We start from the raw sequence: 57,671 nt of genomic DNA on the forward strand, positions 1-57,671 counted from the left end.
CCGCGGCCACGACGGCGACGATCTCCTCGAGCTGATCCGCTGAGTCAGGCGCCGAGTGCGGTGATCGCGGCTGCCCACCAGTAGCCGAGCAGAGCGCCTGCGGGGACGGCGAGCACCGCCACCACCCGCGCCTTCCGGAGCAGGGCCCGCCGCGCTTCGGCCTGCTGCCGGTCCCGCTCGAGCCGCTCGAACCGCTGGACGTGGCGGAGGGTGTCGTTGATGACGACAGCATCGACGTGCCAGGTGCCGCGTTCCTCGGCGAGCATCGTGAGGAAGCGAACGGCCTCGTCGGAGTGCGCGCACGGCAGCCCCGTGATCCACTGCCCGATCTCCTGTGGCCGCAGCGTGACGACCGCCGGCACCTTGTCACCGAACCTGAGCTTCGCCGCGGCCACGACGAGGATCGGCTGCACCAGGATCGGGCCTCCGGCCGCCGTCGAGAGCAGCCGGGTTGCTCGCTCGCCCTCCGTGAGGGCGCTGTGCATGTGCCGGGTCCGCTGCCCGCTCACCATGAGCGTCCGCCCGCCGACCCAGACGTCCTGCCCCGAGTGGTTCTTCGTGTTGATCGAGAACACCCCGGTGGGCCCGATGACCAGGTGGTCGATGTCGGTCTCGTGCTTGCCGACGGGGACGGCGTGGAGCACGGTGAAGTCCGGACCGAGCGACTCGAGGGCCGTCGCGACCTCCCGCTCTCCGATCGCGCCCTTGAACCACGACCGTGCGTCCGGGTGGAGCGGGTCGTGACCCCAGAACCGTTGCCACCTCGTTCGAGCCGGAGCGCCGGACTGGATGGACAGGCACTCCTGCATGACCGCGTAGCCGGGCTTCCGAGCGCGCAGCGTGAGCGGCGCGCTTCCTCGTACTTCCCCCATGCGTCCACCGTCCCACGGCGACAGGTGTCGGACGAGCCCTCGTTCAGGCGTCACGGTTCGGCGCAGCGCGGCGGACGGGGCAGTTCCGTTCCGGGTTCGACCGTTCTGGTTCGCGATCGCCGGGGTTCGTGAACCGGAACGGTCAATCGCCGGAACGAGAACGGGCTCGCCCCGGCGACGATCGACTCAGGGGCGCGGCTCGACGAGCTCGATGAACCGGGACAGCAGGGACAGCCCGGCGATCGACGGCGGCAGGCCCGTGGTGAGCGCAGGCGAGTACACGAGGTACGCCGCCCACTTCGCCCGGGACAGCGCCACGTTCAGGCGGTTCGGCATGAGCAGGAAGTCGAGCCCGCGCGGGATGTCGGCAGCGCTCGAGGCCGCCAGCGACACGATCGACACGACGGCTTCGCGCCCCTGGAACATGTCGACGGTGCCGACCTGGGTCCCCCGGAGTCCGGCGCGGTCCAGGGCATCACGGATCACGGCACCCTGGGCGTTGTACGGCGCGACGACGATGACGTCCTCGTCGGTCAGCGTCCGGCTGACGTCACCGTCCACCCATCGCCGGCCGACCACGTCCTGTGCGAGCGCCACGACCCGAGCGGCTTCCTCGACCGAGGACGTCGTGTTGCCCACGTGCACGACCGGAACGGGGAGCACGCCTGCGTCGATGTCGTCGAGGTGCCGGCCGGAGACCATCGAGGCGAGCTGCCCGTCGTAGGACAGGGCGGACACCGAGGCCGTCAGTGCGGGTTCCATGCGCCGGGTGCGGGCCAGGAAGTAGCCGAACTCGGACGGCAACACGTGCGCCCCGTCAGTGAGCCATCCGAGCGCTGACTGGTCAACGGGTTCGGGGTGGGATCCCTGCGACACCTGTGGCAGCTGCTGCGGATCGCCGAGCAGGAGCAGGCGGGTCGCGGCGACCGAGGAGGCGATCGTCGGCGCGAGCGAGAACTGTCCGGCCTCGTCGACGACGATCAGGTCGAGGGAACCGCGGGCGATCGTCGCCTCGTTCGCGAAGGTCCACGCGGTGCCGCCCACGACGCCGCCGGTACCCAAGGCCTCGCACGAGGACAGGAACGCGGCGATCGCGGCGCCGTTCTTCACGGGTGTCCAGTCGGCCGCCTCGAGGCCGTCCTCGGTCGCGTCCTTCTTCGGGACCTTCACGACACGATCGGCGGGGACGCCTGCGCGCACCACCGAATCAAGGAAGTTCTCCGAGGTGGCGTGGGACTGCCCGACGACGCCGACGCGCCAGCCGTACTCGCGGACGAGCCGCGCGACGACGTTCGACCCGACGTAGGTCTTGCCGGTGCCGGGAGGGCCCTGGATCGCCAGGTAGGACCGGTCGAGCCCGAACAGCGTCGCGACCACGGCAGACACGGTGTCGTCGCCCTGCACGGGGACGATGGGCCCGCGCGGCGGAACGCGGCGGAGCAGGTCGAAGGCCGGGTCAGGCAGCATCGACGGCAGCGCGTCGAGCACCGCCTGCCCCCACTCGGCGATCGCCTCGGGCTGCGGCTTCGCGCGGGGCGGTGCCGCCGGTGCGATGGCGACAGGAAGGTCTCCGTGCGGCGACCCACCGACCGGCAGGCCCTCCTTCACCAGGACCTCGACGGCATCGCCGTCGTCGCTGACGTCCACGATGACCGCGCGAGAGGACGCGCCCTTCGACCCGGGGCCCGGGGAGACGACCGATGGCGGGAGTGGGTCGTCGTAGACGAGGTGGGGCGTGCCTCCAGGCCGGAGCCGCGAACCGGGCGCGAGCGTCCCCGACAACCGGATCTCACGCGACTGCGACCGGGCACGCGGCAGCGTGTCCCAGTCGCGCTCGACGGAAGCCCGCTCGACGACGAGGACGTCGCGGGTGTCCGCCCACTCGTCCACGGGGTTGCGGAGGCGGTCGAAGTGGTCCTGCCAGAACGTCTTCGCCTCGCGCCGGTGGTAGTCGATCGCGGCCGCGGCGAGCGCCAGGGCGGTCTGGTCGGGGGTGCGGTCGAGGGCGTCGACGTCCTCGAGTTCGGCGGCGAGCGCGACGTACACCGGGTTCGGCTCACGGTCGACGGGGATCGGTGGGAGGAGTTCGTCCTCCTCCCGTGGGGCGGCCGGCGACTCGGCACGCAGAGACAGGAGCCAATCGCGGAGCCGAAGCGTCGAGCGGCAGTCGTAGGCGTTGTAGTCGGCGACCTCGTCGAGCATGTGCTGCCCGCGGGTCGCATCGCCCGTGCGGATCTCGGTGATCGCGTCGACGTAGGCGGTGATGCTGTCCGCGGCGTTCGTGACGTCGCTGAGCCGCAGGTCCTCGCCCATGTACAGCGGCTCGAGCTTCTTGATCGAGTAGCTGCGGCTGCCGACCACGAGGGCCTTCCGAACCACCGGGTACAGGTCGACGAGGACGCCCGCGCGCAGGAGGTCGTCAACGGCCTCTTCGCCCACCCCGTGCCGGGCCGCGAGGGACAGCAGGTGCGTCCGCTCGTACGCCGCGTAGTGGTAGATGTGCATGCCGGGGTACTGCTCGCGCCGCCGCTGCACCCAGGCGAGGAAGTCGACCAGCGCCTGCCGCTCGTCGCGCAGCGTGTGCGCCCAGAACGCCGTGAACTCGGCCTGGTCGTCCACCAGCCCGAACAGGTAGTCGATGCCCCAGTGCACGCCGTCCTCGGTGTACAGCGGGTCGCCCTCGAAGTCGAAGAACACGTCGCCCGGGTCCGGCGCGGGGATCGCGTCGAGCGCTCGTGGATCCAGGACCTCGAACAGCGGCTTGCGCCCGCCGGCGTGCTGGCCGTCGACCTGGAGGCGCGCCTGACGCACCAGCCGCTCTCGCGTCGAATTCGACATGCCCGGCACGGCCGTGGTCCGGCCCGCCAGGTCGTCGATCGTCCGCACTCCCTGCCGGATCAGCTTCGTCCGCTGGTCGAGACGCATGCCCGCGACGAGGACCAGGTCGCGGTGCTGCTCGACCTGCGTGCTGCACACGTCGCACCGGCCGCACGACGAGTACCGCGGGTCGCCCCACTGCAGTGTTTCGTCCGCCGCCAGCCGCTCGGCGATCACACGCTTGAGCTCCGCGCGCTGCGTCCGGTACACCGGGGCGATGTCGGCCAGCTCGTGCGTCGTGGTGGTCCGGTCGCCGAGCACGAGGTGGACCTGCTCGCCGGTGGGGATGCCGTGCGCCTGCATCCGCTCGGCGTAGGCGGCGAGCTGCAGGAGGGCGCTGATCTTGGCGTGCCGGGCGAGCTTGGTGTCGTAGACCTCGTACTCGCCGCGGTCGTTGCGGACGATGAAGTCCGCGAAGCCGATGAAGCCCGCGTCGTCCGCGGTCGGAGGTGCGTGGAAGGTCGGCTGGTACAGGACGTCGGCGCCGTTGCGCATGGCGCTTCGCGCTTGTTCGGCTGCCTCGGCGTACTGCGGGGGTTCAGGGCGCTCGAACTCCACGACGTCCCGCGTCTCCTTGAGGATCGCGAGGTAGTCGAGCTCGTGCTGGTCCCCCAGCCGGGCGGTGCGCTCGAGCATGTCGTCGTGCGTCTCGGGGAGGGGTTCGCCGCGGCCGAGCTTGGCGTCCATCCGCCGCAGGAACGCCCACTCGCACGAGGCCCACGTGGACAGGTCGCTCGGGCTGAGCAGGACGTGCCCGTCGGTGCCGATCTGCATGCCCGAAGCTTAGGGGCCCCCACGGACACCAGCCAGGTTGCCCCCATCTACCCCAACTGAGGGGTACCGAGAAATCGTGCCGTCAACTATCGTCCAGGCCGTGCGTGATGAATTTCGTGGCTTCTATCCACCCACCCCAGGGGAGCTAGACCTCTTATGGGGAGGTGAGATAGTCCTTGACGCGAACGTACTACTCAATTTATACCGCTATCGGCCCGCTACCGTCTCTAATTTGCTCACAGTTCTAGGCAGGCTACAGACCCAGATCTGGCTCCCGCACCAGGCGGCCGCAGAGTTCCACCGCAATCGCCTTGCGGTGATGAGCGCGCAACCGAAGGCATACGACGATCTGACCCGAGCAATCACCGAGGGACGCGGTAAGCTCCTCGCCGCCATTCGAAGCAAATCTCGACACCCTGAGATCGATGCGAAGCGGCTTGAAGAAATCACCAACGACAGCCTTGACGCGATCGAAATGGAGCTTTCTAGTCAGCTGCAGGAGTCAACGCCGCCGAGCCCCGCAGACCTTGCTATGGATCCGATCCTCGAACAGATTACCAAAATATTTGCAGATCGGGTTGGGAAAGCATTCGAAAATGAGGACCTAACTCGCCTTTATTCCCAAGCGGACGATCGGTTCGCAAAGTCAATACCGCCGGGGTACCGTGACGTCAAGAAAGAGGGCGATAACAAGTACGGCGATTTTGTAATCTGGAGTGAGATCCTCAAGCGTGGTCGCGAGAATCAGCGCCCCGTCATTTTCATCACCGACGACCTGAAAGAAGATTGGTGGCAGCGATTCTCCGGTCACACTCTGGGTCCACAGCCAGCCCTGGTGCAAGAATTCCTGTCAGAAACGAATCAGCTATTCTACATATACGATCCGCGCCAATTCATCGACGAGGCGAGCAGGAGGCTATCAGTCCCGCTTGACGCGTCGACCCTCGGCGAAGTTGGCCAGGTGTCAAGAGAAGGTGACTTGATTGACCAAATTGATGAGCTCGACCGTATTGAGAGCGAACTCGAGATGCGTCGCGCGGTTCGCGCCGAGCAGAGCGAGCAGGCGATCCGGCACGCGCAACATGTGCTAGATCTTGAGAGGAAGAAGCGCTCCCTCGATAAGACGGTGAGTTCGTTACATTCGCGACTATTCGAAAACGGCGGCAATGACTTCGATTCCCGCCTTGGCAGCGACCTCGACCGGCTTTCATTGTTCGAGCAGCAGTCAGATCTCGAAATCGCAATGATTGAGTCAAACCGTCTGCGGGGTGAGATTGAGCGAGTCAAGGGATCGCGCTATCGACTGCATCTGAGCGACGAGGAAACGGCAGCAATTGATCGACAACTCGCAGAAGTCAGGGCACGAAGGGCGGAAATCGAGCGTCATCTGCGTTGATGGGCAAGTCGCGCTTCGGTGCACGGGCTAGCCAAGGCTGGCCGCCGACACCGCCGGTGCGCACAAAGCGCGGCCCGTCGTAGCCGTCGCGGGAGACGTGCGCCGTGAAGTCGGCGAGGGTGCGGACCCAGTGCCCGCGTTCGCCGTACAGCGCCTGGTAGACGACGACCGGCTCCTCGGTCTCGACGTCCCGCGCGACGAGGAGCACCTCGTAGTCGTTCCCCTTGAAGTGGCGGTACCGGCCAGGCGTCACGTCGTCGCTCATGCCCCCGATGCTAGGGCCGCTCCTCAGGCGCTCGGTACGCTCGGCACCATGAGCGAGCAGACCGAGCAGGCACGAACCGAGCGTGGCCTCGACCGCCTCGTGAACTTCTCCGACGCAACCGTGGCGATCGCGATCACGCTCCTCATCCTCCCGCTCGTCGACATCGCCGGGGAGCTCACGGGCGGCGAGAGCGCGGGCGACCTGCTCGGTGACCACTGGCCGGCGCTCCTGGAGTTCTTCGTCACGTTCTGGGTGATCTCGCGCTTCTGGACCCTGCACCACCAGGTGTTCGAGCACGTGCGCTCCTACAACCTGCGGATCATGCGCCTGAACTTCCTGTGGCTGATCAGCATCGTGTTCCTGCCGTTCGCCGCCAACCTGCTCAACACCAGCGCGAGCGGGGACCGGGTGTCGCACGGGCTGTACCTCGGGAGCATGGTCGTCACGAGCCTGACGCTCACCGTCATCGAGTGGCAACTCCGCCGCTCCCCGGAGCTGCTGTCCTCGCCGCTCGGGGACAGCTGGAAGGGCCCGACCGCCGCCGGCCTGCTCGCCCTGGCCCTCGTGCTCGCGATGATCTTCCCGTCGGTCGGCCTGTACTGGGTGCTGCTCCTGCTGCTGCAGACCCCGATCGCTGCGATCGTCCGTCGCCGCCGCTGACCTGTCACAGTCGGTCATCTCGGTGACCCGGACGCCCGAACGACGTACCGTCACGGCATGACCGTCATCGCGGCCGTCGCCGTCCTCGTGGGAGTCCTCGCACTCGCCACGGTCCTCGGCGTGGTGCTGCGCGCGCGAACCGGACGCGCACGAAGCGGCCGCACGGACACGCACCTCACCGCGGACCTCGCCCCCGCCGACGCCTTCGGCCCCGCCGCCACCCTCGTGCAGTTCTCCACCCCGACGTGCGCCCGTTGCCCGGCCACCCGCCGTCAACTCGACGCCGTCGCCGACACCACCCCCGGTGTCACGCGCATCGAGATCGACCTCGCCGACCGCCCCGAGCTCGCCCGACGCTTCGACGTCATGCAGACCCCCACGGTCCTGCTCCTCGACGCGGACCGCACGGTCCGCACCCGCTTCGGAGGACCGCCCCGTCCCGCCGAGCTCTCCGCAGCCCTCGACACCGTCCTGACCCCAGGCACAGAGGAGTCCCGATGACCACGCCCGCAACACCCGACAACGGCATCGACCCGCGCTCCCCACGCTTCGGCGCGGCCATCACGACCGTCCTGCTCGCCGCGACGATCGTCCTCACCCTGATCCCCGCGACGTGGGCGGCCGGCATCGTCCTGCTCGCCGTGATCGTGGTCCTCTTCGCCATCGGCGGCATCGCCGGCATCCGTCGACACCCCTACGGCGCGCTCTTCCGCCGGTTCATCCGCCCGCGGCTCGCCCCGCCGACCGAACTCGAGGCGCCCGAACCCCCGACGTTCGCCCAGCAGGTCGGCCTGGTCATCACGGCGCTGGCGTTCGTCCTCGCCCTGGTCGGCGTCCCGTACGCCGCCCCCGTCGGCGCCGCGATCGCGCTGGTCGCCGCCTTCCTCAACGCCGTCTTCGATGTCTGCATCGGCTGCCTGCTCTACGTGTGGCTGGTCCGGGCGGGCGTCTTCCGGCAGCGCACCACCGCCTGACGCGAGGGCCGGGAGGCGCGGCTCGCCCCCGTCACTCCGGCACCTCGCGCAGACGGCCGGTCCGCGCGCGCTCAGCCCAGCCGGCCACCACCGTCGACGTGCAGCGTGGTGCCGGTCACGAACCCGTTGTCGATCGCGAGCAACACCGCCGACACGACGTCGTCCGGCGCTCCGACGCGGCCGACTGGGTTCGACGCCGCTGTCTCGGCGAACATCCCCCGTTTGGCGTCCTCGCCCATGCCGTCCCACGCGCCGGAGTCGATGATTCCCGGCGAGACCGCCACGGCACGCAGCGGCGCGAGCTCGACGGCGAGCGCCTCGACCAGGAACGACACCGCACCGTTCGTCGTCGCCATCACGGCGAGTCCCGGTGCCGGCTTCCACGCCGCGACGCCGGAGAACAGCACGAACGCGCCACCGGGGCGCATCACCGGAGCGAGGTGCTTCGCGAGCAGGATCGGCCCGACGACCTTGGCGTCGAACGCGCCGCTGATGGCTCCACGGTCGAGTTCGGACACCGGCCCGTTCGCGTGGGCAGCCGCGAGGGAGACGACCGCGTCGAAGGGCCCGGCTCCGACGAGCGCGGCGATCGACTCCTCGTCGCCGAGATCCGCGCGGAGCACTTCGACGCCGTCCAACGCCTCGGCCATCGCGGCCGCGGTCCGTTCGGGGTGGCGAGCGCCGATGACGGGTTCGTCCCCACGCTCGAGGAGTGTTGCGGCGATCGCGTGCCCGATGCCGGATCCGCCGCCGATGAGCAGGATGCGCTTGCGGTCGTCGTTCGTCATGGTGTGGTCCTCTCGTCGTTCCGAACACGGCGGTCACCGTGCTCCGATGAGAACCGCAGCGGGTCCAACGCGCATCCCGAAACGTCTTCGATGTTCCCTGGTGATTCCATAGAATGCGTTGATGGCCAACCTCCGAGCGTTCGAGGTCTTCCTCGCCGTCGTCGATGCCGGCTCGATCTCCCGCGCTGCCCGGACCCTGCACCTCTCGCAGCCCGCCGTGTCCCACCAGATCGGGAGCCTCGAACGCGACCTCGGCGTCGCCGTCCTCGATCGCGGGCGGCACGGCGCGACCCTGACCGCCGCCGGGCGGGCCTTCGCTCCCGCAGCCCGGGCAGCGGTCGATGCCGCCGTCCGCGCCGACGCCGCAGCCCGGGGCCCCGTCGCGCTCCGGCTCGTCGTCGCGCAGAGCTTCACGGTGCCGTTCGTCGTTCCGGCGCTCCGCGACCTCGTCGACCGCGGCGTTCCACTCCCCACGCTGTCCGAGGGCTCGAGTGCCCGCACGATGGTCGAGGCGGTCCGCTCTGGCGAGCAGGACGTCGCGGTCGTTCCGGGGCCGGTGGAGGCGCCGGACCTGCTCCTCCGAACCGTCGGACACGAGGAGGTCGTCGTGGTCGGCTTCCCCGGAACGGCCATCACGCTCGAGGCCGTTGCCGACCGGCCCGTGATCGGCCTCCCGGTCGACCGCGGGTACGGACAGTGGCTCGCCGAACGCTTCGCCCGGGCAGGTCTCACTCCCGAGGTCGTCGCGACGGTCGACTCACCCGCGGCCGCCGCAGCCCTCGCGTCCGCTGGGCTCGGTACCGCCGTGGTACCGGAGTCCGCGGTCGCCCGCGCCGTGCCCCGGGCACACCTCGATCCACCGGTGCGCCGCGCGATCGTGGTCGTCGCGCGCTCGCAGGACGTCGTCGACTCGGTCGCCTCGGCCTTCGAGCAGGAGGGAGAGCGGGACGCGTCGTAGCAGGCCTGGAGGCGCGGCTCGCCTCCGCCCCGCCGCTCACGTCGCCGACGGCGGAGGCTCCCCCCAATGGCAGCCTCCGACGTCGGCGCCGGGTCACGCGGTCAGCGCCTGCTCACTCAGCGTGACGAGGTCGTCCGCGCGCAGGTTCGGCCAGCCGTGCAACAGCTCGCGCCACTCGGGAGGCAGCGCCGATGCCCCGTAGATCGCTCCGGCCAGGCCTCCGGCGATCGCCGCGACCGTGTCGGTGTCGTTGCCCGTGCGGACGGCTCGGACGAGGGCGTCCTCGAGCGAGGTGCTGTGCTTGACCGCGGCGTACGCGGCCTGCATCGCGGAGACGACCCACCCGTTCGAGTCCGTGAAGTCCACCGGCTCGGAGTGCTCCGCCGTGACGAGGCGGTCAACCCACAGTCGGCGCCGGTCGAGGTCGAGCAGGTCGAGGCCGCGGAGGACGTCGAGCTCCCCGGTCAGCACCGCGTGCCGGATCGCGACGCACCAGAGCACGCACGCGTCCCCTGCGTCCGTCTCGAAATGCGTCAGGTCACTGATCGCCCGCGCCGCTGAGGCGAGCCGCTCCTCTTCTCCGATGTCCCCACGCAGGTAGGCGAGGACCAGCGGGGCGGTCCGCATCAGCGACCCGTTGCCGGCGGAGCGGCCCTTGAAGTCGTGTTCCTGCCGGGCCGCAGCGCGAGCGTGGGAGGCGGTCCGTGCCTCCAGGCCGGTGAGGACGTTGCGTGTCTGGATGCCGACGTCGGGCGCGTTGACCGACCACGCTGCCCAGGCGGCCACGAGGCCGTCGAGTGCCTCCTCGGAACCCGGGTCGCCGCCGCGCGCGACCGTGCGGAGGATCGGGACGGCCATGCTCGTGTCGTCCGTCCACTCTCCCGGGGCCCAGCCGAACGAGCCGCCGCCGGCCATCCGGATCGGGGTGGGCGCTGGGACGGCGGGGCGGAACTCGTAGCCGGCGCCGAGTGCGTCGCCGGCGGCGGAGCCGAGGACGGCACCGACGGCCCGGTCGACCTGGACGGTGGTCTGCGTGGTCATGTGAGCCTCCGATGCAGGTTTACGCGGAATTGCGTAAAAGCGAGTCTGCACGCTCCTGCTGGTTTGCGCAAGTGTGCGTAAACTCGTGCTCATGACGAACGAGTACCGCGACGCCGACGGCAAGCGCCTGACGGACTACCCGCGCCCGTCGGTGGCCGTGGACACCGCGGTGCTCACGGTTCCCGCGGGCGGACCGCTCTCGGTGCTGCAGGTGCTCGACGCGGTCGACGGGGACTGGCGGCTGCCCGGGACGTTCGTGCACGAGGGCGAGCAGCTGGCTTCGGCCGTCCTGCGGTCGCTCTCCACGAAGGCCGGCGTGACGGGGCTCGCGCCGGAGCAGTTGCACGTGTTCGACGACCCCTCGCGCGACGACCGGGGGTGGGTACTGTCGGTCGCGCACCTCGACGTCGTGCCGGCGTCAGCGCTCGAGCCCGATGGTTCGCGGGCCCGGATCGTGCCGGTCGCCGACACCCTCGGCATGGTGCACGGGCACGACGACATCGTCGCGTTCGCGGTCGCCCGACTCCGGGCCGCGTACTCCGACGCGCCGGACACGCACGGACTGCTGGCCGAGCCGTTCACGATGACGGAGCTGCGGCGGGTGCACGAGGCCATCCGCGGCGAGGCGCTCCTGCCGGACTCGTTCCGGCGGGCGATGCTGCCGATGCTGACGGCGACCGAGGCGAAGCGAGCCGAGGGGCCGGGGAAGCCGGCGACGCGGTACCGGCGGGGCTGATCAGTTCCCCGCTGCTCGCGGGATGATGCAATCGCTCTCCACGAGCAGTTCGTTCGACTTCGCCCGGTACTCGATCTCGGAGAGCGTGTCGGCCGGCCGGAGCGACGGATCCCCGTCCCCCTGGTACGTGTAGGCGTGGTCGGCGCCGCGGCTCGCCTCGTCCCGATCGTCGAAGTGGTCCGACAGCGCCTCGGTTGTCGCGTCGCGGTCCAGGGAGTCGGGCAGCGCGATCGTCGCCGTGTAGGTCGTGCAGGCGTTGCCCCCCTCGGTCTTCCCCGCGGTGAAGTCACGTCGGACGTCCACGGCGTCACGACGGAGGTGCAGCACACCGAGCGCCTCGGTGATCTCGGGGTCCATGCGGTCCGCGGCCTGGTGCGCGTCGGCCGGGTCCGCAGGGTCCAGTTCGTCGAGCTCGTCCTGTGCGAGCGTCGCGCGGTAGGCCCGATCGTCGGCGGGTGCCTGCCGGATGACACCGACGGCAGGCAGGACGACGCACACCCCGGCGACACCGACGCACAGGGCGGCGACGACCGTCAGGACGACTGCCGGTCGACCGTCCCGGCGGCGACGCACCGCGACGATCCCGATGGCGAGGAGGACGAGCGGGACGCCGAGACCGATGACCAGCGCAGCGATCTGCGAGCCCAGGTAGTCGCAGCTGCCGTGGTTGAAGGTGCGCCAACTGACCGAGATCAGCGTGATGACCTGGAGGCCGAGGGCGAACGCCGTCGCGATCGGGGCCACCACGGCGAGCACCACCAGCAGTCCTCGGCCGATCCCCTCCGGCCTCGACGAATCGTCGTCCCCCACGAGCCCTCCCCTGTCGTCAGGTCCAGGGTGCCACACCGGGGTGCCGCCGAAAGCACCGCCGCCGCGCATCGAGTGAGCAGAAGACGTCGAGTCCACCGCAGTGACTCGACGTCTTCTGCTCACTGAACGAACAGGCGCCCGCCCCGCCCCGCCGTAACGGGCAATTTGCTTTCACGCCTAGCGCCCGCCCGTGCAATGCGCTTTCATGGAGCGCATGACGATCACCGATCGCACCGACCGCGCCGACGCGTTCGCCCTCGTCCGCACCCAGTCCCGCACGATGCCGACGAGCATGCGCGCCATCGCCGACGCCGTCCTCGACGAGCCCGCGACCGCCGCGACGACCAGTGCCGCCGAGCTCGCCGGACGCGCCGGGGTCTCCCCCGCCACCGTCTCCCGCTTCGCCCAGCACCTCGGCTTCGCGAACTTCGCCGCACTCCAGCGGAGCATGACCCGGGCCGTCGAGCGTGGCATCCACGAGCGAGCGGACACCGAGATCCACGCCGGCGTCAGCGTCGACGACGACGTGGCGACCGTGATCGCGAAGGTCACCGAGGACGTCCGGGCCGTGATGAGCGACACCCGTGCGACCCTCGACCCGCACGCCCTCGAGGCCGCGGCCATCCGCATCAGCGAAGCCCGCCGGGTCGTCCTCTACGGCGTCGGCGCGAGCGGCATCGTCGCCCGAGACCTGCACCTCAAGCTCGAGCGCATCGGCATCGCGAGCTCGATCGCCGACGACCCGCACAACGCCCTGACCCTCGCGAGCGTCCTCGGCCCACAGGACGTCCTCGTCATCACGAGCCACTCCGGCACGACGACCGAGGCCCTCGAGGTCGCAGCGCTCGCCCACGAGAACGGCGCCACCGTCGTCGCGATCACCGGCCACGCCACCTCGCCGCTCATGGACCACACCGACCACGTCCTGCTCGGTGTCGCCGGCGCCGAGAGCGACCTCCGCCCCGCCGCGATGGGCAGCCGGATGAGCCAGCTCGCCATCGTCGACGCCCTCTTCGTCGTCGTCGCCCAGCGCACCGACGATCGCTCCCGCCCGCTCCTCGCACGCAGCCGCCACGCGGTCCGCACGCACCACCGTTCCTGAATCGAGCACCATGCACCACGATCAGCTGCACCACGACCTCCTCCGCGACGAGCTGAAAGACCTCACCACCGAGGCCGCCGACGCGAGCCTCGACGACATCGACCTCGTCTCGACCCTCGAGGCTGCTCAACGAATGAACGCCGGCGACCGCAGCGTGCCTGCAGCAGTCGAGCCGTGCCTCCCGGCCATCGCAGCGGCGGCAGACCGGATCGCCGCAGCCTTCGCGCGCGGCGGCCGCCTCGTCTACGTCGGTGCCGGCACGCCGGGCCGGCTCGGCGTCCTCGACGCCAGCGAGTGCCCGCCCACCTTCGGCACCGATCCCTCGCAGGTGCTCGGCCTGATCGCCGGCGGCCAGGTCGCGCTCACCACCGCCGTCGAGGGCGCCGAAGACGACGAAGACGCGGCCGTCCGCGACCTCGACGCGCTCGGCTTGACGTCCGACGACGTGGTCGTCGGGATCAGCGCGTCCGGCAGAACGCCCTATGTGATCGCAGCCATCCAGGAGGCGCGGCGCAGGTCCGCCCTGTCGGTCTCGGTCGCGTGCAACGCGGGTTCGGCTGCGGGGCGGCACGCCGACATCGCCATCGACGTCGTCGTCGGTCCCGAGTTCATCGCCGGGTCCACCCGCCTGAAGGCTGGGACCGCGCAGAAGCTCGTCCTCAACATGCTCACCACGCTCGCAATGGTGCGGAGCAACAAGACGTACGGCAACCGGATGGTCGACGTGCGGGCGACGAACGCGAAGCTCGTGGCGCGGGCGTTCTCGCTCGTGCAGGACGTGACCGGCGCCTCGGACTCGGCCGTCTCGTCTGCATTGGACGACGCCGGCGGCGAGGTGAAGACCGCCATCGCGATGATCCTCACCGGGGCGTCCGCTGCTGACGTCCGTTCCCGTCTCGATGCCGCGGGCGGCTCGTTGCGCGCCGTCCTCTGACGCTCTCCCCCTTCATCCCTCTCTTTCCCCCGAGGAGCCCCATCAATGGCCGATGCACAGCAACTCGCACAACGGATCCTCGACACCGTCGGGGGGTCCTCGAACATCGCCGACGTCGAGAACTGCATGACCCGGCTGCGGGTCGAGGTCGCGTCCCCCGGGTCCGTCGACCTGCCGGCGCTGCAGGCCACCGACGGCGTCATGGCCGCCATCGCGGCAGGCTCGAACCTGCAGATCGTGCTCGGCCCGGGTCTCGTCGACCGCGTGGCCAACGACCTGGAGGCCCTGCGCGCGGCCGCCCCGGTGGCTGCGGCTGGTGGGGCTGGTGCATCCAGTGCCGCTGCCGCGTCGGGTGCATTCGGTGCGTCCGGTGCGTCGCCCGAGGAGCTCGCCGCTCGCGGCGCGTCGATCAAGGCCTCCGCGCGGTCCCGTTCCGACGGCCGCACCATGCGCGCGATCCGGAAGATCTCCGCGATCTTCATCCCGCTCATCCCCGCGCTGATCGCCTGCGGGCTCATCGCCGGGATCAACGGCATCCTGACGAACCTCGGGTGGGTGCCCGGGGTGACGCCGTTCCTCGGCGTGCTCTCGTCCGGCTTCCTGTCGTTGCTCGCCGTGTTCGTCGGGATGAACGCCGCGAAGGAGTTCGGCGGCACGCCCATCCTCGGCGGTGCCGTCGGCGGCATCATCGTCGCGGCCGGTGTCGCCAACGTGACCGTGTTCGGCGAGACCCTGGCGCCCGGGCAGGGCGGCGTGCTCGGGGCGTTGGCCGGCGGCATCCTCGCGGCCTACATCGAGCGCTTCATGCGCCGGGTCACGCCCGATGTCATAGCGCTCATCGTCGTGCCGACCGTGACCGTCCTCGTCGCCGGGTCGATCACGCTCGGCGTGCTCATGTCCGTCGCCGGTGTCGTCTCGGTCGCGATCGGCACCGCTGCGACCTGGCTGCTCGCGAACGGTGGGGCCTTCGCCGGCTTCGTGCTCGGAGGTCTCTTCCTGCCGCTCGTCATGACCGGCATGCACCAGGGACTCATCCCGATCCACACCACCCTGATCGACCAGACCGGGTGGACCGTGCTGCTGCCCGTGCTGGCGATGGGTGGTGCCGGGCAGATCGGTGCATGCATCGCGCTGTGGGTTCGCTTCCGTTCGAACGCTTCGCTCGTGCGGACCATCCGTGGTGCGCTGCCGGCTGGGTTCCTCGGTGTCGGCGAGCCCCTGATCTACGGCGTGACGCTCCCCCTCGGACGGCCGTTCACCACCGCATGCATCGGTGGTGCGTTCGGTGGCGGTGTCGTCGGGCTGTTCGATCAGCTCGGGCACTCCGTCGGGGCGATTGCCATCGGCGCCTCGGACCTGTCGCTCATCCCGCTGTTGAACGGGTCGTCCGGATACGCGTGGGCGCTGCTCGGGTACGGGTCGGGGCTCGTTGTGGCGTACGTCGTGGGGTTCGTGGCGACGTTGTTGTTCGGGGTGTCCGACTCGGTGCGGGCCGACCTCGAAGCGCAGTCGGCTCCGGGTGCCCCGCTCGACGTCGTCACCGCGGCCCAGCCCGCCGACGCGAAGGAGGCCGGTCCCACCGGAGCTACGCGCTGATGCGGTTGGGGGCAGGCACCCACCTTCGTCACGCCAATCTGGCCGCTTCCACCTTCGCGGCAGCTGCGGGGGCTGGGGCCGGGCCGGGCCGGAGCCGGAGCCGGAGCCGGAGCCGGAGCCGGAGCCGGAGCGACGCTCGCCCTCACGTCTCTGCACATCCCGAAGGACTCGTCGGAGCGTGCCCGCGCCGCCTCGACGTCTATCGTCGACGCCGCTCGTGAGTTAGGGCTGACGTCGCGGCCGACGTCTGTCCCAAGACCGCTCGACCGCTCGGCGACTCGCCGAGGAGGTTCCCGCGGTCCATCGGGCTAGCACACGTGGGGATCGACTTCGGGCTCTCCGTCGTTTCCATCCGGGCCATCGCCGCGGTGCTGCCGATCGCCCTGAACGCGAGCACGCTGAAGGGTTTCCGACCGCAACCGCCCGGATGCTGCCGAGAAGATGATCCGGCTGGAGCATTCGCGACAGCGGTTCCCGGGGTTGCCGCCGCCGGGGGTCGGGGGGGGGGCCAGTCGAGGCCGACTCGGTTGGTCAAGGTGCAATTGGCGTCGGCAGGGAGGTACTGGGGGGAGGTCGCGGTCCTGCCGCGTGACCTGCCTGCCGACTAAGGCACCGCGGTCCTCGGGGCGATTCCGCTGCAGGTTGAAGCAATCATGGACGACAAGGCCAGCGCGAGACTCGCCTAGGCGAGCGCGTGCTCACATCTGAGCCGATTCGGGCGCGAACTGCGCCGCCGAGGCTGCTCATACGCCCGAATCCGCATTAACCCCGACAGACGCCGCGCCGAGGCCGGGCACGAGGTCGCGATAGAGGCCCGAGAGGCCGGCGGTCTCCGACGTGTACCCGATACACCGATGTCGTTGGCGACCCGCGGCGTCAACAAGGACGACCCTCGAAGGACGTCGACCGCGGTACGAAATACCGCCGTTCGGATCGGAAGTGCTCTCAACTCCCACAAAGCACTTATGCCCTATGGAGCTCGCGCCGAGACCCCTACGCCAGCAGATCCTCTGCGCGGCAAGATTCACCGAGTCTTCCGCGGTTCGAGTGGACGCCTCGGGACCACCCAAGCCCTCGGATGAGGGGACTCGCACCAGGCCGCCCCCCCCCCCCTAACAGTCGTCCCGTCACCCACCGGCGAAACACGTCAGCGAGCAACTTCCCCGCGCCACCCAAACAATTCACCTCCGTCAGCGAAGCGCGCTGATCACAGCGTGGAAGCGCGCACTAGGAACACCCAGCAGCTACAGCCCCGGATCGACGGGATCATCGTGATCGGCCATCTCAGACTCGTCGCTTCGAGGCGCGTCCCGCGAGGCGCACTGGACGACAGTCAAGGCGACCTCTAGGGTCTAAGTATGGACCTCGACCAGGCAATCGCATCATTCATTGACTCCTCTCGCGATATCCTGGCGGTCTCCGGCGCCAAAGCCGAGGCTTCTTTATACTCCGCTTTCGAAACACTACTGAAGAGCGCAGCGTACCTGACAGGTCCAGATTTCGCGTTCATACCTCAGGTAAGTGCTGACCTGGTGGGCATCCCGGATTGGAAAGCGGTACGAGGCAGTGAACTTGTTGGCTGGGTCGAACTCAAAGCCGCTTCGAAGAACCTTCGTCATCTAAAGGGCCACGATGCGGAGCAGCGCTCTCGCTTTATCGACGGTCTGCCAAACCTGCTCCTTACTAATGGCTGGCAGTGGGAGCATTATCGAGATGGCCGGCTGGTTGCACACGCGCAGATCGGTGCTCAGGAAACGCTAACGGACCCTGGGGCGCTCGTCGTATTCCCAAGCGACGAAGACACTGCCAAGTTGAGAGACCTGCTCGCCGACTTCTTCTCCGCTCCGTTGTCGGAATATGCGACGATCCAGTCTGCGGTATCCGCACTTGCTGTACGCGCTCGCTCTTTGAGGAGCGCGCTGATCGAAATCGGCCCCGAGGCCGCGGGGGCGAACCTCAACGAACTCCGTTCCGACTTTGAGAGTTTGATTTTCCGCAACGGTCAGCGATTCACCTGGGATCGCTTCGTCGATAGTTACGTACAAATTGCAACGTTTGGTTCGCTCCTTTGGCGACTCGAGTCGCAATCGACGATCGCTATTGACCATCAAGTTTCTTTAAAGCACGATACACATCCCCTTCTGTCTCAGTGTCTGCAAATCTTGTGGTCTAACGGATCTCGGCCCGCTACGCTCTTGCCCCTCCTGCAAGGCCTCGTTCAAACCATTAACCTAATTCCTCTATCGCTCTTTGCGTACGAGCCCGGGGCAGCTGACCGCAACGTAACCGACCCAATCGTGCATGCTTATGAGCCCTTTTTTGCGGTTTACGACTCAAAAGCGCGAGAAGCATCTGGGGTCTACTACACTCCCACTCAAGTGGTTGATCAGATAGTGGATGGCACCGACGTGCTGCTTCGACAGAGCCTATCCATCGAGAACGGAATTCTCGATACCAAATCGAAGTTCCTTGACCCGGCAACGGGAACGGGAACATTTCTCTTAGGACTCGTTCAGGCTGCCGCCCGGAAAGCCGCAGAGCGGGGCCTTCCGGTCGATGCAGTGCTCAACGACCTTGTGTCCCTCCGACTAGCCGCGTTCGAGCTTCTCCCGGGCCCCTACACGATTGCGCATCAGCGCCTCGAGGTTCTTCTTCGAATACTAGGCAGTAAGCCAGACCAGCGCCTTCCAATCTATCTCACGGATACTCTCGCAGGCCCCGAGGTTGATCTGTTAGTTGAGTCCGGATTTGGTATCGCCGGCAGCGAAATGATGAAAGAACGCAAATCTGCAGACGCCGTCAAGACTAACGATGACCTCATGGTCGTCTTCGGTAACCCGCCGTACGAGCGTTTGCCTGCTACATCGACTCTCGAACCTTTCGCAAAGGGCCTTCTTGAGTCTTTGACGGAAGCGACGCCGCTCGAACGGCGTCGGGATCTGAAGAGCACTCGCGACTTGTACGTGGCGTTCTGGCTTTGGTCGCTTTGGGCAATGCAGTCGCCGGAACAGCGTACTGCAACTGCCTCTTACCCTCGATTCGCCGGGGGCGATCGGCACGGAATCGTCGCATTTATCACGAATCGCACGTGGCTTCAAGGCGGATCTCTCGGTGGTCTCCGGAAAATCGCTCAGCAGAACCTTAAGGAGGCTTGGATCCTCGACCTGGGTGGTGATACCCGCGGCAGCGATGGGGCCAACGACTTCGCGGGAGGCGATGCAAATATTTTCGACATTCAGACCGGTGTAGCGATCGTTTGGCTTGTGTATGACCGCGGGTATGCGGGGGCTGCTCAGTTCCATCACAGGCGACTGTTTGGTTCTCGCCGGCAAAAACTGGAGATCCTTGGAGCCACTTTCGACCCATCCGCATTCGACGAGGTATTTGTCACCGCAAAGAATGGATTCTCACCGGTTCGGTGGGATTCCGAAGTTCTCGAAAAAGCGCCTTCACTACCTGATTTATTCAATTCTGAACCCCTCACCGGGTTTCAGACCGCACGCGACAAATCACCATTCTCCCCGCTGGGAACGACCAGAGAAAGCGTGCTTGGGGAAATCCCGCCCACGGGTAAACAAGTTCACCCATACCTCACGGGTAAGTTAGGAAACTGGAGCAGGTTGAGCGATTCAGGTCGCCGTGACGCCTGGTCTACGGCGCAGAGGACGCGAACTTCTCAGCGTCCGCCCACCGTTGCCGGCCTGGACACCGGGCACCTTCGAGAGGTTTTGTATAGGCCACTCGATCGACGCTTTCTCTACGACGATCGCGCTTGGATCGACTGGTATCGCGACGATCTGCACGAAGTTTTTTCGACGCCAACCGGCATTGCCCTCATCACTAACCCACGTGGACAAGGCGCCGGGCCCGCTGTCATTCACAGCTCACTCCTCCCGGACCAGCACAGCTTCAATAATCGGGGTGGCAAAGCAATCTGGCCAGCCTGGCGACGAGGGGAGAACGGTCTCGTACACAACTTCTCGCCGGTGATTGAAAGATGGCTGTCGAGCCTCGGGCAGTCGGGTGACTTCGACGGGGCTTACAATTACGTCCTCGCTCTCCTGTCCGCACCGTCGTACACCGAGCGCAATTGGCGGGCGCTCGAAGCTGACGACCTTCGCATTCCGCTGACGGGCAGCGTAACGCTCTTCAGGTCCGCGCGAGACCTCGGTCGGAAGATTAGATCTGCTTGGGAGCAGCAAGGCGTCTCATCCACGACGCATTGGCTCGGTTCATCTACTCCGGATGCTTTCGGTCCAGCCACCTGGGCGGACGGCAGAATCGTGTTCCAAAATGGCCGAAAGTTAAGCGGAGTTCCCGAGGCAGCCTGGAAATGGCGGATTAGCGGCTACCGAGTTCTCCCGCGCTTTTTCAAGGCTCGAGAAGACTGGACCATGTCGCTCTCGCACGCAGAGGAAATACAAAAGGTTGTCGGTTCCGCCATCACTCTAATAGAGTTATGCGCGTCCGCCAATGAGGTGTTGAGTGAAATCGCTCCGGGAATTTAGCCATCCGACTAGCAGGGCCTCGAAAGGCATCACTCATTTGGGCAGGGGCTAGCCGACCCCGGTCACCGAGACTGGTGTAACCCGTCGGAGTATGCTCTAGGTTTCGCGCCCGATGGAGTCCCCTTAGGCGCGTTGCCACCCACTCGAGATACATTAAGTGCACGAAAACACGTGTCGCCGTTCCGTCAGCGGAGCGCGGGCCGCGCTGGTTACGACTGTTCAGTTCGACGCGTCTCCGCCGTCACGTCGAGCGCTTACATCTGCCAGCAAGTCTGTGCGCGCACGCCAACTTAGCGTTTTGATTCTCCCGGGCCGACGCTCGGTAGCTGCCCTACGACGGCGGGGGTCGGGCGCCTGAGGTCTAGCCCGTACAGCCGGACCAAAGGGCCGTCGACCAGGTCGATGAGTCGCGCTTCAGCACTACCTGCGGCGTAGACCAGGTGTCCCTCCCCCAACCCGAACATCCGGCAGTACGCCGCCATCTGGTATAGATCAGCGTTCGGGTACTGCCCGTGCTTCTCGACCTTGTACTTCACGTCGATGCACGCCCGCACATCCCCGTCGACGAGCCACACGAGGTCCGGCGCGATCTTCACCGTCCCGTCGATATCCAGCGTCGACGCGTACTGCGCCACCAGCTCTCCCCCGTACGGCTTGAAGGCTTCTCGCAGCGCCGCGTTCACGAAGTCCTCGGACACCGACCACATGTCGACAAGGAACCCCGACGCGACGACTGACCCGGCGCGCTGCTCGACCGAAGACCCCGACAGCACGAGCGCCCCCAACGCCAGCGCCGACGCGTACCGCGCGTTCCGTCGATCAAGACGGACGGCCGGCACCGGCGCCCCGACGGGGATCACCGACACCCCGCCGAGCACCCGCACGAGCCGCCGGAGCGCCCCGAGTACGTCCGCCGGAACGCCGGGCAGCCGCAGCAACCGCGTCGCAGCGGTCAGCAGTACCTGGTTCTCGGCATAGTCGTCGAACGACACCTCGACCGGCAGCGGCTGCCCGCCCCGCCGTGTCAGCTGGTCTCCGATCCGCCACCGACCACGCACGAGCGGCACCGCGTCCTCGCGCGTGACGTACCCGCGAAGCGGCCCTCCGGCGAGCGCCCGCAAGGCCTGCCGCACGAACGCGTGCGCCAACGCCGGCACGAGGTCATCGTCTTCCTCGAACCCGAAGTCATCTTCGGTCCAGATCCCACTCCCGGCGGGCGTACACCAGCATCGCGAACAGCCGCCGCACCGGCGTCTTTGGCTTCAACCACACCGTGTGCCCGACGATCCGCACAACGCCGACCTTCCGGACACCACTCACGCGGTACTCATCAGCACCGAGCGTGGGTGCAACGGTCGCGATGTTCGCTGACGCGAGCCCGACGGCGACCGTGCGCGGCAATCGGTGCACCACCGGCTGGTCCGCTTCCCGCAGCTCAATCGTCGACGGAAGCACCTTCGGCCCCGTCCGTCGACGTGGGCGCCACCTGGCGACGCAGCGTTGCCAGGCCGTACCGCGCCTCCAGGTCGACACCTTCGCCGTAGTGGTGCTCCGCCAAGAGCGGCAGGATCTCGTACCGCCACACGTCCTGCAGACCGGTCCCGGCGAGATCGCGCACAGGAACGACGGCCGACCTTCGCATCGTGGTCTTGGCTCTGCGTGTTGAGTCGCGTCAGCAAGTCGGCACAGCTGTGCGGATCAGCTTCGAACCGAGCGCAATCCTTCCTCTGGAGCGGCGATCTCGAGCACGCTGAACGCGGGGATCTCCTCGACAGGCAGGTTCATGAAGCTGGCGATCAGCTCCCCGAAGTCAACCGCGGATCGTCGCGCTGCTCCTGTCTTCGCCCATGCGGGGAAGCGGAGGGTCACGTCCGCATCCTTGGTGATGATCTCGACGACGGGTGGCCGCTCCGGAGAGTCCGGACGTCGGACGTACCGGATGTTCGCGAGGCTTAACTCGGAGTCGATCGCACCGACCCGGCGCAACGAGTCCTGCTTGGTCAGGAGCAGACGTCGGTCGGTTACGGCAACCCAACCGTCGCTCAGACGGGGAAGGGTGATCCGGTCGAACGAGACGTCCGCCAGCGCGAGGACCTGCTCGCCGGGCTGGAGGCGGAACGGGAGGATCCGAACGAGTTCCTCCGGTATGCCGTCCTCGAAGACCATCAAGGACGGAAGCTTCAGGGGTTCTCGGTCAGGGGCCGTCTCGATGCCGCGGATGTGCCCGAGGGCGTTCTGGAGCTCACGCACCATGAGGTTCGACTCCTTCGCCGCTCGTGCGGTGCCCCCGATCTTGAACGTCCGCTTGCCCGGCAGTTCGGCGATGATTGCGAACTCTCGAGCGAGTTGGTCCAGCAGTTCGTCTGTCTGGGCAAGCGACTGCTCGTGCAGATCGCGGGCGTCGGTCACCAAGCCGTCGAGCAGCTTGGCGTCTGCCTCGTTCGTCTTCGCACTCCGTAACAGGTGTCCGGCACGGAGCGATTGGTAGACGAACCAGGATGTCTGCGAGAGCAGAAGCGCCTGGACGTCGGCAATGATCGCCTGTCCGTTGTCGGCGAGGTACTGCTGCCGGTCCTTGTGTCCGGCCTTCCTCCCCAGCTCGTCGGCGTATCGCTGAACTGCATGCTTGTTCGCATCCCACTGCGACGTCAGCTCACCCTGGTAGCCGCGCACCTCAGCGAACACCGCGTCGGTCACTTCCCCGATCCGTCGGGCGTGCCGCAGTTCGCGGATGAGGGTCTCGTAGTGTCCGGTCACGGCGGACCACTGGCCCTGGCGCACGACCTGCAGCACCTTCGAGGTCAGTTCCAGATTGTGCTGGGCAACAGCAGCGATCTGGTTCAGCTGGAACTGGATGACCATCAACGTGATCGCCGGCCCCATCGAGGCAAGGACCGAGGCAGTCGTCGCTGCAGTGGCGGGGAGCCAGCGGACCGACGCGGTGAATGAACCGCCGCCGCTCGCGAGGGTCCCAAGATTCCAGCCGTCCTTGACTATCGGTGTCGCCGTCTTGAGCGCCTCGAGAGTCTGCGGTGCAAGTCGCACGAGTCCCTGGGCCTGCATCGCTGCATTGATGCCCTGCGCGCCGACGCTTCCAAGGCCGACGGCGTTCCCGACGGCCGTCGAGACTGCGCGCAGCGTTGGCTCGTCGATGAACGAGAACGGAACGACCTCGAGCCCATCCGGGACATCGGTGCCGAAGAAGATGGCGAGACCGTCCTCGAACTCGACCAGCGCCGACGAGGGTGCCTCGCCGTTCTGTGGCTCATCCTCGTGCACTTCGTCGTGGAGCTCATCGCTCATCGGTGTCTCCTTCAGCGTTCTGCGTGTTGGGGTTGAGCTGGTCGACAAACCACCGCAGCGCATCAACGACCTGCTCGCGGGCAGTGGTCGTGTTGAGCACGTCGATCGGGAACGATGGCCGCTTGTCGATCCTGCTGGCGGCGAGGTCGATCCCAGGCACGGCGTTGAGTCGGCTACGGAACTCTTGCCGCAGGGCGAGGTCATCGAACGGCGGGCGAACTCGCAGGTGCTGGAACACCACCTCGACGCTCCCCGAGATCGGGTAGATCGCGAAGGGCCAGTGCGACGGCCCCTCCTCGGACCGTCGAGGTGCCGTCATGAATGCGCTGCTCTCCCGGTTCGACCCGAACTCGACGGTTCCGCCGAGTTCCTTCCACGCGGTGAAGAGCTCGGAGACGGCATGGAAGGTCGCCGGCGGGTTCGCGCTCGACAACTGCCCCATGAACGTGCCGTCTGACACCGCATCCGTGCCGTTGACTCCGTCAGTGACCAGACCCACCCGCTCGGCGAGCGCCGCGGTCGAGAGCCGGGCCGCCTCGTCAGCAGCGCCGTTGGTCCAGAATCGCAACCCTTCTTCTTCCAGCACCGCCCGAGGATCACGCTCATCGGACGGATCAGGCCAACGGAACCCAGGCGAGATTGTGCCGCCGCCTTGCAGCACCCGGTGTGCCCCGATGACCTCGTGGCTCGCTAGATGGACGCCGAGCGGGACCGGGTGCGTGCCGACGAGAGCAGCGACGTCACCGTACGACGACCAGTGGCCGGCGGGGATGGCCATGATCGCCTGGTGTACGAGCGACCAGTCGCGGCCAGTGTCGGATGACTGCAGCCGTTCATTCGGCCCAGCCCATTGCTCGACGATCCGTTCAGCGAACCATTCACCTCGAGCGAGGATTTCTGCTCGGCCCCATGTCGAAGCTTCGAGCACGAGTCGGTTCAGTCCACTGAAGCTGCTCTTCCGGTAGTCGTCCTGCTTCGAGGAAAACGGCCGATTGCTGAGCTCGGAGTTGTAGCCGGTCAGCGTCAGGTTGCCGAGCGAGTGCACGAGCTGCTCGTGCACCAGGTCGACGGTCTCGTCGTCTGCGAGGTCGACATCGAGCGCAGCACGCCACTCCGGGGTCAGCGTCTGCGGCAAGATGTGCTCGATTGTCGACTTCTCGACGTCAACGGGTTCCTTCGCGTTGAGTTCCTCCTGCACCCACTTCAGGATCAGCTTCTGCTGGGTCCGCAGACCACGCAGGTAGAACGGCTGGGTGCGGACCGCGTCGCGGATCTGGTCGTCGGTCGAGAAGTACTTTCGCCCGGTCGAGAAGTAGTCGACGAGAACATGGTCGACCGGTCGATCATCCAGGACGCCGCACGCCTGCAGGATGGTGCGGTTGAGGCCCTGGCCTGAGCGCCCGCCGATCGTGCGGCGCACGATGTAGGACTCGACAGCGGCGAGCGCTCCGGCGACCTGTTCCGTGCTGTTCGTACCGGCGGCGCGTCGTGCAAGAAGCCGAAGCGTAAGCGGCACGGTCGTGGTCGATGCCCACTCGGCCAAGTGCTGCAGGTGCTTTCGTACGGCAGCATCGGGTTCGCGGGACGGATTGCGGATGACCTCGAGCTGCTCGGACAAACGGCTGAAGCGTTCGATCTCCGCGAGGATCTGCTTGTCGTCCATCTTCGCCAGACGCGCCTGCTGGTAGCTGTAGATGTCGCCCTGCTTGAGCAGCGGTTCGTCTGCGACGGCGTCGAGCCAGAAGATCAGTTCGAGGTCGTTGACGCTGAGCCGACGCTGCATCGGGAGCCACCACGACGAGTAGACCGATTCCCCGCGGGACCCGAGGCGCATGAACAGGTAGTTGCGGACCAGGTCACCCTGCGTCAGTCGGAGACCAGTGTTGTTGAGTGACTCGAAGATCCGGTAGACGTTGTCTTCGTCTCGAGCGGTGATGGACACGAAACTCAGACCGCCGAGAACGGCCTCGCGGATCCGTTCGATGTCGTGGGGATCGTCTGGGTCGTCGGCGAGTTCGAGTTCGCGGCGAAAGAACGAGTAGGCGTCGCCCACCCCGGACGTCGAGTCGGCGCCGACTGCACCATCGACCACAGCACGGAAGGGATCGCGATCCGCCTGGGTGGGCAAGAGCTTCAGGCGGGCGTCGCCGGGCTTGAAGCGGTCGGCGATGTACTGCTCGTGGATGCTCTCGGCCAGCATCGGCTCACTGGTCTGGTGCACACGGAGGTAGTCGCGGAGCGCGCAGAGCAGGATCGACAACGTTGTCAGTCGCTGCTGGCCATCGACGACGAGGAACTCCATGCCGGTCGGCACGATTGCTCCGGTCGAGAGTACGAGTGAGCCCATGAAATGCGTCGCGCTCGGGTTCGTCCGACGGGTCTCGGCGAGTTCGAGGATGTCGCTCCACAGGCGCTTCCGCTGACGCACCTCCCACGCGTAGGGCCGCTGGTAGAGCGGCACCATGTACTGCTTGGGTCCGCCGAGCAGTTCCTGCAGGGTGGTTTCACGTACGTCCATGTATCGTCCTCCGTCATCGAGATCCTAGAGACAGAACCGAGTCCTTCTCGACACTGGCGGCCACTGTCCATGATTCGTCTCGGCGCTTCTGCGGAACCCCGCAATAGTCCGCCCACTGATGTGTAACGTATCGATTAGATAGCTGCTACACGAGAGCACCCCAAAACAGGTGCTTTCGAGGCGGCGTCGCGTCCACGAGGATGAATCAGCACCGCGCGCTCCGGGGACGGCGAACGGTCAAGACGAACGGATCCTCCGAGGGGCAACACCATGACGATGGCTGGAGAATCCGCAGGGGTCGAGGCGCACCGCCAGCGTAGCCACGCACGCGAGCTCCGCCGCCAGGCGGACGACGCCGAGCAACGCGCTGCCCGTTTTGAGATCGCGCACCGCACCGAAAGCGAGACCGCGCGAATCCTCGCCCCACTCGCCGGCATCGGATACCACCTCCTCGGCGACCGCCGCTGGCCCGGCAGCCGCACAGCGCAAGTGGACATGGTCGTCGTCGGCCGCGCCGGCGTCTTCATCGTCGACACGAAGGCCTGGCGCGAGGTCGCGGTCCACGGCGACCGGATCACCCGCGGCCAAGAGGACGTCACCGACGACATCGCCCGCCTCGCCGACCTCGCGTACAGCACCGAGGCAGCACTGGCGGACACGGGCCTGGCGCCCGGCGAGGTGCACGCGGTCGCAGCACTCGCCGGCCAGAAGCGGATGCACGCCCGCGTCGCCTCGGTCGACGTGATCGGCGCGCACGACCTCGTCGGGCACATCACGAAGCGCGGTGCCCGACTCTCGGCTTCCCGCGTCGACGAGGTCCTCGCCGCGATGCTGCACCACTTCCCCGTGATCGGCGACGGCGGAGCAACACGGCCACAGGTTGTCGTCCCGGCACCGGTACTCCCCCGCGAGCCCGCGCCGACGCCCTCGCCGACGATCGCTGCGCTGGACGACGAGCTGACCGACCAGCTCCTCAACGGCGTGCTCGAAGCGCCGATCGAGGACTGGATGGCGTTCCTCGACCCCGCGCAGGCCAAGCTCGTGCGCCGAAGCTTCAACGGCCCGGCACGAATCCGTGGCGCTGCCGGCACCGGCAAGACCGTCGTCGGCCTGCACCGTGCCGCGTACCTCGCACGCGCGACCGGCGGTCGCGTGCTGTTCACGACGTACATCAGCACCCTGCCGAAGGTCCTCGAGTCGCTCCTCGAACGCCTCGCGCCCGACATGGTCGGCCGCGTCGACTTCATGGGCGTCCACGCGTTCGCCACGCGCCTGCTGAAGGAACGCGGGATCGCGTTCCGCGCTCCTGGACGGGAGGCCCAGCTCGCGTTCGACGACGCGTGGAACGCGATCCGCGCCTCCAGTCCATTGCGGTCGTCGCGATTCTCGCGCTCGTACTGGGAAGACGAAATCAGCCACGTCATCAAGGGCCGCGGCCTGACGCGGTTCGACGAGTACGCGGACCTGGCTCGCATCGGGCGCAAGCACGCGCTCCCGCTGGAGACGCGGCAGGCCGTCTGGGACCTGTACGAGGCGTACGCGCGCGGGCTGCGCGAGCGACGAGCGCACGACTGGCAGGACATCGTCCTGCTCGCACGCGACGCGGTGCGCGCGGTGCCGCTCGAGCGGTACGACGCGGTCATCGTGGACGAGGCGCAGGATCTGTCCTGCGCGATGGTCGCGCTGGTGCACCAGCTCGTGGGTGACCGGACCGACGGCCTGACGCTCATCGGCGACGGCCAGCAGACCATCTACCCCGGCGGGTACACGCTCGGCGAGGTCGGCATCAACCTGTCGGGTCGAGGCGTGGTGCTTGACGTCAACCACCGGAACACCGCCGAGATCCTCGAGTTCGCGAAGGAGATGGTGGCGGACGACCAGTTCGTGGACATCGAGGGCGTCGACGGGGTCGGTGACGCGGTGTCCGACGTCTCGCGCTCCGGTGCCGCTCCGACGATGACGCGGTTCGCGAGTCGTGCCGAGCACGACCGGGCGATGCTCGACCGGCTGACCAAGGTCCTTCGACTCGTCGGGACCGGTCACGGTGACATCGGCATCCTCACGGCGACGAACCGACAGGCGAACGACGTCATGGAGTCGCTCGGGCGAGCTGGCGTCCCGACCGTCTCTCTGCAGCAGTACGCGGGGCGGACCTCGGACGCGGTCCGCGTGGGGACCGTGAAGCGGGCGAAGGGCCTCGAGTTCAAGCAGGTGCTGCTCGCGCACGTCGATCCTCGGCTGCTCGATGCTGCCCCGGCCGACCCGTCGGAGACCGAACGAGAGCGTCGGGAGCGGGGCCGCCGGGAGCTCTACGTGGGCATGACACGGGCACGAGACGGCTTATGGGTGGGTGTCCGCACCGGGACGGGGAGCAACCGATGACCAACAGGGGTTTCGCAGTGGTCGACCTCGAAACGACGGGGCTGTCTCCTAAGACAGGCCACCGAGTGATCGAGATCGCCGTCGTCCTCGTCGACGAACACGGGCGGATCGAGCGCGAGTTCGAGACAGTCGTCAACCCGAACCGAGACCTCGGGCCCACGCACATCCACCGTCTCCGCGGAGCGGACGTCATCGGTGCGCCAACGTTCGAGGACATCGTCGGCGACCTGACCGACCTTCTTCAGGGACGGACGCTCGTCGCCCACAACGTGCGTTTCGAGGTCTCCTTCCTGCAGGCGGAATTCGCTCGCGCCGGCGCGCCGTTCCCGTGCACGACGGACAACTCGGTGTGCACGATGCGACTCGCGAGCACCTTCCTGCCCGGCGCCGCGCGGAACCTCGCCGACTGCTGCTCCGCGTTCGACATCGACCTGGTCGACGCGCACGAAGCACTCGCAGATGCCCGCGCGACCGCTCGGCTTCTCGGCGCCTACATGCATGACCCCGCGGAGGACCGGCGGCGCTGGGACGAACGTCTCGAGACCGGCGTGACACTCATGTGGGGACGCCCCCGAGCGAGTGGACCGGAATGGCTGCCCCGACGCCGCGCCTCGGCCGCCCCAGCCACGAGCGCGATGGACCGCGCGGTCGAACTCCTACCGGCGAGCACCGACCGCACCGAGCGGGAGTACCTCGCACTCGTCGACCGTGCCGTCGCGGACGGGTTCCTCAGCATCGACGAATCAGTCGCGCTTGACGACCTCGCCGTGCACCTCGCGATGCCGGCGGACCAGCGCGCCCGACTCCACCAGGAGTACGTGCACACGCTCGCCCGCGCCGCCCTGCGCGACGGCGTGCTCGATCCCTCCGAACGGGCGCAAGTCGACCTCGTGGCCGAACTGCTGCGCGTCCCGTCCGACGTCGTACGGGAGGCGCTCGCACGGTCAGCCGGTAGCCCGATACCGTTCGGTACACCGGCTGCCGAGCCGCGGACACAGCTCGACGCAACGACGATCGTCGTGCTGACGGGCGAGATGCGTCGCCCCCGAGCGGACATCGAAGACGAGCTGCGCGCGCTCGGTGTCACCGTGGGCGCCGCGGTGACGAAGAAGACGACCCTCCTCGTCGCGGCAGACCCAGACAGCCTGAGCGGCAAGGCGAAGAAGGCGCGGCAGTACGGCGTCCCGATGATCGACGAGGCGACGCTCGATTCAGCGCTCATTTCAGCCCGCGCCAGTGATGACGGCGGCTCGTGGCAAGGTGAGTCGGTGTCGGCGGGGGTTCCCGTACAACCGTCGGCTGCTCCGGAAGCGCCGTTCACCGAACCGCGCTCACGATCTGCACGAGAGGACGCTGCGATGACGAACGGCCCCGAGTACGTCGGAGCAGCGCTACGAGTCGCGGTCGCCGGCCTGGAGCCGTTCGTCAGTGACGTCCTGCAGCCTCGCATCTCGTCCGGAGCGCGGTGGCCCCAACTCATCCAGCTGCTCGACCAGCAGAAGCACGGCCGGTCGAACACCCAGTACGACGAACACGACCTGCAGGTGGTCCTCCGTGCCCTGACAGAGAAGTTGCCGCAGCTCGGATTCCCCTTCGACCTCGACCACAACGGGCGACGACTCGCCGGCGAGCTGCGCGATGTTCGGAACCGATGGGCACACAACGCCGTGTTCGACGAAGCAGACACCTACCGGGCGCTCGACACAACCGTCCGTCTCCTCGAGGCCGTGGGTTCCGATGAGCAAGCTGCGGAGGCGACGGAGCTCCGGCGGACGTTCCAGTCGTCGATGGCCGAGCGGACCGCGACACGCGCGACCACTGCGTCCGCGGAGGCGACGCACGCAGCTTCGGCAACCGACTCGGCCTCGACCGCCTCGGCATCGGGCGCGGCAGGGACGGCGGCGAGGTCCACGGAGCTCGCGATCGAGTGTGCACCGCTCATCAGCTACGCGATGGCACACAACCGGATCGCGGTGGTGAACGCCGTCCGCATCCGACACGACGGCGCGAACGTCCGAGACGCGCGGCTCACCATCGAGGTCTCCTCAGCCGGGCTCTCGCTCGGCGAGCCGAGGGAGCACTTCTTCGACCTCGCACCGCAGTCCGAGATCGAGAAGCACGACCTCGGGTTCCGGCTCGATCCGGCCGTCACCGCGACGGTCGAGGCCGCTCGTCCTGCCGTCGTCACGGCCACGCTTCGCGACGGCGACGAGCTTCTCGCCACGGCCGCTGCTGAGGTCCACCTCGTTGCCGCCCACCAGTGGGTCGACGGCGGCACCCAGCTGTCGGAGGAGATGCTCGCGGCACACGTGCAGCCGAACCATCCGGCGCTGACCTCGCTGCTCGACGAGGCGTCGACGATCTTGGCGGCTGAGACGGGGCGAGCGAGCCTGAGCGGCTACCAGGAGGGGCCGGAGCGCGTCGATAAGACGGTCGCTGCGATCGTGCGGGCGATGCGGAACCGCGAGGTCCGCTACAGCATGCCACCCGCGAGCTGGGCCGGCGCGGGCCAGCAGGTGAGGACCCCGGCAGAAGTGCTCGAAGGCCGGTTCGGCACCTGCCTCGACACGACGGTGGTGCTGGCTGCTGCGCTGGAGTGGGCGGGGATCCGCCCGCTGCTGATCGTCATGCGCCGGCACGCCTTTCTCGCCTACACGCGCTTCGACACACCGATGCCGTCACTCGTCTCCCCCGGGGTCACGCTAAAGAACCTGGTCGACATCGGGGCCGTGACCCCGATCGAAACCACGATGCTCACCACGGACGGCTCGGCGGCTTCGCTCGCCGACGTGATCGCCGCCGGGGCACGTCACCTGTCGGAGGAGCTCCACGACGTCCAGGGGGTCGTCGACGTCTTCCTCGCACGCCGGAGCGAGATCCTCCCGTTGCCGGCGAGGACCGTCACCGAAGACGGAGAGGTGCGAGTCGTCGAGTACCAGGTAGAGCACGCGCGTCTCGCTGAGTACGTACCCGCGGACTCCGGTGCAGCGATCGAGTCCGCAGAGGACTCCACGCCCCCTCGCGTGAAGCAGTGGAAGAACAACCTGCTCGACCTAAGCCTGCGGAACCGCCTGATCAACTTCACGGACCGAGCCCGCTTCGAGCTGTACCTGGCGTCGAATGGACTCGCCGAGTTCGAGGACTACCTGAACTCCGGCAAACCCTTCACGATCCGCGCCTCGAACGACCTCCCCGAGGTGCTCCTGCAACGCGGCGTGCGCTCAGCGGCGTCCCTCCCCGACGATGACAAGACCGAGCTGTTCCGAGGCAACAAGACGGTCTACGGGGACGTCTCCGTCGACCGCTACTCGCGCCACTTCCAGACGCTCGCGCACAAGGCGAAGACCGTCGTCGAGGAGACCGGATCCAACAACCTGTACATCGCACTCGGGTCGATGGTCTGGACGGTCAAGAGCAAGCAGGTCCGTTCCCCGCTCATCCTCGTGCCCGTCACGCTGAAGGCCCGGACGCGCGGCGGCGCGTACGAGGTCGTCCTCGACGAATCCGGCATGTCCACGCCGAACTACTGCCTCCTCGAGAAGATCTGGGCCGAGCATCGCATCCGCATTCCTGCGCTCGCCGACCCGAAATCCGACGCGTCGGGCATCGATGTGGAGCAGGTCCTGGCGGGCGCGCGAGCGGCGATCCTCCGAGCCGGCATCGACGCCGTCGTCGAACCCACGGTCGACCTCGCCATCCTGCAGTTCGCGAAGTTCCGCCTCTGGAAGGACCTCGACGAGAACTGGGCGGCACTGTCGACCAATCCGCTCGTGCAGCACCTGATCGAGTCACCGACCGAGCGCTTCGTCGGCGACCAGGTCGACCTCGATCACGCCTCGGCCGGGACAGACGAGCTCGACGAGCTGTTGTCCGAGCTCCCCGTGCCGGCTGACTCCTCGCAACTCGAGGCAGTCGCTGCTGCGATGTCCGGCCGCACGTTCGTGCTCGAGGGCCCGCCCGGTACGGGAAAGTCGCAGACCATCACGAACCTGCTCGCGAAGTCGATCGCCGGCGGCCGGCGCGTGCTGTTCGTTGCAGAGAAGCGCGCCGCCCTCCAGGTCGTTCAACGACGACTCGACGCGGTCGGACTCGCGCCCTTCACCCTCGACCTGCACGACAAGGGAGCAAAGCCCGCTGAGGTGCGCGCGCGTCTCCGAGAGGCGCTCGCACAACGGCCGCGGGTCGACCACGAAGCAGTGGTCCGCACCGGCGACGCAGTCTCGCAGAACCGCCGTGGCCTCAGCCGGTACGCCCGGAGGCTGCACGAGACGAACGAATCTGGGCGCTCGTTCTACATGGCACGCAACTCGGAGCTCGCGACCGCCGACATCACACGGACACTCGAGGTCCCGGTCGACGTCGCAGCACGCATCACCGAGTCGGACATCAACTCGATCCGTCGAGCACTCAGAGAAGCGCCGGACGTCGCACTGCGGGCGCGCCCGGTCGCCGACCACCCATGGGCCTTCGCCTCGGCCGGTACCGATCCCGAAGTCCTGCGTGCCCGCGCCGTCGCGTTCGATCGTGCGGTCGACATGGTCCCGGCGCGCGACGACCCGACGCTCGGCTCCTACGCCGAAGCCCTGACCAACGCCACGAGGCCAGAGCACTTCCGAGCCCTCGCCTCGATCGTCGAGGCACCGCCCGTCGCCGCGGCCGTGCTCACCGAAGCCGGGACGCAACGGTGGCGTGATGCGACAGCCGCCGTTCAGGACCAGGTCCACTCGTTCTCGCAGCGCTACGCCGACGTGCTCGCCGTGATCCGCCCGGAATCGCTTCGAGCGGATCTCGCTGCGATCGCCAGGGAGGCCGCCACCGCCGCGACGTCGAGCATCTTCGGTCGTAAGAAACGCCTTCAGAGCGTTGCCGACGAACTCGCCCCGCACGGGGTTCCGGGTGTGGTCGTCGACCCGGACCGGCTCGTGGCACTGACGGCGCGCGCGGCGGAGATGCAGCAGGCTGCGCTGGACCTCGCCAGCAGCATCGCTGTGATCCCGGGCCTCGTCATCCGCGCGGGATGGAGTCCGCTCGACCAGGACGCCCATGCGTCGCTCGCGACCGAGGTCCGGTGGTTGAGCTGGTTGGCCGATGTGACCGGCGGTACGAGCGTTGATGCGAAAGACCGACGGTTCCGTCGATCGTTGTTCGCCTACACGACCCGTTCCGGTGCTCCGCAGCCCGAGCTCCGCGACCAGGTCGTCGTATTCTCGTCCGCTCTCGAAGCGCTCGCCTCGAGCGCGGCGTGGCTCCCCTGGCTCGGCGAAGAGCTGCCGACCATCCGCTGGAACGCGACCCGCGACGGCCGTTCGGGAGCATCTCGTGACGGGTGCACTCCCGAGGCCTGGGCGGACTGGCTGTCGGTCCTCGAGCCGCTCCGCGCCGCGGGACTGCTCGACGCGTACGAGGTCTTGCTGACCGGCGCCCAGGGGTCTGAGGACGCGCTCGAGGCATTCGACCGGGGGCTCGCGACCGCGATGCGACTCGAACGGGCACGCGCCACGGGGCTCGACCAGTTCGACCCTGCCGCCCACGAACATAAGATCGGACGGTACGTTGACGCCGCTCGTGACCTGCGGGAGCACCTCCCGCGTGTCATTCCCGAGAAGGTCGTCACCCGGCGGACGTTCAACGAGACCACCGCGTCCGGCGGCGCCGGGCAGTTCCTCGCCGAGGTGCGCTCGTCGAAGCTGCGCAAGCTCATGCCGGTCCGCGAGCTCATGTCGCGATACGGCCAGTACGTGACCGAACTGACCCCTTGCGTACTGGTAAGCCCCGACTCAGTCGCACGGTTCTTCGAAGCAACACCGGGCCTGTTCGACCTCGTCGTCTTCGACGAAGCCTCTCAGGTGCGGGTGGCGGACGCGATCGGCGCCATGGGGCGGGCGAAGGCGGTGGTCGTGGTCGGTGACTCGAAGCAGATGCCACCGACCTCGTTTGCGGAGACCTCGATCGACGACTCGGACGACGACGAGAACGGCGCCGCCGAACAGGTGGCGGTCGACGAGGAGTCGATCCTCGCCCAGTGTGTTCAGGCCCGCGTGGACCGTTTTCAGTTGACCTGGCACTACCGCAGCCAGGACGAGTCGCTCATCGCGTTCAGCAACCGGTACTACTACGACGACCAGCTCACGTCCTTCCCCGCACCTGCTCTCGGTGACGCATCCGCAGACGTCGACGGTCATGGGGTGTCCCTCCGACGCGTCGACGGCCAGTTCATGCGCGCAGGGCAGGAGGGTACGACCAGGCAGAACCTCAGGACGAACCCGGTCGAGGCTCGCGCGATCGTCGCGGATATTCAGCGGCGGTTCGCGGCCTCGCCCGACCTCGTCCCGTCGCTCGGTGTCGTGACCTTCAACGCGCAGCAGCGGTCCCTGGTGGAGGAACTCCTGCGTGCGCTCGAAGACTCACGCATCAACGAGGCGCTCGATTCGGCCGTAGACGGCCTGTTCGTGAAGAACCTCGAGAACGTGCAGGGTGACGAGCGCGACACGATCCTGTTCTCCACTGCCTTCAGCAAGAATTCGCGGGGCATCCTCCCGCTCAATTTCGGGCCGCTCACGAGCCCTGGCGGCGAGCGGAGGCTGAACGTGGCGGTGACCCGTGCACGACGGCAGGTGGTGTTGTTCTCGAGCTTCGACCCGCAGGACCTCCGTGCTGACGAGACGACCTCGTTGGGCATCAAGCACCTGCGCGCCTACCTCGAGCTCGCACAGCGCGGTGCCCGGGCAGCGCTCGGCGCACGGGACGACGCCATGTCGACGGATCGGCACCGCGACGAGATCGCCTCGGAGCTGGCTAGGCGCGGGCTTGCCGTCCAGACGGACGTGGGACTCTCCGACTTCAAGGTCGACATCGCTGTGGCCCACCCGTCGAACCCGACCGAGCCGCTGCTTGCGGTGTTGCTCGACACCCCCGCCTGGGCAGCACGCGCTACAGTCGCTGACCGGGACGCGCTCCCCCTGGAGGTCCTCGAGAACCTGATGCACTGGCCGAGCGTCCGACGGGTGTGGATGCCGCATTGGCTGGCGGACCGCGACGTCGTGGTCGACTCGATCGTCGACTCGCTTGAGAAGGCCCACGAGGAGCGGGTCGTTACCGCGGACGCGGGAGCCGCCGTCTCGACGGCGATCGACGACGTGCTCGAAGAGCTGCCAGAGGCGTTCGCGTTCGCGGCAGGTCCGAACGGGCCCACGGTTGACCACTCGCTTCCGGTGTCCCCGGTCGACTTCACAGCCCCCGCAGACATCGTTGAACCGACTCTCGAGCCCTCGGATGACCCAGTCGACGTCCGTTTCGACGCTCGCGCTGGGGGCGGAGGCCCCGATGAGCCCGGTACGTTGCGGGCGCACGCCGCACCTGCCCCGGAGGTCGAGCAAAACGCCCCCATTCGTGACGTGGGCGCGACCGGAGAGACCGAACGGTTCCGTTCGTGGTCGCCGGCTGATCGGTCCGGGGACGTCTCCGTCCTCGACGCGATCGATCTCCCGCAGAATGCTGCTCGTGTCCAGGCGCTGTTGGTCGAGGTAGTCCAGGCGGAAGGGCCGATCGCCGAGGAGCGTTTGGTGCGCCTGGTCGCGAACTCGTTCGGCCTGGATCGCGTGCACGCTGCTCGGGCGCAGGCGATCTCGGCGCTCGTGCCACCCATGCTGCGCTGGAGTGCGTTGGAGCGCTTCGTCTGGCCGATCGGCGTCGACCCCGAAGGCTGGTCGGGCTTCAGGGCATCCACTCCTCAGGACTCCCGGCCGGTCGAGGTCGTCGCGCTCCGGGAGATCGGCAATGCGATGGTCCACCTGGTCCGTCACGGCGGACCTCGGTCCGAGACGTCGCTCTTGCGCGAGACGCTCGCGCTCTTCGGTGGAACGAGGATGACGCAGAATGTCAGCGACCGTATGACGATGGCGTTGATGGTTGCGCTGACCTCGCAGCGGGTCGCTCGGACTGCTCAAGGAGATGTTGACCTGGGCCGGATGGCTGATCGATGAGGAGAAACGTGGCAACGCAGGAAGTCGCCGGGAGCGCCGGCGCGTCAGCTGCGCAGGCAGCAGTGCTCGACCACGCAGTCGGCTACCGGGCAGTGCTTCGTCTGCCAGAGGACGTCTCTGCGCTGGACTTGTCCGACGAGGAGCTGCGGCAGTGGCTGCGCTCCAAGCTTCGCTCAAAGCGCCGCGGAACTCTCGAATCTGCGGACTGGGACGGCGAAGGCGACGTCCGGCTCGGGAAGAGTGCAGTTGTATCGGTCACCATCGACGACGATGCTCACGGGGCCCGGAGGCGCCTTACGCGTTTCGTCGAGACCAATGATCGTGGTACCTGGCTCATCTCGGTGTTCGCGCTGTCGTCTCGGTCGAACGGCGAGGCGGTGGTGATCGAGGCGGGCATGCTCGACGTTGAGCCGGAGCGAGCGATGCGAGATGTCGCACCTCCTCGCATCGTCAAGAACCTCCTCGCTCGGACCATCGTCCGCGACGGGGCGGCTCACCTCACATCGGCGCCGGTCCGTGTCGATGTTGATGACGTCGCAGCGCTCGTGGCCGTCATCAACGACCCAGAACGCCGAGTACCGGTGGTCGTGGCAACCTCCCTGAGCCGCGACACGGACGAGGTCTGGCAACGGACGATCGCCGACTTGACCACGATGAGCGTCGGTGTGGCTGCCACGTATGTCGTGACAGACGCTGCCGCCGTTGCTCTCGCGGCAATGCTCCCGCCGTCACATGCTGTCTCACCGGGACGGGTCCGCACCTTCGTGACGGACGTCGACTTCGCACTTCCCGCCGACGGTGCTCGACACCGTGTCCTCGGCCCGGCGACTTTTGCTCGCTCGATCCGTGGCGGCCGAGTTGCTCTGCCCCTCCAGTCTCTGCACGCGGAAGGCATCCGAAAGCACTTCCTCGGCCACGAACTCCCGAAGGATGTTCGCCGCGGAATGCGACTGCTCATCGACGCCGAAAGTCGGAGGATTCGGGACGCTCGGATCAGTACGATCGTCGCGGAGCGCGTCGAGACAACACTCGCGACGGACGAGGCTCACGAAACGCGCTCGGTCACGGACACGGGGACGATCGCGGCGACGGTCGGTTCTTCGAGTGAGTCGCCAGAACCCGGTGCCTTCTCCGTCGGGCTGAAAGACCGGATCGCCCGATTCGTGCGACGGTGGCTCGGTGCCTCGAATTTGGAGCACGACCACTTCGATGCTCTGGATTCGCTCCTCGCGAAGGCCGCGGGCGAGAAGTCAGCCTACGAAGAGCTGTTCGCTGAAGCCGGTGCCCGAGAGGGTCGGCTCGCCGATCAACTTCTCGCGCTCAACGAGCGCATCGATGAGCTGGAGTTGGTCGCGGCCAGCGAAGCGCAGGATGCTCTCGACCTGAGGCGGGAGCGGGATTGGCTCCGCACTTCGATGACCAGCGAGCAGCGTGCCGCGCTGGCGATTGTTCCCGATGACAGCGCCTGGGCGCATCCTGAAAGCGTGAGGGAGCTGGTTGCGCGACTGACGCCCGGTGACGAAGAACATGCGGCGATTGCGAGAGTTCAGTTCACCGGCGACGATGCTGGTCCCCTGGCTGTCGACGAGCGAGATCCGATCGGGCGCTACGCTTCTGCGCTGTGGTTATACGTTCGCGTTCTTCACGACTACGCCGAGGCGAAGGCGGGTGGCTGGAGCGGAAACCTACACATGTATCTCACCAATGACGATGGACCAATCGGAACCCGATGTCCACGTGATCGGCACGCCTCCACGGAGAGCGATTCAGTTCTGCAGAACAAGGCTTGGCGCCAAGAACGCGTTTTCGCTATCCCCGATTCCACGGGCACCCTGGTCCCCAGGGAGATGTTCGCGCACTTCAAACCAACCCATCGCGACACGTTCGCTCCACGCATGCACTATTTCGATGACACGGACCGGACCGGCAAGGTCTTCATCGGCTACATCGGGCCGCACCTCACGAACACGAAAACCAACTAGTCCGCGTTCTTGAATGGCAAGCCCGGCGTGATCTTTGCCCCGTAGTTCGTGCGGTCGCATACGAGCTGCACGGCGCAGTCGATAACATACCCGTTATGTTATAAGAATGAACCGCGGCCAACCTCAGGACAACGAACGCTATGAGTCCACTTTTGCCTCAGTCACTTCGAATGCCTTTACTCGAGGCGAATGGACCCAAACGCAAATATCGTCCGCGCTTACAGTGCAGCCGCACTCAAGGACGCGGAACTCGGACTGCTCGTGCTCAATGGGCTGCGGGCTGATGCGGCGGGCGCGCCACCGCCGCGGTTCTCGCGATGTTCGCGCTGGCTGTCTCAGCCCTCACCTTCGCGGTGATCGTGTCGGTTGCCTTTGATGAAGCATGTGCACTCACGTCGCTGTGGGCTGTTGAGGCGGGTGCGATCCTCATCGCGGCGGTCGCGGGGACCTGGCTCTTCGTTTTCCAATCCCGAAAGCACCGCGTTGCCTCCGTATGTTTAGGATCGCTGGAAGAAGCTAACCCCTGACTTTCGTCGGACGGCGTGAAGTCGTGCGAATGAGCTCGTGATCCGCGAAACGCACCACTGGGACAAGCGGTGCGTGACCGCCTCGTGCCGACCGTCTGGTAAGTCTGCACTTCACGAGTTGCGTAAACGGGCCAGACGGGGCGCGTTCCGCGCCGACGACTGAGGGGCGCGTCCCTTCCCCGGACGCCGTGATCGTTTTGGTTCGCGATCGCCAGGCTTCGTGGACCGGAACAGTCGCGGCGCCCTTCGCAAGCCGCCCCATCCCCCGATCGGAGGATACGAGACCACCGCCCCCGCGGATCCCCCACCATCGTCACGAGACCACGCTTGACCCATGCCCGAAACCCCCGCCATCGAGGTCCACCACCTCACGAAGCATTACCCCACCGGCAAACGCGCCGTGGACGACGTGAGCTTCGACATCCCCCGCGGCGAAACCTTCGCCCTCCTCGGCCCGAACGGCGCCGGCAAGACCACCACGGTCGAGATCCTCGAGGGCTACCGCACCCGCACCGGCGGGGACGTCCGCGTGCTCGGCCACGACCCCGCACACACGACCCGCAGCCACAACGCACGGATCGGCATCGTCCTCCAGACCAGGGCCGAGTCCCCGAATGTCACCGTCGCCGAACAGCTCCGACACTTCACGACGTTCTACCCGCGGCACCGCAGCGTCGAGGAACTCCTCCAGAAGACCGGCCTCAAATCGCAGCGCAACACCCGCATCAGCCGCCTGAGCGGAGGCCAGCGCCGCCGCGTCGACGTCGCCCTCGGCATCATCGGCCGCCCCGAGGTCCTCTTCCTCGACGAACCGACGACCGGCTTTGACCCGGAGGCCCGTCGGCAGTTCTGGGACCTCATCGACGAGGTCAAGCACGAGGGCACGACGATCCTCCTGACCACGCACTACCTCGACGAGGCCGCACACCTCGCGGACCGGGCGGCCGTGATCGCCGACGGCAAGCTGCTCGACATCGCACCGATCGACGAGATCGGCGGCGCCGAGGCCCGGACACCCCGAGTGCGCTGGCGCAAGCAAGACGGCACGCACCACGACGAGCGCACCACGGACCCGGTCGCGCTCATCAAGAACAACCCAGACCCCATGCACGACCTGGAAGTCATCCGCCCGTCCCTCGAGGACGTCTACCTCGGAATGGTCGCCCAACGATGAACACCACTGCCATCGGCGCGCACCGCATCGGCTACGAACTCCGCTCCTACTTCCGCGCCCCCGACGCCGTCTTCTTCACCTTCCTCTTCCCCATCGTCATGCTGGCGCTCTTCTCGGTCGCGTTCAGCAGCGCCCCGGACATCCAGGCGGGCCCGAACGTCAGCGTCGACTACGCCACCTACTACCTGCCCGGCCTGGTCGCGACGGGAATCCTCCTCTCCGGCACGCAGTCCCTCGGCGTCGACATCGCGGGCGAGCGCAGCGACGGCACACTGAAGCGTCTGGGTGGCACACCCCTGCCGGTGGTGAGCTACTTCATCGGCAAGATCGGCATGGTCCTCGTCACGACGGTCGTGCAGACCGCCCTGCTCCTGGCGATCGCGAGCCTGGTGTTCGGCGTGGACCTGCCGACCGACGGCGGAGCATGGGCACACTTTGCGGGCATGATGCTCCTCGGCGTCGCCACGAGCTGCGTCCTCGGCATCGCGATCTCGGCGCTCCCCCGCGAGGGCCGCCGCGCCACCGCCACGATCGTCCCCATAGTCCTGGTCCTCCAGTTCATCTCCGGCGTCTACCTCCCCTTCACGCAGCTCCCCGACTGGCTGCAGAACGTCGCGTCCGTCTTCCCCCTCCGCTGGATGGCGTCGGGCATTCGGTCGGTCTTCCTGCCGGACGCGTTCGCGTCCGCCGAGCCTGGAGGCGCGTGGCACCTCGGCCTCGGAGCGCTCGTCCTGACAGCGTGGCTGGTCCTGGGCGCGGTGGCCTGCCTGCTGACGTTCCGGTGGAATCGTAAGGACGCGTGATCCGGCCTGTGGAAAACCGCTCGGCGGCGTACCGGCGATGGGATGCTGAGGCCATGGACCGCATCACCGCGCAGCGCAACTGGGGCCTGCACGTGGCGTTCGGCGTCACGATCGCCCTCGTCGCGGTGATCACCATGCTCGGGTGGTCGCCGTGGTCCAACCGGTGGCCGGCGTTCGCGATGCTCGCCGTCCTCGCCGTCGCGTACGCGGCGTTCGGGTGGCGCGGCTACGACGTCCCTCGGGCAGCGGCCGGCTTCGTCCCGCTGCTCATACTCGCCGCACTGGTGCTCCCCGCCATCGTGCCGAGTACCGCGCTCGTGCAATGCATCCTGTTCCCCGTCGCGTGGACCCAGATCCAGGGCACCCGAACGGCGGTCGGCGTCTCGGTCGCGATCGGCGTCGCCGCGGGAATCGGCCTGCAGATCGCGAGCGGCCCGGGCGCCCTCGTCAGCACGATCCTCATCGAGGCGGTCAGCGTCGCGGGCGCCTGCGCGCTCGGCCTCTGGATCACGCGGATCGCCCAGCTCTCCGACGAGCGCCGCCGCCTGCTCGACGAGCTCCGCTCCACGCAGGACTCCCTCGCCGAGGCGAACCGCCGCGCGGGCGTCACCAGCGAACGCGAACGGCTCGCCCGCGAGATCCACGACACCGTCGCCCAGAACCTCGCCGGCATCGTCATGCTCACCGAGCGTGCCCGCGGCGACCTCGCAGCGGACCGCGTCGACCACCTCGACGAACGCCTCACCATCCTCGAAGAGTCAGCACGCGCCGCCCTCGAGGAATCCCGCACCCTCGTCGCGGCGAGCGCCGCCGGCGTCGCGGGCGACGGGCTCGGTGCCGCCCTGCACCGCCTCGGCGAACGCTTCACCCGCGAGACCGGCATCCCGGTCACCGTCGACGCAGCGGACTGCGCACTGGATCGCGACACACAGGTGGTGCTGTTGCGTGTCGGCCAGGAGGCCCTCGCCAACGTCCGATCGCACGCCCACGCCGCCTCGGTGCAGGTCGCACTGCACGTGGCGGCCGACCAGGTCAGCCTGCGGATCGCGGACGACGGCGTCGGCTTCGACACGTCCGTACCGACCGCGGGCCACGGGCTCCGCGGGGTGCGCGAGCGGCTCGCCCTCGCGGGCGGGACCTGCACGATCACGAGCGATGCCGGACGCGGCACCGTCGTCGAGGTGTCGTTGCCCACCGGGGCCGAGCCGCGCCTCCAGGCTGATCCGATCCACCTGACCGAGGTGACCCGGTGATCCGCGTCGTCGTCGCGGACGACCACCCGATCGTCCGCGCGGGCATCGTCGCGCTGCTGCAGGACGCCGACGACGTCGAGGTCGTCGGGCAGGCGAGCGACGGCGAGGCCGCGGTGGCGATCGTCCTCGCCGAGCGGCCGGACGTCGTCCTGATGGACCTCCGGATGCCGGGGATGGACGGTGACGACGCGACCGCGCGGATCCTCGCCCGCGAGCCGGGGATCCGCGTGCTGATCCTGACGACGTACGAGTCCGACGACCAGATCCTCGCGGCGATCGAGGCCGGCGCTGCCGGGTACCTGCTCAAGGCCGCGCCGGAGTCGGAGATCCTCGCGGGCCTGCGGGCCACTGCCCGCGGCGAGACGGCACTCGCTCCCTCGGCGGCAGCGGCGCTCGTCCGCCGGACCACGGGCAAGCCGACCGCCGGGCCGTCCCTGTCCCCGCGGGAGCTCGAGGTCCTGCAGCTCGTCGCCCAGGGCAACTCGAACCCGGCGATCGGCCGCACGCTCTTCCTCAGCGAGACGACGGTGAAGACGCACCTCGGGCACGTGTTCGAGAAGCTCGGCGTGAACGACCGCACCCGTGCCGTGACCCGCGCGATGGAGCTCGGCCTGCTCCGCTGACCGCCTCGGTCGCGCGTGCAGCCCCACCACTACCCTCGAGACATGCTCGACGACCACCGGCTCATCCAGACCGCCTGGTGCGACGCCACCGGGGTGACGGCCCCGAAGGGCGACGCCCTCGACCGGCTGACGGAGTTCACGTCAGCCGCAGCTCGCGCCGCGCTCGGACTCGGCCGCTTCGTGCAACTCCCCCGAGGCAGCAACGCCGAGATCGCGATCTCCGACGCGCTGGTCGCGATGCCCCTCGACGTGATCGACGACCTCTGGGACGAGCACCGGGTGCGTGCCCGGCCAACGGATCCCGAGTCCATCCACCGCTACGTGTTCCACGTCAGCCTCCTCGTCCGGCCCGACCGGACGGACGCGCTCCCGGTCGAAGCGCCGCCGGCCGAGACGCTCGAGTGGCTCTGGAGTCGCGGCGTCGCCGGAGAGCGACCTGGCGACGGCAGTGCGCTCGGTGCCTTCGTCAACAGCGTCCTGATCCGAGCGCGGCACAGCTTCCTCGCGCGGGACAAGCGCCTCGAGGACTGGGAACTGCTCGAAGCCCTCGACGGCGACATCGTGCCTGTCGACGGCCTGTGGGAAGCCGCCGACCTCGCCGATCGCCCGGAGCGCGAGCAGACGATGTTCCGTCGGGTCATCGGCTGGTACCTGGCGACGAGAGTGGAGGGCGGCGGCCTCACCCTGGGTCCGACCACCGCGGCCTCCTGACCGGGACACAACAGACCTGGGTGAGCCGCCCCGCGTCCGCAGGCGTGCAACCGCGTGTGCGCCTCGTCGGGACTTCGTCACAGTCGAACGACGCGGTCGGCTCGGCGCGCGAACTCTGTGGCGTGGGAAGCGACGATGACGATCCGGCCCGTTCGGAGCCTGTCGATCGCCTCGAGGACCCGTTGTTCGGCTGCGCTGTCGAGGTGAGCAGTCGGCTCGTCCAACAGCAGCAGCGGACGATCGCTCGCGAGCGCCCGGACGATCGCCAGTCGCTGTCGCTCTCCCCCGGACAGACTGGTTCCGCTGCGTTCGAGTGGTGTGTCGAGGCCGGCGCTACCCAACCGTTCCGTCAGTCCGAAGTCGTCGAGCAGCCGCATGACGACGTCGATGTGGGGCGGGTTCGCGGGATCAGGAGTCAGGAAGTCGCGGATTGACGCACCGAGTGTCGGTGTTGTCTGCTCCACGTACGCGATCTGCCGCCACAGCCGACTCGGGTCATGTCTGCCGACATCGATTCCGCCCACCGTGAGTGACCCGGCGCACACGGGCACGAGGGCGGCGACAGCGGACAGCACGGTCGTCTTCCCGGAGCCGCTCGGGCCCACCAGACAGACCATCTCCCCTGGGGTGGCCGAGAAGCTCACCGGTCCGCTCACCACAGCGACCGCGGGAGAACACTCCGCGTGCACGGCTCGGACGACGAGTCGTGCGCTCAATTCCGCGGTGGCATGAGCGAACGAGGTGCGTTCCGTGGCCTGCGGCACGCCGCGGAGATGCTCGATCGCGGCCTTCGCGGTCTGGACCTGCTGCGCGGCTTGCGCGTAGGACGCCGCCGGCCCGAGCAACACTGCGAGTGTTCCGACGAAGCCGGAGAGGCGCGCTGCGGAGAGCGCGCCGTCCGACACCAGGAAGACGCCGAAGGCCCCGAGACCGATGAGGAGCGTGATCGATGTGGTCTTCACGACCAGGTCGACGACCGCCTGCGCTCGCCCGATCTGTCGTTCCGCTCCTTCGACGCCACACAGGTCGTCCTCGAGGCGACGGAGGTGCGGTGTGACGAGCCCCCACACGGTGGCGGACCGGATCGAGGCCAGGTGCTCGTTGACGTCGGCTGCTGTCCGGCCCAGCGCCACGAGCGCCTGACCGGCGCGCGCCTTGACGGGGAGCAAGACCAGGACGATGCACCCGGCTCCGACCGTGAGCGCGCCGAACAACGCCGTTGCGAGGCGCCAGTCGAACCAGAACAGCAGGACGAGGCACCCCACGACCACCACCACCGCGGTACGGCGCCGGATGCGCGCAGCCGACAACAGCGGCTCCAGCTCGTTCACCGTGCGCGAGAAGATCGACACCGCTTCGCCGACGCCGAACTGCTCGACGGCACGGGGAGTCATGACGAGCAGTCTGCGCGCGACGCCGAGGCGCAGACGGCGCATCTCCTCCGCCCCGATCCGAGCCAGGACCACCGCTCGCCATCCGGCTGTCGCTCCTGTCCCGATCACCGCGATCGCGACCGGCAACCAGGTGAGCGGTGTCCCTGTTCCGTGCAGGGCCAGCGTGTTCACGCTGAAGGCGATGACGAGCGGCACGACCAACTCGAAGAGTGAGGCCACGAACGATGCCACGTGGCCGAGGGCGAGCAGATTGCGGTCGGACCGGGCCGCGACGATCGTCGGGTCGGCGGAAGCAGTCACGCTGCGCGGTCCCGACGCAACCGCAGGATCGCGACGGACGCCAGGGCGAGAGCCGCGACGATGGACGGCAGCGCTTGAACGGGATCGGCGTCGGTGCCTGCCAGCGCAGTCAGGGAGGAACGCGGGAGCCACGCAGCGACATCCCCAGCCGCACCAGCGAGGACAGGCTCGATGACGATCACGTAGGCGAGTACGACGATGAGCACGACCACGGATCGCCTCGTGAGACAGGCGAGCGAGAAGGTCAACAGCGCGATCACGGCTGCTGCGACAGCCGCCCCGATCACAGTCGTCCCACCCGCGTCCACTGCGGTCACGTCGGGCACGCCGGCTGATCGGGCGCCGAGGTCGGCCGCGACGATCGATGCGCCCGCCGTCACTGCGCCCACCGTTCCGGCGACGACGGCTCCTGACGCTGCTCGTACCGCGATCACGAGTCGCAGGCGGCGAGCCGCGACCGCGATGTGGAGCAGCGCCCCCGACGTCATCTCGGAACCGGCGAACTGCGCTCCGAGCACCACCGCGATCAACGGCACCACCATCGTCACCGCGCTCTGCGCAAAGGACACGAGATCCGCACTCGATGAGCCTGCTGTGAGCGTTTCGTCGGTCTGGAGCTGGACCGTGCCGGAGCCCGTGGCACTGCCGCCGGCTGCCACGGACACAGCGAGGAAGGTCAGTCCCGCCCCGAGCACGACCGCTGCTCCACCGGCGATGATCGTCGTGCTGTCACGGGCCCAGCGACGGGCCTCCGTCCACGCGATGGCTCCGCGCTCAGCGTCGTTCATCGAATCGCTCCTCAAGTGTCGCCGGTCGCCACTCACTCCGCTGCAGCAGGACGTCGGCCGCGGTCAGAACGCGTTCCGCCTCGTCCGCATCGTCGAGCGCGACGACCGGACGCCCGGAACGATCGGCCCACCAGCGCAGCTGCGCTCCCGTCAATGCCGCAGCGGCTCTGCCGGCGTCATGCTCCACGATCACGAGGGCGACGACCATCATCTGCTCCGCGTAGTCCTCCAGGGCACCGGAGAACACCAGGCGCCCGGACTCAAGCACGATCAGGTCCCGGCAGACGGTCTCGACGTCGTGGAGATCATGGCTCGAGAACACCACGGTCCGCCCTTCCCGAGCGAGCGTGGTGATAAGGTCTCTGGTCTGTCGTCGCGCGTCAGGATCGAGACCGTTCATCGGTTCGTCCAGCAAGACGAGCCGTGTGCCGCACAGCGCAGCCGCGGCGATCGAGACGCGCTGGCGGTTCCCGAGCGACAGGCGACGGAGCTTCGTTCGCAGCTCGCGGGTGAGGCCGGTCATCCGAGCGACCTCACCGATCTTCGTCGGAGCGATCCCCGCGAGCCCACAGAGGTACCGGAGGTTGCGCTCGACGGTCCATCCCGGCCAAAGCGACATGCCGTCGATGGCTGCGCCCACGCCGGCACCGGAGGATTCGTTGCTGGCAAGGTCCGTCCCGGAGATCGACAGCGATCCACTGGACGGTCGTGTGACGCCGGCGATGATCCGCAGCAATGTCGACTTGCCGCTGCCGTTCGCGCCCACGAGCCCGACGACACCCCCGGCTGGCAGGCGGAACGAGATGTCACGCAGCGCATCCCGACGCCCGTACCGATGGGAGACGGCCGTGGCGGACACCGCGGGGATGTCGTCGGTCTCGTACACGGCGGGGTCAGCCGCCGTAGCTGGCGCAGAGGATGTACCCGATGCTGACGCAGAATCCCATCCGCGGATCGGTACCCGGGCGGACGTGCACGAGCGGTGACGCCGACGCTCGACCGTCCTCGGGCATCTCGAACTCGCGCGTCGCGATGCGCAGACCATCGGCCATCGGGACGCCGTGCTGCTCGAGGGTCGTGAGTGTGGCAGTGGCGGCCGTGTACTCGCGACGCTCCGAGTAGGTGGGCAGCTCGGCGATGCCGTTGACGTAGTCGATGAATCCGTCCGACGAGATGATCTCGATGAACTCATCGATCTGCTTCGTCACCGCTTCCTTGGTGACCCGGTGACGGATCTCGTCGAGCGTCTTCTCGAGTTCGGTGTCGATGGTGGGTGTGCTGACGGTCATGCTCTTCCTTCTTCTCTGGGATGGACTGTTGTCGTCGGATCGGTCAGTTCGAGGACGCCACGAAGCGTCGGAGCGCAGTGAGCGCGGCGCGGTTGCGGGTGAGACCCGACACCGGTCGGAAGCCGACGATCAGGACGATCGGCTCGCCGGTCCGCAGCTCGAGGATCAACGGCGCCCCGGAATCACGCACCATGCCGAGCGACGGGAAACCGCCGCGTACACCGCCGGCTTCGAAGCGTCGGTAGGTCGGGACGTACCCCCGCGTGACCCGCGTGACATCCCCCGGGACCAATCGCTTCCAGGCGCCGAGTTCCAGCGCGGTCCGGTCCAGACGGAGCTGTCCTCGGTGCGGGAAGCGAAGCCGCTGATCCACCAGTGCCGACAGCCGGCGAACCGGACCGGCCGCGGCGAGCTCGTCGAGTGTCGCTGCGCAGAAGACGTCCTCGAACACGACTCCGACCGCTCCTGCCGTCTCGGTCATGCCGATGCCGGGATCGATTCGTTGTCGAAGGTGTAGGTGACCTTCCGGACTCCGTCGCGCATCAGCTTCGTCACGCAGAAGATCGTCGGTCGGCGGTCACCGAACTGTGAGCGCTGTACCTTGATGCCCTCTGGCACGATGACCCCCCGAGCCCGCAGCGCCTCCGGATCGAGCAGGACGCTCCGCACGTAGGCATCGCGATCCTCCGGCGCGTGGTCGTACAGCTCGCCGAGCACGCGGATGAATGCGTCGTTAGTGATGAAGTCACGGATCGCCTCGAGCCCGGCCCTCGCCTCGTGGCGGACGGCGTCGCGCTCCAGCGGCGGGACGGCGGAGTCTTCCTCCACCTTCGGGTAGTCGATCCTGGTCAGGTTCTCGTACTCATGGTGCTTCTTCGGCATGATGCCCCCTCCTCGGGAGCGCAACGGCGCGCTCTCGTTGACGAGGTTCGCACCGCCCGCGGCGGGGGTACATCGGCCATCAGTCCCTCGACCCCGCTTCACTCGGGTGAAGGAGCACGGCGTCGAGTAGGCCGAACGGCCTACCGCTAACATGCAGGATGGTGAAATGCTTCAACGGCGGGAGAGCGATGTTGCGTGGCGAGGAACCGACGTGATCCGCGTGCTCGTCAACGATCCGGACCCCCTTGCGAGCGCCGGTCTGCGGGCGGTCTTCGACGATGTTCTCGACATCGAGGTCATCAGCGACCTGGACGACCCGACGCAGGTCGACCAGATCGCTCCACGCGCCCGTCCGCACGTGGCCGTCCTCTCCGTCACGGACAGCGGTCGATCGTCGAGCGCCGTGATCGCACGGGTGTCCGCAGCTGGGGTCGCCGTCCTGACGCTCACCCTGGACGAGGACGATGGTCTGCTGCTCTCGACGCTCGAGTCGGGTGCCTCCGGCAATCGGGTGAAGTCGGCGGGCCCGGACGAACTCGTCCGGGCTGTCCGGAGTCTCGGCCAGGGACGAACCGCGCTGTCGGACCGCCAGTCTCGCATCCTGCTGGACGGATGGTTGCGGAACCGCCGAAGGGTGGAGAGCCTCGAAGCACAACGTGCGGCGGGACTGCTCACCCTCCGCGAGCGTGAGATCGTCCGAGCGGTCACGCGCGGACGGACCAACCGCCAGATCGCTGTCGAGCTGCACTGCGCGCCGAGCACCGTCAAGGCGCATCTGGCGACGGTCTTCACGCGGCTCGGGGTCGCCAATCGCGTGGAACTCGCGATCCTGGGCCTCCGCGCCGGCCTGCTTGACGACTGAGCACTGGTGACCGGTGGACGGTCACGTCACCACACCAACACGAACCGCCCCCGCGTCCCCCCAGCCTCGAGCCGCTCGTGCGCCTCCCCTGCCCGCGCAGCCGGTAACACCTCCGCCACCCTCGGCGTCAACGTCCCGCTCTCCACCGCGTGCCGCAGCTGCTCGAGCTTGTCGAACGACCGGTACTCCTCGAACACCATGACCTGCTCGAACCGGATGCCCCGCGAGCCGTCGCCGGCCCACCCGCGCACGTCGAGGAACACTCCCCCGTCCCGAACGGCATCCACCACCGCGTCGCGCTGGACAGCAGCATCGGCGAGCGCATCGACCCCGCCCGGCACGATGGCACGGACGGCGTCCGCGAACCCGTCTCCGCGCGGCACGATGTGGTCCGGCCCGAGCGACCGCACGAGCGCCTCGTCCTGCGGCGCAGCGTCCGCGATCACGGTGATCCCCGCGGCGCGAGCCAGCTGCACCACGTAGTTCCCGAGCAGCCCGGCGGCCCCGGTGACGGCGAGTGTCTGCCCCGGTTCGAGCTCGGCCCGGGACAGGATCTGCAGCGCGGTCAGCCCGTTCATCGGCACGGTCGACGCGAGTGCGGCGGACAGTCCGCGCGGCACCCGGGCGAACGACCCGACGGGTGCGACGAGCTCCTGCACGTACGCCCCACCGTGGGTGCTGAGCGGGAGCGCCATCGCCATGACCTCCTCGCCGACCGCCCACCCGGACACGTCGGAGCCGACCTGGTCGATGACCCCGGCGGCGTCCATCCCGGGAACGTACGGCGGCGACGCCTTCGACGAGTCGCGCTGCCCGGCACGCACGCCGGTGTCCGTCGGGTTCACGGCGAACGCCTCCACCCGGATGCGCACCGACCCTGAGCCGGCGTGCGGCTCCGGGACGTCGTGGACGGCGAGGGCCTCGGGCCCTCCGAACTGTTCGACTCCGACGACCTGCATCCTCCCGGTCTACCCGGACGTTGCTCAACGCAACCCACAACGGACTGGAGGCACGGCACCAGCCCGCACCGCGCCTCCAGTCCGATCCGTCCCGACTCCAGAGCTAGACGGCCGTCGCCAAGGCGAGTTGCGCCCGAGCCGCGACCGCGTCCGCCGCCGGCGGACGCCCGTACGCCTCCCGGTAGTCCCGTGAGAAATGCGAGGCGCTCCGGAAGCCGACGACCGAGGCCGCGCGGGCGGCGGTGTCACCGTGCACGACCATGAGCCGCCGCGCCTCGCCGAGCCGCGTCCGCTTGAGGTACTGGGCGGGCGTCATGCCGGTCGCCTCCTTGAAGCGGGCGAAGAGGGTGGACTCGCTGACCCGGAGTTCGCGGGCGAGGCGCTCCATGGACCACGGTTCGGCCATCCGTCCGTTCAGGAGTGCGGTCGCCGCAGCGACGACCGAGGTGCCGGAGCCGTCGAGCGCGGCGGTGATGCGCGGTGCCTGCTCGGTCTGGAGCAGGCGGAGGACGATCTCGCGGGCGACGAGCGGGAACAGCACGGGGACGTCCTCGGGGGCGTCGAGCAGGGCGAGCAGGCGGGCGAAGGCGTCGGCGAGGGGCGCGGTCCAGGTACCGAGGCGGGGCAATTCGCCGCGGGCCGGTGCGGCAGGCGCGGACATCGTCGACACGACCTCGCCGACGATCGCCGGGTCGAGGCGCCAGACGGCGGAGACGAAGCCGTCGTCCCCGGCCGTGTCCACGACGCCGGCGACGACGGGCAGGTCGACCGGGGTGATGATGAACCGTTCGCGGCCCCAGACCTGATCGTCGTCGCCCACGATCGAGCGCTTCCGGCCGCGGAGGACGACGGACAACGACGGCACGTACCGACGGTCGAACAGCCCGGTCGGCTCGTGCACGCGCGAGACCGTGAGGCCGAGGGCATCGGCTCGGTGCGCGGACCCGGCACGAGCGGCGGCGGCGTGGTGGTCGGAGCCCAGGACGGCAGCGTGGGCGGACACGATCGCCGCTGCCCGGTCGAGGTGCTGCGCGGTGAGGTCGTCCACGGCTCCAACCTACCCAGGCGTCGACCGCGGAACCGTGGCGTGCGGGATCCGGCAAGGTCCTCGTGGATCCGGGCAAGGGCTCGGGTGCCGGGCGGGCCGAGCATCGAGTCATGACCGATGCACCCGCTTCCACCACCACCCGTACCGCCCTCGTGACCGGAGCCTCCAGCGGCATCGGCGAGGCCATCGCCCGCGAGCTCGCCGCCGCGGGCGTGTTCGTCGCCGTGCACGGCCGCAACGCCGAGCGCACGACCGCCGTCGCCGCGTCCATCGAGGAGCAGGGCGGCCGCGCCGTGCCGTTGGTCGTCGACCTGTCCGCCGGGCCGGCCGAGGTCCGCGCATTCGCGACGGCCGCGACCGAGCAGCTCGGGGGCCACGTCGACGTCCTCGTGAACAACGCCGGCGTCTACCCCGGTGGACCGACGGAGTCCTTGTCCGATGACACCGTCGACGCCCTGCTCGCCACGAACATCCGCGCGCCGCACGTCCTGGTCGCCGCCCTCGCCCCGTCGATGGCCTCGCGCGGGTCCGGCGTCGTCGTGAACATCGGCTCGTGGATGGCCCGCGTCGGGGTGCCCTTCATGGCGCTGTACCCGGCGACGAAGGCCGCGGTGGAGCAGCTCACCCGTGCCTGGGCAGCGGAGTACGGGCACCGCGGCATCCGTGTCGTGACCGTGGCTCCGGGGGCGACGGCCACTCCGGGCAATGCTGACTCGGCGGACGTCCTCGCGGCGATGACGGCGGGGACGCCCGCGGGCCGGCCCGTGCAGCCGGTGGACATCGCGCGCGCTGTGCGGTGGGTGGTGTCGGACGAGGCGACCTTCGTCACCGGCGGCACCATCGACGTCGACGGTGGGATCGCGTCCACGCGGATGCGGTGACGTCGCTCACCCGCACAGGTCGGGTCGGCAGGATGGGGACATGCGCTTCGACGAGGTCCTCACTCGGTCCGACGGCCCAGCGATCGCCGCGGACGTCGCCGCACTCCGGACGCCCGGGCGGTACGTCCTCGAGGGCGTCCACCAAGATGGGAGCCGTCGGCACTGGCAGTTCCGCCTCGACATGGACGAGTCCCAGGAGCGGTGGACGCTCGATCGTTCCGACGGCCCGACGATGTGGTTCCGAGACGGCGTCCTCCACGACGCGGACGGCGACTTGGAGGACACCTTCGCGCACAGCACGGTCGCGGGCGCCGTAGTCCGCATGGCGCTCCCCGACCAGCTGCTCTGGTGGGGTCGCGGTCCCGAGAGCTTCTCCCCCGTCCTCGTCCAGCACATCGGCGAGCGATCCGTGCTCGTGACGTTCGAGCACCGAGCCGACCCGGCGTTCCGGACGACCCTCGTCGTCGACGAGCACGACGGCATCGCCCGGCGGCGGTTCGAGCTCGGCGAACTTACCCACGTGTTCAGCGCGCGGCGAGCCGATCCGGACGAGGTCCTGCCGCCGGCGCGGTTCGAGCCGTTGACGGACTGGATCCGCCCGGTCTACTGAGCGTCCGACCCGCCCGGCGCGCTGAAGACCGCCAGCACAGAGCGAAGCACAGACCCGGACGGCATCGGCTCCAGGCGCACCCGCCCGTCATCGAGGGCGTCGCGCCGGAACCACCCGGCGGCACCCGCAGCGATGACGTCCAGCCCGTACGGCGTCCGGTCTCCCCACACGCGCAGGCGGACCCAGACGGGCTCGCGCCACAAGCGATCTGCCACGAAGCCGGAGATCGGCGCGGCACCGTCGGGCATGCCGACCGAGGCGATCCGTGCGTCGACGACCTCCGCCGGCAGGACGATTTCGTCGTCGCTGGCGATCGCCCAGGCCGGCGAGATACGCGCCCAGGCGAGCAGGTGCCCGACGGCACGACCCGCGGGCACCACGTCGTACTGCGCGAAGGTGTCGGCGCGCAGTCGGTCGTCGACCAGGTCGACGACGTTGCCTCGTGCGCGCACCAGCGCGGTGTCACCACCGAGCCACATGCTCCAATCGACCGAGCGGCCAGCATGGTCCGCCGCAGCTCCGTACCGGTAGCCGGGTCGTTCGAGCAGGTTGGCGATCCGCTGCCCGTCGCCGGCGAGCGCACCGAGCGCACCGGTGAGACCGGCCTCGGCGAGTTCGACGCCCTCGGGCGACCGGCGCTTGCCTCGCGAGATGATGCCCCTTCCCCGCAGCGTCCACAGGTGCTGGAGCGCCCCGTCGCTGAGCATCCAGCGGCCCACCGCGCGGGGCTGGGCGAGGACGACACCGTCGAGGGCCTCGAGTGTCGTGCCGATCCGGTCCGATGCGCCCGGATCGATCCGTGGCGACGCCGGCATGCTGTCGTCCGGGGCGTCGGATCCGTCAGCGGGACGGTCCGACGGTTCGTCGCCGTCTGCCCCGGCGTCGGCGATCGATGCGGCTGCCAGCACACTCCGGAAGAACGGGACGAAGTCGATGAACTCCTCGACCGCGCAGCTGCCGGTGACGTGCACCTGGTATCGACCGATCACGGCGATCCACTGGCGCACGAGCACCGTGGTGCGCTCGGCCTCGTAGCCCCACTCGACCGTCCGGGACGGTACGCCGAGCACGTCGTCGAGGTCGTTCGGCTCGACCGCGAACACCTGTGCGCGAGGCTGCAGCGCGAGGATCGACGCGATCGCGTTCGACGACACCACGTCGAGGGGCCCGTCGGCGAGCGCCGTGGTCAGCACGATGTTGGGCCGGAACCTCGCATCGGGGACCTCGGGCGCGGCAAGGACGACGACGTTGTCGGACGACTCGATCCGCTCCCAGTTCGACGGCAGTGGCAGACTCAGCGGTCCGACCTCGGTCGGGGCGCTCACCGTTCACGCTCCACGCGGTACCAGCGGGGCTGAAGGCGCCGCGGAACGCCGGACAGCAGGATCCACAGGCCGAGCGCACCGGTCACAGCGGCGACGACCGCGAACACGAAGGAGAACCCGAAGACCGGCGTTCGGATGAAGCTCGCCGCGAGTCCCATCGACAGCACTGCGAGTCCCAACCAGAACCAGCCGAAGACGACGTTCTGGTGGAGCCGACCGATCCACGAACGCCAGACGCCGGCGTAGGCCAGCGCTCCGAGGCCGCCGAACACGAGCCCGATGGCGAACAGCACGACAACGAACCCGAGCGGGGTCATCCGAACACCTTCTTCCACGTGTCTCGCACCCATCGCTGGGCCTCGGACCCATCGTAGAAGTTCTCCTTGCCCCAGGTGCCGAGGGCTTCGCCCGCTTCGCCGCCCGCCCAGCCTCCGGCAGCACCGCCGACGACCCCGCCCACGGCTCCTCCGAGGGCGCCGACGCCGATCGTCCCGATCACCGGCAGGACGAGCGTGCCGCCGCCCGCGCCCACTGCCGCACCGGCAGCAGCACCCACCGAGGCGCCGACGGACGCGCCGAGGGCTCCGAGGAGGACCGACGATCCGCCGACGATGACGACGTTCTCGAGGCTGCTCTCGATGCGCTGCGATGTGGACCACTCGGGGTGCTCCTGCTCGTCATCGACCCACTGCTCCTGGCCTGCGGAGTACAGGGTGAGCGCGGTACCCGCGATACCGAGCGCCTTGCCGAGGTGCTTGGCCCAGGTCGGCAGTGCCCCGCGTGACACATCCGGATCATCGACGAACGTGCCGTGGCTCGATGTCGGTCCCGTGAGCTGCAGCTCAGGCGGTGTCGGCGGATGTGGCGAGAGGATTCCACTCGGGGTCTTCCAGTACTTCACACCGTTGTGCATCTCGTCCCACATCGGGATCGTGAGCTGCACGTTGATCGACGATTCCGGCACGATGTGGATGCGCCGCCACCGCTCGAGCGCGCCTTCGGCGAGGGACGATCCGACACCGACACCGGTGCCGACGACACCAGAGCCGCCGACGACGTCGACGAAGGACTGGACGGCGGTCTTGCTGTACTTCTCGAGCCGGCCGAGTGCGTCGGCGCAGTCCTGATCGGCCTGCTGCGCGTTCGCGTTGAAGGTCGCGATGAGCTCTCGGACGTGACTCGACGACGTCGCGGGATCAGGGCCGGGGGTCGGGGACGGCGTGGGTTCCCCACTGTTGGTCTCGGGCTGCTGCGCTGATTGCCGCTCCGCCTCGTTGGAAGCGGCGATGTCCGTGAGGATCGAGGTCCGTCGGGTCTGCAGCCCGGACACCGTCGACGCGTAGGTCTGCAACGCCGTCGCCGCGAAGTCCGCGTTCTGCTTGATCATCTCGGCGATGAGCGCAGGGTTGTCCATCGCGCCGATCACGATGTCGCGTTCGGGCGTCTGGTAGACGTCGGCGGCGGCGAGTCCCTTCCACTCGGTCGACACCGCCTCGACCCGCGAGACGACGTGTGATCCGAAGGTCCCGAGCGCGGTGGCCGCCGATTCGAGTGCAGCAGGGTCGGGCAGTTCCTGCAGGTCGCTCGTGGAGATCACTGCGGGATGCCGTTCTCGTAAGTCGCCGCCATCTGCTCGTCGCCGGCCTCGTAGGCGCCGATCGCTTGTCGCGTGGCACTGATCGCCTGCTCGATGTGCTGCTGCGCGGCGAGCAGGTCGATCTCGAACGGGTTCGACTGGATCGACGCGAGCTTCGCCGCGGTCGAGGGCCCGTGTCCGCCGAGCGCCGCGAGGGCGTCGCTCAAGGCCGACACGAGGTCCGTCTCGAGGGTCGGGAACTCCTGGGTCTCCCCTTCGGCCTTGTCGATGGCGCCGCGCGCGGGCCCCGGGTCGATCCGCCAACCATCAGTCACGTTCTGCTCCCCCTGTCGTGATGCCCGTCCACGATAACGAGTCTGGCGCGCGCGGGCGAGTTCCCGTCGCTCACCGCTGGTCGAGCACGTCGCGGTACCAGCGAGGTGTCATCCACCGAGGCACTCCGAGCACGAAGAGGAGGACCGACATGACGATGAGGACGAACGCGAGAACGATGGCCACCGCTGTCACGACGAACAGCCTGGTCTCCAGCAGCGCGGCGAACGTCGCCAGGAGCATCCCGCCGAGGCCAAGGAACAGCGTCGGGAAGACCCGGTCCGCACTCCACGCTCGCTTGTGCACCCAGGTTCGCCAGCGGCCGAGGTAGGCAAGGCCGCCGACCACGGTGAAGCCCGCGGAGACTGCAGCGATCCCCGTGATCATCGAGAGGACACCGTCCACGTCACTCCCCCGTCTTGCAACGCCGATGTCCTCCATCGTACGGTCGATCGGCAGGAGTCCGTCGTCGAACGGGACGAGTCGAACGGAGGCCGTGTGATCTGGACCATCGGCGCGGCCCTGATGCTCGTCGGCCTGCTCGGCTACACCGGCCTCTGGCGTTCCTGGGCGAAGGGCGGCCTGTCCTACAAGGTCTTCGGCCTCTTCTGGTTCGGTCTCGGCATCATCCTCGTGAGCATCGTCCTCGCCCTTCCGACACCGAGCTGGGTGTTCTGGATCCCGGCGACGATCGCGCTCCTCGGAGCCTGTTCGGTCTGGTGGCTCCCGGCGGCGCTGACCCCGCGCTGGTTCCGCGCCTTGCCGGACAGCGACCGCTGACGAGCCGCCCGGGCTGACGCAGAACGACTTCTCCGACGTCGGACGACATCGGAACCGCCGTTCCGAGTCGGCCCCACCCACGCACCAACGCACCATCCACCGGACTGGAGGCACGGCACCTGCCCGCACCGCGCCTCCAGTCCCAGGACGGGCCCGTCTGCCATCCGACGCCCGTCCTGGTCAGCGCCCCGCGTCCGCCCCCTCCGGCGACGCGCCCGGCTGGCGCCGGACGCGGAGCACCCGCGCCGTCGGCGTCGCCCCGCCGTGGTCGACGTGCAGCACCCCCGCCGCCGTGTCCCACGAGACGTCCCACGCCCCGAGCTCCGTCGGGAACAGCGGCGACACCGTGACCGACTGACCGAAGAACCCCGGCAGCTGCAACGACACCGCCGACGGAGCCCCCGGCATTGCCCACACCGACAGGTACAGGTCGCCCGACGCAGCGCGCAGCCCGAGCGCGATCCAGGCGTCCTCCCACCCGGGCAGCCCGAGCGGCCACACCGGCAGCGCGGTGTCGACCACGTCGAGGACCTCACGGTGCGCGGCGATCGCGGACCCGACGACCTCCCGCTGCGCACCGGACATCGAACTGAGGTACCCCGACAGGTACATCCGCCCGAGCACCCCGTTCACCAGCGACAGCGTGAACAGGTCGTCCGACATCGACGGCGCCGGGTAGGCCCAGTTCCCCGCCTGCTCCGGCAGCATCGCAGCGGGAGCAGCAGCGGCGATCGACGCGTACAGCACCGGGTCCTGCTGGTCCGAGGTGGACTGCAGGTGCAACCGGGACAGCATGGCGGCGTCGGCCCGCATCGCCCCCGAGGCGCAGTTCTCGATGAGCAGCGCCGGGTACCGGGCCTGCACGTCGTCGAGCCAGTCGAGCAGGGCACGCGAGTGCTCGAGCGACCCCGAGAAGGGCCCGGTCATCGTGTTGTAGTCCATCTTGAAGAACGTCACGCCGAGGGAACCGACGAGCCGGTCGACGACGGCGTCGAGGTGCGCCCGGGCCTCCGGCGAGCGCAGGTCGAGCAGGTGCCGCCCGTGCTCCGCGACCCGCACGCCGCGGTGGTGCACGAAGGCGGTCGACGGCAGCGA

The 57,671-nt window shown here is 68.3% G+C and carries 48 protein-coding genes (2 of these 48 only partly in view); 23 read left to right on the forward strand and 25 right to left on the reverse strand.

Features of this window, described 5'->3' with window-relative positions; genetic code table 11:
- Positions 1–35 carry the 3' portion of a GOLPH3/VPS74 family protein gene (locus FS532_RS04345; RefSeq protein ID WP_144750586.1) on the forward strand. Its footprint begins 634 nt before the window's first position, so 35 of the gene's 669 nt are visible here — the last part of the coding sequence; its start codon lies off the left edge, out of view; the stop codon is at positions 33–35.
- Positions 36–44: 9 nt separating this feature from the next.
- Here FS532_RS04345 and FS532_RS04350 read toward each other — a convergent pair whose 3' ends face one another.
- Positions 45–872, reverse strand: a complete 828-nt coding sequence (locus FS532_RS04350) for a nuclease-related domain-containing protein (protein WP_144750588.1) — start codon at positions 870–872, stop codon at positions 45–47.
- A gap of 186 nt (positions 873–1,058) precedes the next feature.
- Positions 1,059–4,523 (reverse strand): TM0106 family RecB-like putative nuclease, encoded by a 3,465-nt coding sequence (locus tag FS532_RS04355; RefSeq protein ID WP_144750590.1) that lies wholly within the window; start codon positions 4,521–4,523, stop codon positions 1,059–1,061.
- 100 nt (positions 4,524–4,623) lie between these two features.
- Between FS532_RS04355 and FS532_RS04360 the strand changes: the two genes are divergently transcribed.
- A complete protein-coding gene (locus tag FS532_RS04360) occupies positions 4,624–5,919 on the forward strand; it encodes a PIN domain-containing protein (RefSeq protein WP_144750592.1) in 1,296 nt (431 codons plus the stop codon).
- Here the strand turns inward: FS532_RS04360 and FS532_RS04365 are convergent.
- Positions 5,879–6,184, reverse strand: coding sequence for a DUF1653 domain-containing protein (locus FS532_RS04365; protein WP_260852547.1), 306 nt, complete (start codon positions 6,182–6,184; stop codon positions 5,879–5,881). The two genes, FS532_RS04360 and FS532_RS04365, sit on opposite strands and share 41 nt — an antisense overlap.
- Before the next feature lie 48 nt (positions 6,185–6,232).
- Between FS532_RS04365 and FS532_RS04370 the strand changes: the two genes are divergently transcribed.
- From FS532_RS04370 to FS532_RS04380, 3 genes are read left to right on the forward strand one after another with little or no spacing between them, the layout of a single operon-like run.
- A complete protein-coding gene (locus FS532_RS04370) occupies positions 6,233–6,844 on the forward strand; it encodes a TMEM175 family protein (protein WP_144750594.1) in 612 nt (203 codons plus the stop codon).
- 57 nt (positions 6,845–6,901) lie between these two features.
- Entirely contained in the window at positions 6,902–7,345 is a 444-nt protein-coding gene (locus FS532_RS04375; RefSeq protein ID WP_144750596.1) for a TlpA family protein disulfide reductase, read from the forward strand.
- The gene (locus FS532_RS04380; protein ID WP_144750598.1) at positions 7,342–7,818 is read left to right on the forward strand and encodes a DUF4395 domain-containing protein; all 477 of its coding nucleotides are present in this window, start codon (positions 7,342–7,344) and stop codon (positions 7,816–7,818) included. Before FS532_RS04375 ends, FS532_RS04380 begins: the two co-directional genes overlap by 4 nt.
- 71 nt (positions 7,819–7,889) lie before the next feature.
- Here the strand turns inward: FS532_RS04380 and FS532_RS04385 are convergent, their stop codons facing one another.
- Positions 7,890–8,606, reverse strand: coding sequence for an SDR family oxidoreductase (locus tag FS532_RS04385; RefSeq protein WP_144750600.1), 717 nt, complete (start codon positions 8,604–8,606; stop codon positions 7,890–7,892).
- A gap of 121 nt (positions 8,607–8,727) precedes the next feature.
- Here FS532_RS04385 and FS532_RS04390 point away from each other — a divergent pair, with 121 nt between their 5' ends.
- A complete protein-coding gene (locus FS532_RS04390) occupies positions 8,728–9,564 on the forward strand; it encodes a LysR family transcriptional regulator (RefSeq protein ID WP_144750602.1) in 837 nt (278 codons plus the stop codon).
- A gap of 93 nt (positions 9,565–9,657) precedes the next feature.
- On the opposite strand, the gene FS532_RS04395 is transcribed toward FS532_RS04390, so the two are convergent.
- Positions 9,658–10,605 carry an ADP-ribosylglycohydrolase family protein gene (locus FS532_RS04395; RefSeq protein ID WP_144750604.1) on the reverse strand — a complete coding sequence of 316 codons (948 nt, stop codon included), beginning with the start codon at positions 10,603–10,605 and terminating at the stop codon, positions 9,658–9,660.
- Positions 10,606–10,696: 91 nt separating this feature from the next.
- Between FS532_RS04395 and FS532_RS04400 the strand changes: the two genes are divergently transcribed.
- Positions 10,697–11,341 carry an NUDIX hydrolase gene (locus FS532_RS04400; RefSeq protein WP_144750606.1) on the forward strand — a complete coding sequence of 215 codons (645 nt, stop codon included), beginning with the start codon at positions 10,697–10,699 and terminating at the stop codon, positions 11,339–11,341.
- Here FS532_RS04400 and FS532_RS04405 read toward each other — a convergent pair whose 3' ends face one another.
- Positions 11,342–12,151, reverse strand: a complete 810-nt coding sequence (locus FS532_RS04405; protein WP_144750608.1) for a hypothetical protein — start codon at positions 12,149–12,151, stop codon at positions 11,342–11,344.
- Positions 12,152–12,365: 214 nt separating this feature from the next.
- Between FS532_RS04405 and FS532_RS04410 the strand changes: the two genes are divergently transcribed.
- From FS532_RS04410 to FS532_RS04425, 4 genes are all read left to right on the forward strand, one after another.
- Positions 12,366–13,253, forward strand: coding sequence for a MurR/RpiR family transcriptional regulator (locus FS532_RS04410; protein WP_186321903.1), 888 nt, complete (start codon positions 12,366–12,368; stop codon positions 13,251–13,253).
- A gap of 10 nt (positions 13,254–13,263) precedes the next feature.
- Positions 13,264–14,187, forward strand: coding sequence for an N-acetylmuramic acid 6-phosphate etherase (gene murQ, locus FS532_RS04415; protein ID WP_144750612.1), 924 nt, complete (start codon positions 13,264–13,266; stop codon positions 14,185–14,187).
- Positions 14,188–14,232: 45 nt separating this feature from the next.
- Positions 14,233–15,783: a PTS transporter subunit EIIC gene (locus FS532_RS04420; RefSeq protein WP_144750614.1), complete on the forward strand. Its 1,551-nt coding sequence runs from the start codon at positions 14,233–14,235 to the stop codon at positions 15,781–15,783.
- A gap of 1,358 nt (positions 15,784–17,141) precedes the next feature.
- Positions 17,142–20,291 carry a type ISP restriction/modification enzyme gene (locus tag FS532_RS04425; RefSeq protein WP_144750616.1) on the forward strand — a complete coding sequence of 1,050 codons (3,150 nt, stop codon included), beginning with the start codon at positions 17,142–17,144 and terminating at the stop codon, positions 20,289–20,291.
- Between the two features lie 290 nt (positions 20,292–20,581).
- Here FS532_RS04425 and FS532_RS04430 read toward each other — a convergent pair whose 3' ends face one another.
- From FS532_RS04430 to FS532_RS04450, 5 genes are all read right to left on the reverse strand, one after another.
- Positions 20,582–21,448 carry an McrC family protein gene (locus FS532_RS04430; RefSeq protein WP_186321904.1) on the reverse strand — a complete coding sequence of 289 codons (867 nt, stop codon included), beginning with the start codon at positions 21,446–21,448 and terminating at the stop codon, positions 20,582–20,584.
- 28 nt (positions 21,449–21,476) lie between these two features.
- Entirely contained in the window at positions 21,477–21,746 is a 270-nt protein-coding gene (locus tag FS532_RS04435) for a hypothetical protein (protein ID WP_144750620.1), read from the reverse strand.
- Positions 21,727–21,909, reverse strand: a complete 183-nt coding sequence (locus tag FS532_RS04440) for a hypothetical protein (RefSeq protein WP_144750622.1) — start codon at positions 21,907–21,909, stop codon at positions 21,727–21,729. Before FS532_RS04440 ends, FS532_RS04435 begins: the two co-directional genes overlap by 20 nt.
- Positions 21,910–21,989: 80 nt before the next feature.
- Complete coding sequence (locus FS532_RS04445; RefSeq protein WP_144750624.1) at positions 21,990–23,594, reverse strand: hypothetical protein; 1,605 nt, start codon at positions 23,592–23,594, stop codon at positions 21,990–21,992.
- On the reverse strand, positions 23,584–26,112 hold the full coding sequence (locus FS532_RS04450; protein ID WP_144750626.1) for a GmrSD restriction endonuclease domain-containing protein: 2,529 nt from the start codon (positions 26,110–26,112) through the stop codon (positions 23,584–23,586). The genes FS532_RS04445 and FS532_RS04450 overlap by 11 nt, the downstream gene beginning before the upstream one ends.
- Positions 26,113–26,382: 270 nt before the next feature.
- On the opposite strand from FS532_RS04450, the gene FS532_RS04455 reads away from it, so the two are divergent.
- The 8 genes from FS532_RS04455 (at position 26,383) to FS532_RS04490 (ending at position 43,549) form a co-directional block, all read left to right on the forward strand.
- A complete protein-coding gene (locus FS532_RS04455) occupies positions 26,383–28,494 on the forward strand; it encodes a nuclease-related domain-containing DEAD/DEAH box helicase (protein WP_222121931.1) in 2,112 nt (703 codons plus the stop codon).
- Complete coding sequence (locus FS532_RS04460; protein WP_260852548.1) at positions 28,491–36,476, forward strand: DUF3320 domain-containing protein; 7,986 nt, start codon at positions 28,491–28,493, stop codon at positions 36,474–36,476. Before FS532_RS04455 ends, FS532_RS04460 begins: the two co-directional genes overlap by 4 nt.
- Positions 36,477–36,484: 8 nt before the next feature.
- Complete coding sequence (locus tag FS532_RS04465; protein ID WP_144750630.1) at positions 36,485–38,458, forward strand: hypothetical protein; 1,974 nt, start codon at positions 36,485–36,487, stop codon at positions 38,456–38,458.
- An 861-nt stretch (positions 38,459–39,319) separates the two neighbouring features.
- Entirely contained in the window at positions 39,320–40,159 is an 840-nt protein-coding gene (locus FS532_RS04470) for an ABC transporter ATP-binding protein (protein ID WP_144750632.1), read from the forward strand.
- Entirely contained in the window at positions 40,156–40,962 is an 807-nt protein-coding gene (locus FS532_RS04475) for an ABC transporter permease (protein WP_144750634.1), read from the forward strand. Before FS532_RS04470 ends, FS532_RS04475 begins: the two co-directional genes overlap by 4 nt.
- A gap of 53 nt (positions 40,963–41,015) precedes the next feature.
- Positions 41,016–42,215 carry a sensor histidine kinase gene (locus FS532_RS04480; protein WP_144750636.1) on the forward strand — a complete coding sequence of 400 codons (1,200 nt, stop codon included), beginning with the start codon at positions 41,016–41,018 and terminating at the stop codon, positions 42,213–42,215.
- Positions 42,212–42,838 carry a response regulator transcription factor gene (locus FS532_RS04485; RefSeq protein ID WP_144750638.1) on the forward strand — a complete coding sequence of 209 codons (627 nt, stop codon included), beginning with the start codon at positions 42,212–42,214 and terminating at the stop codon, positions 42,836–42,838. Before FS532_RS04480 ends, FS532_RS04485 begins: the two co-directional genes overlap by 4 nt.
- Before the next feature lie 42 nt (positions 42,839–42,880).
- Positions 42,881–43,549 carry a hypothetical protein gene (locus FS532_RS04490; RefSeq protein ID WP_144750640.1) on the forward strand — a complete coding sequence of 223 codons (669 nt, stop codon included), beginning with the start codon at positions 42,881–42,883 and terminating at the stop codon, positions 43,547–43,549.
- Positions 43,550–43,626: 77 nt separating this feature from the next.
- Here FS532_RS04490 and FS532_RS04495 read toward each other — a convergent pair whose 3' ends face one another.
- Genes FS532_RS04495 through FS532_RS04515 form a run of 6 tightly spaced genes read right to left on the reverse strand, consistent with a single transcriptional unit; the run spans position 43,627 to position 48,202 of the window.
- A complete protein-coding gene (locus tag FS532_RS04495) occupies positions 43,627–45,243 on the reverse strand; it encodes an ATP-binding cassette domain-containing protein (RefSeq protein ID WP_144750642.1) in 1,617 nt (538 codons plus the stop codon).
- Positions 45,240–46,031 carry a hypothetical protein gene (locus tag FS532_RS04500; protein WP_144750644.1) on the reverse strand — a complete coding sequence of 264 codons (792 nt, stop codon included), beginning with the start codon at positions 46,029–46,031 and terminating at the stop codon, positions 45,240–45,242. The genes FS532_RS04495 and FS532_RS04500 overlap by 4 nt, the downstream gene beginning before the upstream one ends.
- Complete coding sequence (locus FS532_RS04505) at positions 46,018–46,917, reverse strand: ABC transporter ATP-binding protein (protein WP_260852549.1); 900 nt, start codon at positions 46,915–46,917, stop codon at positions 46,018–46,020. The genes FS532_RS04500 and FS532_RS04505 overlap by 14 nt, the downstream gene beginning before the upstream one ends.
- Before the next feature lie 7 nt (positions 46,918–46,924).
- Positions 46,925–47,320 (reverse strand): hypothetical protein, encoded by a 396-nt coding sequence (locus FS532_RS18995; protein ID WP_260852550.1) that lies wholly within the window; start codon positions 47,318–47,320, stop codon positions 46,925–46,927.
- Between the two features lie 43 nt (positions 47,321–47,363).
- Complete coding sequence (locus tag FS532_RS04510; protein WP_144750647.1) at positions 47,364–47,801, reverse strand: hypothetical protein; 438 nt, start codon at positions 47,799–47,801, stop codon at positions 47,364–47,366.
- On the reverse strand, positions 47,798–48,202 hold the full coding sequence (locus tag FS532_RS04515) for a hypothetical protein (protein ID WP_144750649.1): 405 nt from the start codon (positions 48,200–48,202) through the stop codon (positions 47,798–47,800). Before FS532_RS04515 ends, FS532_RS04510 begins: the two co-directional genes overlap by 4 nt.
- 211 nt (positions 48,203–48,413) lie before the next feature.
- Between FS532_RS04515 and FS532_RS04520 the strand changes: the two genes are divergently transcribed.
- The gene (locus tag FS532_RS04520; RefSeq protein ID WP_186321906.1) at positions 48,414–49,064 is read left to right on the forward strand and encodes a response regulator transcription factor; all 651 of its coding nucleotides are present in this window, start codon (positions 48,414–48,416) and stop codon (positions 49,062–49,064) included.
- A 26-nt stretch (positions 49,065–49,090) separates the two neighbouring features.
- On the opposite strand, the gene FS532_RS04525 is transcribed toward FS532_RS04520, so the two are convergent.
- Together FS532_RS04525 and FS532_RS04530 are read right to left on the reverse strand one after the other, a co-directional pair.
- A complete protein-coding gene (locus tag FS532_RS04525) occupies positions 49,091–50,023 on the reverse strand; it encodes an NADP-dependent oxidoreductase (protein ID WP_144750653.1) in 933 nt (310 codons plus the stop codon).
- A gap of 103 nt (positions 50,024–50,126) precedes the next feature.
- Positions 50,127–51,071 carry an AraC family transcriptional regulator gene (locus FS532_RS04530; RefSeq protein WP_144750655.1) on the reverse strand — a complete coding sequence of 315 codons (945 nt, stop codon included), beginning with the start codon at positions 51,069–51,071 and terminating at the stop codon, positions 50,127–50,129.
- A gap of 110 nt (positions 51,072–51,181) precedes the next feature.
- Here FS532_RS04530 and FS532_RS04535 point away from each other — a divergent pair, with 110 nt between their 5' ends.
- Positions 51,182–51,952 carry an SDR family NAD(P)-dependent oxidoreductase gene (locus tag FS532_RS04535; RefSeq protein ID WP_144750657.1) on the forward strand — a complete coding sequence of 257 codons (771 nt, stop codon included), beginning with the start codon at positions 51,182–51,184 and terminating at the stop codon, positions 51,950–51,952.
- A 40-nt stretch (positions 51,953–51,992) separates the two neighbouring features.
- The gene (locus FS532_RS04540) at positions 51,993–52,562 is read left to right on the forward strand and encodes a hypothetical protein (protein ID WP_144750659.1); all 570 of its coding nucleotides are present in this window, start codon (positions 51,993–51,995) and stop codon (positions 52,560–52,562) included.
- Here FS532_RS04540 and FS532_RS04545 read toward each other — a convergent pair.
- The 5 genes from FS532_RS04545 to FS532_RS04565 all read right to left on the reverse strand — a co-directional run bounded on the left by FS532_RS04545 (position 52,556) and on the right by FS532_RS04565 (position 56,201).
- Complete coding sequence (locus tag FS532_RS04545; RefSeq protein WP_144750661.1) at positions 52,556–53,887, reverse strand: hypothetical protein; 1,332 nt, start codon at positions 53,885–53,887, stop codon at positions 52,556–52,558. The two genes, FS532_RS04540 and FS532_RS04545, sit on opposite strands and share 7 nt — an antisense overlap.
- The gene (locus tag FS532_RS04550; RefSeq protein WP_144750663.1) at positions 53,884–54,204 is read right to left on the reverse strand and encodes a hypothetical protein; all 321 of its coding nucleotides are present in this window, start codon (positions 54,202–54,204) and stop codon (positions 53,884–53,886) included. The genes FS532_RS04545 and FS532_RS04550 overlap by 4 nt, the downstream gene beginning before the upstream one ends.
- A complete protein-coding gene (locus FS532_RS04555; protein WP_144750665.1) occupies positions 54,201–55,484 on the reverse strand; it encodes a cellulose biosynthesis cyclic di-GMP-binding regulatory protein BcsB in 1,284 nt (427 codons plus the stop codon). The genes FS532_RS04550 and FS532_RS04555 overlap by 4 nt, the downstream gene beginning before the upstream one ends.
- A complete protein-coding gene (locus FS532_RS04560) occupies positions 55,481–55,798 on the reverse strand; it encodes a hypothetical protein (RefSeq protein WP_144750667.1) in 318 nt (105 codons plus the stop codon). The genes FS532_RS04555 and FS532_RS04560 overlap by 4 nt, the downstream gene beginning before the upstream one ends.
- Before the next feature lie 70 nt (positions 55,799–55,868).
- On the reverse strand, positions 55,869–56,201 hold the full coding sequence (locus FS532_RS04565; RefSeq protein WP_144750669.1) for a hypothetical protein: 333 nt from the start codon (positions 56,199–56,201) through the stop codon (positions 55,869–55,871).
- A gap of 93 nt (positions 56,202–56,294) precedes the next feature.
- On the opposite strand from FS532_RS04565, the gene FS532_RS04570 reads away from it, so the two are divergent.
- Positions 56,295–56,576, forward strand: coding sequence for a hypothetical protein (locus FS532_RS04570; RefSeq protein ID WP_144750671.1), 282 nt, complete (start codon positions 56,295–56,297; stop codon positions 56,574–56,576).
- Between the two features lie 180 nt (positions 56,577–56,756).
- Here FS532_RS04570 and FS532_RS04575 read toward each other — a convergent pair whose 3' ends face one another.
- A protein-coding gene (locus FS532_RS04575; RefSeq protein ID WP_144750673.1) for a glycoside hydrolase family 36 protein crosses the window boundary here: on the reverse strand, positions 56,757–57,671 show its end. Its footprint extends 1,227 nt past the window's final position; the window shows 915 of its 2,142 coding nt (coding positions 1,228–2,142); the start codon falls outside the window, past its right edge; it ends in the stop codon at positions 56,757–56,759.

The sequence above is a fragment of the Curtobacterium pusillum genome (genome assembly GCF_007673235.1).
In the GTDB taxonomy this organism is placed as follows: Bacteria; Actinomycetota; Actinomycetes; order Actinomycetales; family Microbacteriaceae; genus Curtobacterium; species Curtobacterium pusillum_C.

Coding starts and splice junctions, on each gene's coding strand:
- FS532_RS04350 (WP_144750588.1), bottom strand. CDS start 872: ATGGGGGAAGTACGAGGAAGCGCGCCGCTCACGCTGCGCGCTCGGAAG.
- FS532_RS04355 (WP_144750590.1), bottom strand. CDS start 4,523: ATGCAGATCGGCACCGACGGGCACGTCCTGCTCAGCCCGAGCGACCTG.
- FS532_RS04365 (WP_260852547.1), bottom strand. CDS start 6,184: ATGAGCGACGACGTGACGCCTGGCCGGTACCGCCACTTCAAGGGGAAC.
- FS532_RS04370 (WP_144750594.1), top strand. CDS start 6,233: ATGAGCGAGCAGACCGAGCAGGCACGAACCGAGCGTGGCCTCGACCGC.
- FS532_RS04375 (WP_144750596.1), top strand. CDS start 6,902: ATGACCGTCATCGCGGCCGTCGCCGTCCTCGTGGGAGTCCTCGCACTC.
- FS532_RS04380 (WP_144750598.1), top strand. CDS start 7,342: ATGACCACGCCCGCAACACCCGACAACGGCATCGACCCGCGCTCCCCA.
- FS532_RS04385 (WP_144750600.1), bottom strand. CDS start 8,606: ATGACGAACGACGACCGCAAGCGCATCCTGCTCATCGGCGGCGGATCC.
- FS532_RS04390 (WP_144750602.1), top strand. CDS start 8,728: ATGGCCAACCTCCGAGCGTTCGAGGTCTTCCTCGCCGTCGTCGATGCC.
- FS532_RS04395 (WP_144750604.1), bottom strand. CDS start 10,605: ATGACCACGCAGACCACCGTCCAGGTCGACCGGGCCGTCGGTGCCGTC.
- FS532_RS04400 (WP_144750606.1), top strand. CDS start 10,697: ATGACGAACGAGTACCGCGACGCCGACGGCAAGCGCCTGACGGACTAC.
- FS532_RS04410 (WP_186321903.1), top strand. CDS start 12,366: ATGACGATCACCGATCGCACCGACCGCGCCGACGCGTTCGCCCTCGTC.
- murQ (WP_144750612.1), top strand. CDS start 13,264: ATGCACCACGATCAGCTGCACCACGACCTCCTCCGCGACGAGCTGAAA.
- FS532_RS04420 (WP_144750614.1), top strand. CDS start 14,233: ATGGCCGATGCACAGCAACTCGCACAACGGATCCTCGACACCGTCGGG.
- FS532_RS04425 (WP_144750616.1), top strand. CDS start 17,142: ATGGACCTCGACCAGGCAATCGCATCATTCATTGACTCCTCTCGCGAT.
- FS532_RS04445 (WP_144750624.1), bottom strand. CDS start 23,594: ATGAGCGATGAGCTCCACGACGAAGTGCACGAGGATGAGCCACAGAAC.
- FS532_RS04450 (WP_144750626.1), bottom strand. CDS start 26,112: ATGGACGTACGTGAAACCACCCTGCAGGAACTGCTCGGCGGACCCAAG.
- FS532_RS04455 (WP_222121931.1), top strand. CDS start 26,383: ATGACGATGGCTGGAGAATCCGCAGGGGTCGAGGCGCACCGCCAGCGT.
- FS532_RS04460 (WP_260852548.1), top strand. CDS start 28,491: ATGACCAACAGGGGTTTCGCAGTGGTCGACCTCGAAACGACGGGGCTG.
- FS532_RS04470 (WP_144750632.1), top strand. CDS start 39,320: ATGCCCGAAACCCCCGCCATCGAGGTCCACCACCTCACGAAGCATTAC.
- FS532_RS04475 (WP_144750634.1), top strand. CDS start 40,156: ATGAACACCACTGCCATCGGCGCGCACCGCATCGGCTACGAACTCCGC.
- FS532_RS04480 (WP_144750636.1), top strand. CDS start 41,016: ATGGACCGCATCACCGCGCAGCGCAACTGGGGCCTGCACGTGGCGTTC.
- FS532_RS04490 (WP_144750640.1), top strand. CDS start 42,881: ATGCTCGACGACCACCGGCTCATCCAGACCGCCTGGTGCGACGCCACC.
- FS532_RS04500 (WP_144750644.1), bottom strand. CDS start 46,031: ATGAACGACGCTGAGCGCGGAGCCATCGCGTGGACGGAGGCCCGTCGC.
- FS532_RS18995 (WP_260852550.1), bottom strand. CDS start 47,320: ATGACCGTCAGCACACCCACCATCGACACCGAACTCGAGAAGACGCTC.
- FS532_RS04510 (WP_144750647.1), bottom strand. CDS start 47,801: ATGACCGAGACGGCAGGAGCGGTCGGAGTCGTGTTCGAGGACGTCTTC.
- FS532_RS04515 (WP_144750649.1), bottom strand. CDS start 48,202: ATGCCGAAGAAGCACCATGAGTACGAGAACCTGACCAGGATCGACTAC.
- FS532_RS04525 (WP_144750653.1), bottom strand. CDS start 50,023: ATGCAGGTCGTCGGAGTCGAACAGTTCGGAGGGCCCGAGGCCCTCGCC.
- FS532_RS04535 (WP_144750657.1), top strand. CDS start 51,182: ATGACCGATGCACCCGCTTCCACCACCACCCGTACCGCCCTCGTGACC.
- FS532_RS04540 (WP_144750659.1), top strand. CDS start 51,993: ATGCGCTTCGACGAGGTCCTCACTCGGTCCGACGGCCCAGCGATCGCC.
- FS532_RS04550 (WP_144750663.1), bottom strand. CDS start 54,204: ATGACCCCGCTCGGGTTCGTTGTCGTGCTGTTCGCCATCGGGCTCGTG.